This is a genomic window from Anabaena sp. FACHB-1391 (assembly GCF_014696755.1).
In the GTDB taxonomy this organism is placed as follows: domain Bacteria; phylum Cyanobacteriota; class Cyanobacteriia; order Cyanobacteriales; family Nostocaceae; genus Dolichospermum; species Dolichospermum planctonicum.
This window is the reverse complement of the sequence record NZ_JACJQS010000032.1, coordinates 1-57036: the sequence shown is the minus strand read 5'-3', so window position 1 is coordinate 57036 and position 57036 is coordinate 1. Positions and strand designations below refer to the sequence as shown.

Annotated in this window: 47 protein-coding genes, 2 rRNA genes, 1 pseudogene and 1 CRISPR repeat array; of the genes and pseudogenes, 27 read left to right on the top strand and 23 right to left on the bottom strand. The window is 37.7% G+C overall.

What is annotated here, in order from left to right; all coding sequences use genetic code 11:
- Positions 1–733 precede the first annotated feature (733 nt).
- Both H6F62_RS15215 and H6F62_RS15210 read right to left on the bottom strand, forming a co-directional pair.
- Positions 734–1240, bottom strand: coding sequence for a DUF29 family protein (locus H6F62_RS15215; protein ID WP_190372402.1), 507 nt, complete (start codon positions 1238–1240; stop codon positions 734–736).
- Positions 1241–1302: 62 nt separating this feature from the next.
- Positions 1303–1533 carry a carboxypeptidase-like regulatory domain-containing protein gene (locus H6F62_RS15210; RefSeq protein WP_190372401.1) on the bottom strand — a complete coding sequence of 77 codons (231 nt, stop codon included), beginning with the start codon at positions 1531–1533 and terminating at the stop codon, positions 1303–1305.
- Positions 1534–1653: 120 nt separating this feature from the next.
- Here H6F62_RS15210 and H6F62_RS15205 point away from each other — a divergent pair, with 120 nt between their 5' ends.
- Positions 1654–2265: a prolyl oligopeptidase family serine peptidase gene (locus tag H6F62_RS15205; RefSeq protein ID WP_190372400.1), complete on the top strand. Its 612-nt coding sequence runs from the start codon at positions 1654–1656 to the stop codon at positions 2263–2265.
- A gap of 148 nt (positions 2266–2413) precedes the next feature.
- On the opposite strand, the gene H6F62_RS15200 is transcribed toward H6F62_RS15205, so the two are convergent.
- From H6F62_RS15200 to psaA, 6 genes are all read right to left on the bottom strand, one after another.
- Positions 2414–5038 carry a DNA polymerase III subunit alpha gene (locus H6F62_RS15200; protein WP_190372399.1) on the bottom strand — a complete coding sequence of 875 codons (2625 nt, stop codon included), beginning with the start codon at positions 5036–5038 and terminating at the stop codon, positions 2414–2416.
- 334 nt (positions 5039–5372) lie between these two features.
- The gene (locus H6F62_RS15195; RefSeq protein WP_190372398.1) at positions 5373–5909 is read right to left on the bottom strand and encodes a hypothetical protein; all 537 of its coding nucleotides are present in this window, start codon (positions 5907–5909) and stop codon (positions 5373–5375) included.
- A 3-nt stretch (positions 5910–5912) separates the two neighbouring features.
- Positions 5913–7268: a ParA family protein gene (locus H6F62_RS15190; protein WP_190372397.1), complete on the bottom strand. Its 1356-nt coding sequence runs from the start codon at positions 7266–7268 to the stop codon at positions 5913–5915.
- Positions 7269–7413: 145 nt separating this feature from the next.
- On the bottom strand, positions 7414–7884 hold the full coding sequence (locus tag H6F62_RS15185; protein ID WP_190372396.1) for a transposase: 471 nt from the start codon (positions 7882–7884) through the stop codon (positions 7414–7416).
- Between the two features lie 394 nt (positions 7885–8278).
- Entirely contained in the window at positions 8279–10510 is a 2232-nt protein-coding gene (gene psaB / locus H6F62_RS15180; RefSeq protein WP_137909329.1) for a photosystem I core protein PsaB, read from the bottom strand.
- Between the two features lie 120 nt (positions 10511–10630).
- Positions 10631–12889 (bottom strand): photosystem I core protein PsaA, encoded by a 2259-nt coding sequence (gene psaA / locus H6F62_RS15175; RefSeq protein ID WP_137909330.1) that lies wholly within the window; start codon positions 12887–12889, stop codon positions 10631–10633.
- A gap of 565 nt (positions 12890–13454) precedes the next feature.
- Here psaA and H6F62_RS15170 point away from each other — a divergent pair.
- Positions 13455–14798, top strand: a complete 1344-nt coding sequence (locus H6F62_RS15170; RefSeq protein WP_347238715.1) for a hypothetical protein — start codon at positions 13455–13457, stop codon at positions 14796–14798.
- On the opposite strand, the gene H6F62_RS15165 is transcribed toward H6F62_RS15170, so the two are convergent.
- The 3 genes and pseudogenes from H6F62_RS15165 to H6F62_RS15155 form a co-directional block, all read right to left on the bottom strand.
- Positions 14799–15713, bottom strand: a complete 915-nt coding sequence (locus H6F62_RS15165) for a glutaminase (RefSeq protein ID WP_190372394.1) — start codon at positions 15711–15713, stop codon at positions 14799–14801.
- A 115-nt stretch (positions 15714–15828) separates the two neighbouring features.
- Positions 15829–17520, bottom strand: a complete 1692-nt coding sequence (gene ilvD / locus H6F62_RS15160) for a dihydroxy-acid dehydratase (protein WP_190372393.1) — start codon at positions 17518–17520, stop codon at positions 15829–15831.
- A 257-nt stretch (positions 17521–17777) separates the two neighbouring features.
- Positions 17778–18083 (bottom strand): annotated as a pseudogene (locus H6F62_RS15155) (pentapeptide repeat-containing protein); the annotation flags it as partial.
- A gap of 154 nt (positions 18084–18237) precedes the next feature.
- Between H6F62_RS15155 and H6F62_RS15150 the strand changes: the two are divergent.
- Positions 18238–18993: a thioredoxin domain-containing protein gene (locus H6F62_RS15150; protein WP_137909333.1), complete on the top strand. Its 756-nt coding sequence runs from the start codon at positions 18238–18240 to the stop codon at positions 18991–18993.
- A 391-nt stretch (positions 18994–19384) separates the two neighbouring features.
- Here H6F62_RS15150 and H6F62_RS15145 read toward each other — a convergent pair whose 3' ends face one another.
- The 6 genes from H6F62_RS15145 to H6F62_RS15120 form a co-directional block, all read right to left on the bottom strand.
- Positions 19385–19687: a DUF1816 domain-containing protein gene (locus H6F62_RS15145; RefSeq protein ID WP_137909334.1), complete on the bottom strand. Its 303-nt coding sequence runs from the start codon at positions 19685–19687 to the stop codon at positions 19385–19387.
- Positions 19688–19845: 158 nt separating this feature from the next.
- Complete coding sequence (gene rlmB, locus H6F62_RS21035) at positions 19846–21030, bottom strand: 23S rRNA (guanosine(2251)-2'-O)-methyltransferase RlmB (protein ID WP_347238716.1); 1185 nt, start codon at positions 21028–21030, stop codon at positions 19846–19848.
- Positions 21031–21454: 424 nt separating this feature from the next.
- A complete protein-coding gene (locus H6F62_RS15135) occupies positions 21455–21934 on the bottom strand; it encodes a ribonuclease III domain-containing protein (protein ID WP_028083670.1) in 480 nt (159 codons plus the stop codon).
- Positions 21935–22493: 559 nt separating this feature from the next.
- Positions 22494–22844, bottom strand: coding sequence for an STAS domain-containing protein (locus H6F62_RS15130; RefSeq protein ID WP_236097182.1), 351 nt, complete (start codon positions 22842–22844; stop codon positions 22494–22496).
- A 175-nt stretch (positions 22845–23019) separates the two neighbouring features.
- On the bottom strand, positions 23020–24165 hold the full coding sequence (gene carA / locus H6F62_RS15125) for a glutamine-hydrolyzing carbamoyl-phosphate synthase small subunit (protein ID WP_190372392.1): 1146 nt from the start codon (positions 24163–24165) through the stop codon (positions 23020–23022).
- A gap of 193 nt (positions 24166–24358) precedes the next feature.
- A complete protein-coding gene (locus H6F62_RS15120; RefSeq protein WP_137909337.1) occupies positions 24359–24841 on the bottom strand; it encodes a hypothetical protein in 483 nt (160 codons plus the stop codon).
- 110 nt (positions 24842–24951) lie between these two features.
- Between H6F62_RS15120 and H6F62_RS15115 the strand changes: the two genes are divergently transcribed.
- Positions 24952–26106, top strand: a complete 1155-nt coding sequence (locus tag H6F62_RS15115; protein WP_306420258.1) for a retropepsin-like aspartic protease — start codon at positions 24952–24954, stop codon at positions 26104–26106.
- Here H6F62_RS15115 and trpD read toward each other — a convergent pair.
- On the bottom strand, positions 26036–27082 hold the full coding sequence (trpD, locus tag H6F62_RS15110; RefSeq protein ID WP_190372391.1) for an anthranilate phosphoribosyltransferase: 1047 nt from the start codon (positions 27080–27082) through the stop codon (positions 26036–26038). The genes H6F62_RS15115 and trpD overlap by 71 nt on opposite strands.
- 645 nt (positions 27083–27727) lie before the next feature.
- Positions 27728–28534 carry a DNA adenine methylase gene (locus H6F62_RS15105; RefSeq protein ID WP_190372390.1) on the bottom strand — a complete coding sequence of 269 codons (807 nt, stop codon included), beginning with the start codon at positions 28532–28534 and terminating at the stop codon, positions 27728–27730.
- A 91-nt stretch (positions 28535–28625) separates the two neighbouring features.
- Here H6F62_RS15105 and H6F62_RS15100 point away from each other — a divergent pair, with 91 nt between their 5' ends.
- A complete protein-coding gene (locus H6F62_RS15100) occupies positions 28626–29351 on the top strand; it encodes a cytochrome b/b6 domain-containing protein (RefSeq protein ID WP_190372389.1) in 726 nt (241 codons plus the stop codon).
- 275 nt (positions 29352–29626) lie between these two features.
- Here the strand turns inward: H6F62_RS15100 and H6F62_RS15095 are convergent, their stop codons facing one another.
- Positions 29627–30814 (bottom strand): WYL domain-containing protein, encoded by a 1188-nt coding sequence (locus H6F62_RS15095; RefSeq protein WP_190372388.1) that lies wholly within the window; start codon positions 30812–30814, stop codon positions 29627–29629.
- Between the two features lie 207 nt (positions 30815–31021).
- On the opposite strand from H6F62_RS15095, the gene csx18 reads away from it, so the two are divergent.
- The 22 genes from csx18 (at position 31022) to H6F62_RS14985 (ending at position 55815) form a co-directional block, all read left to right on the top strand.
- Positions 31022–31297 (top strand): CRISPR-associated protein Csx18, encoded by a 276-nt coding sequence (gene csx18, locus H6F62_RS15090; RefSeq protein ID WP_190372387.1) that lies wholly within the window; start codon positions 31022–31024, stop codon positions 31295–31297.
- Between the two features lie 194 nt (positions 31298–31491).
- A complete protein-coding gene (cas1, locus tag H6F62_RS15085; RefSeq protein WP_190372386.1) occupies positions 31492–32484 on the top strand; it encodes a CRISPR-associated endonuclease Cas1 in 993 nt (330 codons plus the stop codon).
- A gap of 20 nt (positions 32485–32504) precedes the next feature.
- Complete coding sequence (gene cas2 / locus H6F62_RS15080) at positions 32505–32786, top strand: CRISPR-associated endonuclease Cas2 (protein WP_190372385.1); 282 nt, start codon at positions 32505–32507, stop codon at positions 32784–32786.
- 183 nt (positions 32787–32969) lie between these two features.
- A CRISPR array of direct repeats spans positions 32970–35110; the repeat unit is 36 nt; unit sequence GTCCCCACTCGCTGGGGACATTAATTGAATGGAAAC.
- A gap of 87 nt (positions 35111–35197) precedes the next feature.
- Positions 35198–35596, top strand: coding sequence for a hypothetical protein (locus H6F62_RS15075; RefSeq protein ID WP_190372384.1), 399 nt, complete (start codon positions 35198–35200; stop codon positions 35594–35596).
- Positions 35597–36089: 493 nt separating this feature from the next.
- Positions 36090–39101: a type III-B CRISPR-associated protein Cas10/Cmr2 gene (gene cas10, locus H6F62_RS15070; protein ID WP_190372383.1), complete on the top strand. Its 3012-nt coding sequence runs from the start codon at positions 36090–36092 to the stop codon at positions 39099–39101.
- Positions 39101–40300, top strand: coding sequence for a type III-B CRISPR module-associated Cmr3 family protein (locus tag H6F62_RS15065; RefSeq protein ID WP_190372382.1), 1200 nt, complete (start codon positions 39101–39103; stop codon positions 40298–40300). Before cas10 ends, H6F62_RS15065 begins: the two co-directional genes overlap by 1 nt.
- Entirely contained in the window at positions 40300–41076 is a 777-nt protein-coding gene (cmr4, locus tag H6F62_RS15060; protein ID WP_190372381.1) for a type III-B CRISPR module RAMP protein Cmr4, read from the top strand. The genes H6F62_RS15065 and cmr4 overlap by 1 nt, the downstream gene beginning before the upstream one ends.
- A gap of 213 nt (positions 41077–41289) precedes the next feature.
- Positions 41290–41688: a hypothetical protein gene (locus H6F62_RS15055; protein ID WP_190372380.1), complete on the top strand. Its 399-nt coding sequence runs from the start codon at positions 41290–41292 to the stop codon at positions 41686–41688.
- Between the two features lie 5 nt (positions 41689–41693).
- Entirely contained in the window at positions 41694–43652 is a 1959-nt protein-coding gene (gene cmr6 / locus H6F62_RS15050) for a type III-B CRISPR module RAMP protein Cmr6 (RefSeq protein WP_190372379.1), read from the top strand.
- Positions 43649–45175, top strand: a complete 1527-nt coding sequence (locus H6F62_RS15045) for a hypothetical protein (protein WP_190372378.1) — start codon at positions 43649–43651, stop codon at positions 45173–45175. Before cmr6 ends, H6F62_RS15045 begins: the two co-directional genes overlap by 4 nt.
- Positions 45176–45618: 443 nt before the next feature.
- On the top strand, positions 45619–46008 hold the full coding sequence (locus H6F62_RS15040; protein ID WP_137909179.1) for a hypothetical protein: 390 nt from the start codon (positions 45619–45621) through the stop codon (positions 46006–46008).
- A gap of 3 nt (positions 46009–46011) precedes the next feature.
- On the top strand, positions 46012–46440 hold the full coding sequence (locus H6F62_RS15035; RefSeq protein WP_190372377.1) for an NUDIX hydrolase: 429 nt from the start codon (positions 46012–46014) through the stop codon (positions 46438–46440).
- Between the two features lie 108 nt (positions 46441–46548).
- Positions 46549–47643, top strand: coding sequence for an AI-2E family transporter (locus H6F62_RS15030; protein WP_137909177.1), 1095 nt, complete (start codon positions 46549–46551; stop codon positions 47641–47643).
- 178 nt (positions 47644–47821) lie between these two features.
- Positions 47822–48976 carry an iron-containing alcohol dehydrogenase gene (locus H6F62_RS15025; RefSeq protein ID WP_190372376.1) on the top strand — a complete coding sequence of 385 codons (1155 nt, stop codon included), beginning with the start codon at positions 47822–47824 and terminating at the stop codon, positions 48974–48976.
- 169 nt (positions 48977–49145) lie between these two features.
- Positions 49146–49751, top strand: coding sequence for a retron system putative HNH endonuclease (locus tag H6F62_RS15020; protein ID WP_137909175.1), 606 nt, complete (start codon positions 49146–49148; stop codon positions 49749–49751).
- Between the two features lie 63 nt (positions 49752–49814).
- On the top strand, positions 49815–50045 hold the full coding sequence (locus tag H6F62_RS15015; RefSeq protein WP_028084382.1) for a type II toxin-antitoxin system HicB family antitoxin: 231 nt from the start codon (positions 49815–49817) through the stop codon (positions 50043–50045).
- Entirely contained in the window at positions 50038–50208 is a 171-nt protein-coding gene (locus H6F62_RS15010; protein WP_236097176.1) for a type II toxin-antitoxin system HicA family toxin, read from the top strand. Before H6F62_RS15015 ends, H6F62_RS15010 begins: the two co-directional genes overlap by 8 nt.
- An 81-nt stretch (positions 50209–50289) precedes the next feature.
- Complete coding sequence (gene trmFO / locus H6F62_RS15005) at positions 50290–51636, top strand: FADH(2)-oxidizing methylenetetrahydrofolate--tRNA-(uracil(54)-C(5))-methyltransferase TrmFO (protein ID WP_190372375.1); 1347 nt, start codon at positions 50290–50292, stop codon at positions 51634–51636.
- Between the two features lie 385 nt (positions 51637–52021).
- A complete protein-coding gene (locus H6F62_RS15000; RefSeq protein WP_190372403.1) occupies positions 52022–53260 on the top strand; it encodes an insulinase family protein in 1239 nt (412 codons plus the stop codon).
- A 22-nt stretch (positions 53261–53282) separates the two neighbouring features.
- Entirely contained in the window at positions 53283–54554 is a 1272-nt protein-coding gene (locus tag H6F62_RS14995; RefSeq protein ID WP_137909172.1) for a pitrilysin family protein, read from the top strand.
- A 138-nt stretch (positions 54555–54692) separates the two neighbouring features.
- Positions 54693–55451: a peptidoglycan-binding protein gene (locus tag H6F62_RS14990; RefSeq protein WP_190372374.1), complete on the top strand. Its 759-nt coding sequence runs from the start codon at positions 54693–54695 to the stop codon at positions 55449–55451.
- Between the two features lie 10 nt (positions 55452–55461).
- On the top strand, positions 55462–55815 hold the full coding sequence (locus H6F62_RS14985) for a phage holin family protein (protein ID WP_137909170.1): 354 nt from the start codon (positions 55462–55464) through the stop codon (positions 55813–55815).
- Between the two features lie 74 nt (positions 55816–55889).
- Here the strand turns inward: H6F62_RS14985 and H6F62_RS14980 are convergent, their stop codons facing one another.
- The 3 genes from H6F62_RS14980 to H6F62_RS14970 form a co-directional block, all read right to left on the bottom strand.
- Positions 55890–56312, bottom strand: a complete 423-nt coding sequence (locus H6F62_RS14980) for a cobalamin biosynthesis protein (RefSeq protein ID WP_347238714.1) — start codon at positions 56310–56312, stop codon at positions 55890–55892.
- Positions 56313–56558: 246 nt separating this feature from the next.
- A 5S ribosomal RNA gene (gene rrf / locus H6F62_RS14975) occupies positions 56559–56676 on the bottom strand.
- Between the two features lie 260 nt (positions 56677–56936).
- Positions 56937–57036, bottom strand: a 23S ribosomal RNA gene (locus H6F62_RS14970); the annotation flags it as partial.

Sequence of the window (57036 nt, the reverse complement as noted above, 5' to 3'; positions counted from 1 at the left end):
GTCTATTTTGATGCTGATGCTTTGGGTTCTGGTTCACAGGTAGCATTAGCTCAACTTTCCCCTGGACTAAATCTCACTAACCAGGACTTTATTGTTAGTTGGGTGTAGTTTCTCAATATCTCCCAAAAACCATGTGGGGACGTTTCATGAAACGTCTCCATATTATAGATACAATATATAGAGCTTTAGTGCACTAACGAAAACTAAATTCTCAGAAATCCTTAGCTGCTTACTAACCCTACCTACCACCAAAAACTATCCTCATGTACCATAAGTTATCCTATTTGTCAATAGTACATTAGTTCTACTGATAAAAGTACATTATTTGCTCAATAATTTTTCCCCAATTTACTCTTTCAACCCACTGCTAATTTGTAAAGTTTTGTATTTTTTTTCAAAATATATCTCTGAAACGACTATCAATAAAGACTTTTGCAGATCATCTTTTGAGCAGGGTGCAAAATTGACAATAATACCCCAATTATGAAATTCTCAATAATTCTAGCAAATCGCCGCAAGTATTGCAAGCTCGTTGCTAAATAAAAATAATTCTCAATTAATTATTAAGAAAATCTAAACTTGAATTTTCCTAAGTTATGAATATTAAAAGTATTATTGATTTTATATAAGTTTTAATTATACTATACTGTGAAATTATATGATCACTTCCGTACCATTAGTCAATTATTTGCTAGAGTATGGAAAAGCATAAAAACCAAAAAATAACGAAAAATTACCAATTTTTATCATTTGCTAACTGACTGAGATAATCATCCATAATAGCTGGTAGTTCTTTTGGTGAATAGGTATAAGTTAAAAATAAAAATGTCATAGCTGTTGTTATAATTGGCTTTCTATCTAATATCTCCGATAATTGAGAACGGGTATATTTACCATTCATGATTTCTATACTAGCATCAGCGATCGCATCTTCAATTACTTCTTCCTCTATTAAATTTTCCCATTCATCATAATTGACATAATAGGATTTTTTATTTTCTTTCAAATTGATTTTTTGAATTTCTCTAATTGAATTACGAATAGAAGCCATCCAATAATTTGTCAATCGCTGTTCTATTTGATTTTTAATCAAGTGAATTAGTAAAATCTTTAAAAATGATTCTATATTTCTCAATATTGCCTGTTTACTCATTCCCTCTAATTCATCAATAATTGCTAAAGCATCGGCATAATTTCCTTGTAAAATGCTGTTTCTGAGGTCTATTAATTCCTGAGTCATTTTCGTTAACCTCCAGGATGATTCACATACTAATAATAACACAGCTTTTACAAAAAAGCATACTAGGGTAATTTTAAATTTAACTCTTGTAAAGTATTAGCATCTGCTTTAATTGTAATTGTATTAGGTTCAGCAGATTTACCATTGACTTTTAACTGATAACTTCCTTGTCGCAACTGTTCCAAATAGAAAACACCTGCATTATTCGTAATAGATATAACTGATGATTTGGAACTATTATCAATAGCTTCAACTTTAGCACCAGCAATAGGGTTTCCTTTGGAGTCCGTCAAAGTTCGACCCCTATCAGACCACTTGTAAAAGGAATCTGTGCTTATTTTCCTGTATAACTCAACAAGTTGCAATCAGATTATGGGAAGATATAACAGTAACAGTTTATCTATCCTGAATCTATGTCTAACTGTAAAACATCCTTTAGCTATCCCGCTCTTAGCAAAATTGATCAAACAGATAATTATAATTATTATGGAACTGTGGTTGCAGATCCTTATCGCACTTTAGAAAACCCAGATACACAAGAAACAAAAGCTTGGGTAGAAGCGCAAAATCAAGTTACCTTTACCTACTTAAACGAAATTCCCGCGAGGGAAGACATTAAACAGCGTCTTACCAAACTTTGGGATTATGAAAAATATGGAACACCATTTAAACAAAGTAATAATTACTTTTATTTCAAAAATGATGGACTGCAAAATCAAAGTGTTCTCTATACTCTCCCTACATTAGATGCACAACCAAGAGTATTACTTGATCTTAACAAACTTTCAGAAGATGGTACAGTTGACCTTTCAGGAATTTCTATTAGTGAAAATGGTCAACTTTTAAAATTTGCTGCCGCTTTGCAAGCTGCCCATAGTAGTAATGCACCTGTTTTGATTAGAATTGAAACTAAAGCCGGACATGGTGCGGGTAAACCAACGACAAAAATTATTGAAGAAGCAGCAGATAAATGGGGTTTTTTAGTCAGAGTTTTGGGAATTTATAATTCAATACCATCCAACTAAGAACTTATTATTCTCTTTTCTCTGTGTTCTCTGTGACTCTGTGGTTCGTTTTCAAAAAGAGTTTTGGGATTAACTGGATTGATTTATAAATTCCCTCGTAACAATTCAGGGAACAGGGAATAGATATTTTTCTGCTCCTTGTCTTCTGCTATAAATCTGCCACTTGTAATAAATCTAATCCTTGGGTAAAAATATCATCAATGGGTAACATTTCCCCCTCTTCAGTCATGAATTTATGGTCTTTTGTCGCGCGAATAATTGCCCCATTTTCTAATAAATATTCATAGACTTCTTGCTGTCCCCGATGATGCCATTGGGCAATAGGTTGAGTATAAAGTATGCCATTGCTATCAACTGTATACACCCGACACTCAATTTGTTTTTCCACAATTTCCCCAATCTCTAAAAAACCATATTCAACAGTTAAAATTTCTGTATCATAACTTAAACAATATTCCGCAAATTTTAACATATCCCCAAATAAATGTTCAGCAACTTGGGATTTTACACCATTTTTTGCAGAACCATCAATAAAATTTTGCTTTTGTTTCTCCATTTCCGATACTTTCTTTTTCCCCATAGCGCGACGGAGTAAATCAGCTTGTCCTAAACTATAACCAGCCATATCTTGAGCAATTTTCATAATTTGCTCTTGATAAACCATGATTCCATAGGTTTCATTTAATATCGGTTCTAAAATTTGAGTATCATATTCAATTTCTTCTCGTCCATGTTTCCGATTAATAAATTTAGGAATTAATCCGGCATCTAATGGTCCAGGACGATAAAGTGCAAGAATAGAAGAAATATCTTCAATATTAGAAGGTTTCAAATCTCGCACTATTTGTTTCATCCCTGAAGACTCTAATTGAAATATGCCTTCTAAATCACCTGCTTCTAATAGTGAATAAGCTTTAGTCACATCTTTTGGTAAGCTGGTATGTTCACCTTTAGCTAATATTTTTTGTGCCTTTCTTTCCTGTTTTGTGATTTCATCAGGATCAATACGATATCCTTGACTTTGTTCAATTAAATCAATGGTTTTTTGAATTAGGGTTAAGTTCCGTAAACCCAAAAAGTCCATTTTTAATAATCCCAAAGATTCCAAATCTTCCATGAAATATTGGGTAATTACAGAACCGTCATTATTGCGTTGTAAAGGAACAAGTTCATCTAATGGTTCTGCGGAAATAACCACACCAGCAGCATGAACACCGAAGGTTTTGTTAGTCCCTTCAATGCGCATGGCCATATCAATCCAGCGCCGCACAGTGGGATCATTATCATATTTGGCTTTAAATTCTGGTTCGGGGGTTTCATCGGAAATCATCACTTTCAATTTTGTAGGTTTACCCCGGACTACAGGAATCATTTTCGCCATTTTGTCAGATTCATTGTATGGAATATCTAACACTCTAGCGACATCTTTTAACACTGCTTTTGATGTCAGTCGGTTAAAAGTAATAATTTGGGCTACTCTCTCAACCCCATATTTTTCAGTGACATATTCAATTACCTGATCTCGTTTATCAATGCAGAAATCTGTATCAATATCCGGCATTGATTTACGTTCGGGATTGAGAAATCTTTCAAATAATAAACCATGATGTACCGGGTCAATATTCGTAATTCTCATAGCATAAGCTACTAAAGAACCTGCCGCAGAACCCCGTCCTGGACCAACGGGAATATTATTGTCTCTTGCAAATTTGATATAGTCCCAAACTACTAAAAAGTAGGTGGAAAATCCCATTTGCTGAATCATTTTTAATTCATATTCTAATCTTTCTTTATAGACTGGATCTACTTCGTTGCGAGATTTGCGATTTAATCTTTCTAAAAGTCCCAACCATGCAACCTCCTCTGCATAAGTATCTGCTGTATGTCCTGAAGGGATTGTGGGTGTGGGAATTTGTGGATCACCCATGATGTGATAAGGTTCAACTTTATCAGCAATTTCTTCTGTTGTGGCGATCGCTTCGGCAATGATATCATCGGCTAAATGGTCACGGAATAGCTGGTGCATTTCCTCAGATGATTTCAGGTATTCTGTGCCGCTATACCGCATTCTTTTATCTTCGCTAATGAGTTTACCGGTTTGAATACATAATAAGGCATCATGGGATTCTACATCAAAACAAGAGATAAAATGAGAGTCATTTGTGGCGATAAATTTAATGTTTAATTCCCTGGCAATCTTGACGATTTCTACATTCACAATCCTGTCTTCTTGAGAACCATGATCTTGAATTTCTAAATAAAAATCTTCACCAAATACTTCTTTATACCATTTGGCAATTTTCCTAGCTATATCTGGCCGATTACTCAGAATTGCTTGGGGAATTTCTCCCCCTAAACAAGCACTGGTGACTATTAACCCCTCCTTATATTGTTTCAGTAAATCCTTATTAATACAAGGACGGGAAAAAATGCCTTTACCTTGTACTCCTTGCAGGTGAGAAATGGTAGTTAATTTAACTAGATTTTTATACCCTTGAGTATTTTTTGCCAATACGACTTGATGATATTTAGGACGACGTTCTTGTTTGTCAATTTCACCATTAATGATATACATTTCGTTGCCAATGATTGGCTTAATCGTCTTACTGCGGCAGATTTTGATCAGTTCCACAGCCCCATACATGACACCATGATCTGTGAGGGCGATCGCTTTCATTCCTAATGCGATCGCTCGATCTACCAATTCTGGTAATTGACTAGCACCATCAAGCAAGCTGTAATCACTGTGAATATGTAAGGGAACAAAGGACATATTAGTATTTGGTAAAGTAAGGGGATTTTCAACTAACACTTTTTAGTTAATATTTTATGCCGGGAAGGGAGTAATTAACCAGGTATGTTATAATTTAACATCAATGTTGCGACTGTTATAGCTAATTTAATTTTAGGATATATAGTTTTGTAATTAGCCTGATAATAAGCATTTAATAAGCTACTTAGTATTTAATATGCAAATCCAAATCTTCAAAAACTCCTGTGGGGTGGGCAAGATGCCCACCCCCATTATATAAATTCAATTGAAAATACCTGAATTAAAAAAGGTATGATCACTTAAATTAATAAAATCCAAAATAATTTGGAGGATTTTAACTATTCTTTTGCTTATATGCTTTAAGCCAATTTAAAGACCTTTTAGCACCTAGCTTTTTCTGCATATCTTCTTGAGAAATATAAGGACGTTTACCCGAAATTAGCTTTGCATATCCATCTTTAACCCCTGGAATCTTCCTCAAATCAGAATTTTTATTATTGATAAATTCCAAGAAACCTGTCAAATCTTGAGGCTCAATCACTCTGTCATTTAGTTTTGACTGCAAAAAAGCTGGTTCTATAAATTTTTCTGCTTCTGGTTGTTTAGCTGCAATTATAAATACCCAAATTCGCTCTATTCCAGCAATAATAGCTGCCTCATAAATTGCTAACCCTGTTAATAAGTGATATTTGTCTTCCTCATCTGTTATAGAAACAAATGGAACAATCAAGTTGAAACCCGCTTCTTTTATGTTTTCAGCTATTTTATTAAGAGTCAATCTTGAAGTTCCCGAATTTTCTTGAGCTACCTGTATCTGATTTAATACAACAAGACTAGGTTGGCTTTCAATACCTTTATAAAGCTTTACCATTTTTTAAATTCCTATAGCACTTTCAATCTGATTTATTCTGGTAACTATCTCTTTGGTTAAGGCAGAGAATTGATGTGCTACCTCACCTGCTCCAGTATTATGTTCTGCATATAAAGAAAGGGGAGAACGTGCCTTAGATGCTTGTCCAACAGCAGTAGCTCGCTTGATTTCTGGTAAAATCGTCATACCCTGAAATGTTTGTTCTACTAATTGCTTAATAGTAGTATGAAGCTTGACATTTTTTTCAGTCATCATTGGAACAATACCAAGAATTACTCCCCTTTTTCCGTTTTCTTCTTGGACTTCCCTAGCTCTCCTGATAGGAGTTCTGATACCATAAACTGAAAGATATTCCATTTGGGATGGTATCACCACATATTGGGCTGCATATAACCCATTACTAGCAATAGTAGTCGCACTAGGGGGAGTGTCAATAACTACATAATCATAATCTTTAGCTATTCCAGATTGTCGCAGTGCTTTATCTAGACGCTTTTCACGAATTCCACCTAAGTTTGCAAGTGCAGCATCTACGGTTTTGTAACTACTGGGTAAGACATCAACTCTTCCATCACTAGTCTTACTTATAATCTGGTTCAGTGCTAAAGAAGAGTGGATATATTCTCTATACTTAAAATTTGGCAAGTCGTAGTCTTTCAAAAACTCTACAACTTCTTTTCTATCCTTGAAAGATTCTAAGATTTCTTCAAATTCTTCCAAACTAGAAGCATGATCAAATTCATCAGCTTTGTTGACTCCTAATGATAGACTGGCATTAGCTTGATCATCCAAGTCAATAACTAAAACTTTTTTACCTTGAGTTGCTAGTTCATAGGCGAGATTGACCACTAGCGTCGTTTTACCAACGCCCCCTTTTGATGTATGAATTGCAATAGTACGCATTTTAATTTTATCCAGGAAGCTTTTTAAAAAATATGCTACAGGTTGAATTTTTTTAGGGTCTTGTATAGTATGTGTACACATTAGATTTGGTGGCCATTCTGTGTACTCATATATCTCAACTGAAAAAGGATCAATTAATATCCCAAATCTTGTATTTGAATATTTGAGATATGTTTTTAATTGAGTACGAGCATCATCATCAATACGAGCTTTGGCTGACTTAACCTCAACTAAAAAATTGACATATCTACCCAAATCCTCAATTAAAAAATCAACTTCTTTGTCAGTTTCCCTTACAAAACCATTTGCAGTTATTTTTGGAACTTTTATTTTAAACTCTGGATACCAATGGGAATAGCTACTGCGGGGAGGTAAACCTGCCATACGTAGCATTTCTTCAACCAGATGTAGAGAGACATAAGCCTCATTGTTCCATTCTGAAGATAACTCAGCCATAATTAAACAAACATCATTTTTATATTAATACTATAGTAAGCTTAATGACAAGCTTTTTTGACACCACAAATCCTGAAATTTGCTGATAAAGCAAAAGGGCGGGCAAGATGCCCACCCCACAAGAGAGAGGATGTAATAATTGAGGTTATTCTGAGGTTTGCCACAAGTAAGGGTAATCTTCTGGTGTTGATGACAGTCCTGCTTCTACAGGATTTTGTCTGATATATTGCCAATATGCTTGAAACTCTTCTTCATTTCTGACAATTCTGTCATATCGCTCATCTTGCCAAATAGTTCCTATATGTTTCATCACCTTGGCAATCTGTTTAGCACTATAACCTTTAATACTACTCATAATGCTACTAAGAGACCAATACTCATTTTCTGATTTAAGTAAAGGCTGCATCAGTAAATGTACATGATCTATCATCACCACAAAGACAAATATCTTATATCTTTGATTATTAAAAAATAAACAACTATTCAAAACTATTTCCCTAGCTTCTGGGTTAAGTTCTAACTTTTCCCAAGTATTAAAAGTAATAAAATAACTTGCCCCATCTAACTCCCAATGAGGTAACATCCTATGGTAAATTTTTAACCTTGCTTCTTCCATAACAGAAAAATATTTTCTAGGTTTATTGTAGGATAGGCATCTTGCCTGCCCTATCTTTATATTTCCCATCCTCTAAACAGAAAATTACATTCTTTTTATTTTTTGTAGTTTATATACATCTCTTATAGTTTACACCTCTTGTGGGCTTCTTATAGTTTACACCTCTTGTGGGCTTCTTATAGTTTACACCTCTTGTGGGCTTCTTATAGTTTACACCTCTTGTGGGGTGGGCATCTTGCCCGCCCATTAAAAAAATCCTCTTGTGGGGTGGGCATCCTGCCCGCCCATTAAAAAAATCCTCTTGTGGGGTGGGCATCCTGCCCGCCCATTAAAAAAATCCCCCACCTTGCGGCAGGGAATTTTTTTGTTACTTACCTACAACCAGTAGTCAAGATCAACCGAACTTACCAGCAGTAGAAGCAATGAGGAACGCTGCATAGGTAACGATGTAGCCAACAGTGAAGTGAGCTAAACCAACCACACGAGCTTGAACAATAGACAGAGCAACTGGCTTATCCTTCCAGCGAACCAAGTTAGCTAAAGGAGTACGCTCGTGCGCCCAAACCAAAGTTTCAATTAACTCTTGCCAGTAACCTCTCCAAGAGATGAGGAACATGAAACCAGTAGCCCAGATGAGGTGTCCAAAAAGGAACATCCAAGCCCAAACAGACAAGTTATTCATGCCGTAGGGGTTGTAACCGTTAATCAACTGAGCAGAGTTAGCCCAGAGGTAATCACGGAACCAACCCATGAGGTAGGTAGAGTTTTCGTTGAACTGAGCAACGTTACCTTGCCAAATCCCTAGATGTTTCCAGTGCCAGTAGAAAGTTACCCAACCAATGGTGTTTAACATCCAGAACATAGACAGGTAGAAAGAGTCCCATGCGGAGATATCGCAAGTACCGCCACGGCCTGGACCATCGCAGGGGAACGCATAACCGAAGTCCTTTTTATCGGGCATCAGTTTAGAACCACGAGCATCCAAAGCACCCTTAACAAGTACCAAGGTGGTGGTGTGGATAGCCAAAGCGAAAGCGTGGTGAACCAAGAAGTCGCCAGGGCCAATGGTCAGGAACAAGGAATTTGTGCCTGAGTTGATGGCATCTAACCAGCCAGACAACCAAACGTTACCAGCATTGGGGTAAGCGGTGTAAGCAATACTGTCGGGGTTAGACAACAGTACATTCAAGCCATACAGAGCTTTACCTTGGGCAGCTTGGATGAATTGAGCAAATACTGGCTCAATCAAGATTTGTTTTTCAGGAGTACCGAAGGCCACAACTACGTCGTTGTGAACGTATAAGCCCAAGGTATGGAAGCCTAAGAAGAGAGATACCCAGCTAAGGTGGGAGATGATCGCTTCTTTGTGCTGTAACATCCGGTCAAGAACGTTACCTTTGTTTTGTTCGGGGTCGTAGTCACGAACCCAGAAGATTGCTGCGTGAGCAAAAGCACCAACCATCAAGAAACCAGCAATGTACTGGTGGTGGGTGTACAATGCTGCCTGTGTTGTGTAGTCCTTAGCGATGAACGCATAAGGAGGCAGAGCGTACATATGCTGCGCTACCAAGGAACAAATAGTTCCCAAAGATGCCAAAGCTAATGACAACTGGAAGTGCAGGGAGTTGTTGATGGTGTCGTAAAGACCTTGGTGAGGGAGGTTGAAAGGACCTTCGCTCTTTGTACCAGGTAATAAACCGGATTTGGAGTTAAGCATTTCTTTAATGCTGTGACCAATTCCGAAGTTAGTCCGGTACATATGACCAGCAATGATGAACAAAACTGCGATCGCCAAGTGGTGGTGAGCCATGTCAGTCAACCACAAGGATTCTGTTTGGGGGTGGAAACCGCCCAAGAAGGTGAGAATCGCAGTCCCAGCACCGGTGGAAGTACCAAATAAATGGCCAGCGGTGTCAGGGTTTTGAGCGTAAACGCTCCAGTTACCTGTGAAGAAAGGAGTTAAACCTGCTGGATGGGGAGCTACACTCAGGAAGTTATCCCAACCCACGTGAATACCACGGGATTCAGGAATAGCAACGTGAACCAAGTGACCAGTCCAAGCTAAGGAGCTAACACCGAACAAACCAGCGAGGTGGTGATTCAAACGGGGTTCAGCGCTCTTGAACCAAGAGAGGCTAGGACGAAACTTGGGTTGTAAATGTAACCAACCAGCAAATAGGAACAATGCCGCCAACAGGAGCAAACCAACGGAACCAGTGTATAGTTCGGCGTTTGTCCGCATCCCGATGGTGTACCACCAGTGGTAAACACCGGAGTAAGCAATGTTTACGGGATTGCTTGCACCCGCTTGGGTGAAAGCTTCAATTGCTGCCTCACCGAAGTGAGGGTCCCAAATTGCATGGGCAATGGGACGGACGTGCAGGGGATCTTTAATCCACTGTTCAAAGTTACCTTGCCAGGCCACGTGGAACAGGAGGCTGGATGCCCACAGGAAGATGATTGCCAAGTGACCGAAGTGCGTAGCGAAAATCTTTTGGTAAAGATTCTCTTCCGTCATGCCATCGTGGCTTTCAAAGTCATTGCCTGTAGCGATCGCATACCAAATCCGACGCGTAGTCGGGTCCTGTGCGAGATCCTGGCTAAATTTTGGAAATTTTGTTGCCATAGGTGTGATCTGTCCTCTGACCTTTAGCCATCAAGTGTCAGCAAAATTTTAGATTCTAGATTTTGGATTTTGGATTGAATCTAAAATCTTAGAATCCAAAACCCAAAATTCCACTGATTTTTATCCTACTGAAAGGATGTGTGCGTGGAAGAATGCCCAAGTGGTGGCGATTCCTCCTAATAGGTAGTGAGCCACACCTACAGCCCGACCTTGAGTGATGCTCAGTGCGCGAGGCTGAATTGTTGGGGCTACTTTCAGTTTATTGTGCGCCCAAACGATGGACTCAATTAGTTCTTGCCAGTAGCCACGACCGCTAAACAAGAACATTAAGCTGAACGCCCAAACAAAGTGAGCGCCTAAGAACATTAGTCCGTAAGCGGACAATTCTGTTCCGTAGGAGTTAATTACTTGTGTAGCTTGCGCCCACAAGAAGTCACGTAACCAACCGTTGATGGTGATAGCGCTTTCTGCAAAGTTGCCACCAGTAATGTGATTTACTGTGCCATCTGGGTCTACTGTTCCCCAGACATCAGATTGCATCTTCCAGCTAAAGTGGAAAATTACAATTGATAGGGAGTTATACATCCAGAACAGTCCCAGGAAGATATGATCCCAACCGGAAACTTGGCAAGTACCGCCACGACCTGGACCATCGCAAGGGAATCGGAAGCCTAAGTTCGCCTTGTCTGGAATCAGACGAGAACTGCGGGCGTACAATACACCTTTGAGCAAGATGAGAACAGTAACGTGAATGGTGAATGCGTGGATGTGGTGAACCATGAAGTCCGCTGTACCCAAAGTAATGGGCATCATAGCGATCTTATCGCCGATAGCCACAATTCCACCACCAAAAGCATGACTAACTACTTGGAGAGCGTTAGGTGCTGTGTTACCAGGAGCTAATGTGTGCAAGTTTTGCACCCACTGAGCAAATACTGGCTGTAATTGAATTGCGCTGTCGGAGAACATATCTTGGGGACGACCCAAAGCACGCATGGTGTCATTGTGAATGTACAAACCAAAGCTGTGGAAGCCTAAGAAAATACAAACCCAGTTAAGGTGAGAAATGATAGCGTCACGGTGACGAATCACGCGATCTAAAACGTTGTTTTGGTTAACAACAGGATCGTAATCCCGCACCATGAAGATGGCCGCGTGAGCCGCACCACCAACAATCAAGAAACCACCAATCCAAATATGGTGAGTGAAGATACACAATTGTGTTGCGTAGTCCGTCGCCAAGTAAGGATAGGGAGGCATCGCGTACATATGATGCGCGATGATGATTGTCAATGAACCCAAGAAAGCTAGGTTAGTAGCCAACTGAGCGTGCCAAGAAGTGGTGAGGTTTTCGTAAAGACCTTTGTGACCTTCGCCAGTGAAAGGACCTTTATGAGCTTCTAGAATATCTTTGATGCTATGACCGATACCCCAGTTGGTACGGTACATATGACCAGCAACGATGAACAGTACAGCGATCGCTAGGTGGTGATGAGAAATATCAGTCATCCACAAGCCGCCTGTAACTGGGTTTAAACCACCCTTAAATGTGAGGATATCAGCATAAACTCCCCAATTTAAAGTGAAGAAAGGAGTTAAACCACTAGCGAAACCAGGGTAAAGTTCTGCCATTTTTGCTGTATTAAACAGCAATTCATGAGGCAGAGGGATGTCCTTAGCTGCTACACCTGCATCTAACAGTTTGTTGATTGGTGCAGATACATGGATTAAGTGACCAGCCCATCCCAAAGAACCGCAGCCTAGCAACACTGATAAGTGATGATTCAGCATTGACTCCACATTCTGGAACCATTCCAGTTTAGGAGCGCGTTTGTGGTAGTGGAACCAGCCAGCAAATAAGAACAAGCCTGCTAATACCAAGCCGCCAATTGCAGTTACATATAGCTGGAAGGAGCTAGTGATACCCCAGCCACGCCATACTTGGAACAAGCCGGAGGTGGTTTGAATGCCGCGGAAACCGCCGCCCATATCACCGTTTAAAATGTCTTGTCCAACAATAGACCAAACTGTCTGAGCGCTGGGCTTGACTCCTAATGGATCAGCCAGCCAAGCTTCGTAGTTAGAGAACTTAGCGCCATGGAACAACATTCCGCTCAACCAGATTGCTACTACAGCCAAATGGCCGAAGTGAGCGGCGAATATCTTGCGGGAGATGTCTTCTAAATCGCTTGTATGTGTATCAAAATCATGGGCGAGGGCGTGGAGGTCCCAAATCCAGGTTGTGGTTTTTGGTCCTCTGCTTAAGGATCTCTCGAAATGCCCTGGCTTTGCCCATTTTTCAAATGAGGTAGGAACCGGGTCATTGTCAACGATCACTCTTGCTTTTTTTTCCTCTCGCTCCGGAGGACTAATCGTCATTCGACCTCCTCTCTATAAGGAATGGGGAATCATGAATACCACCTAGAATAACACAGTCGCTCTTTTCAGATTGCTCTGGTTTAGCGATGCGGTTGTCGTGTGGAAAAGAAAAGTTGTTTCTGTTGAATTATAGAGTCTGAACTTGCTCATTGTTATACACCTGTTAACAATAATTAAAAATAGCCAAATTTCTGGTCTCATCTACTTTACAAATTCATATATTGTCCAAATGTCAATAGACTCTTCATTTAATTTACAAATAACAACAATTTGTAAATTAAATGATTTATACTTAAAGCAGCTTAAAAACTTGCTATTCAAGGACTTTTGACCAAATTTGGCCGTCTAAAAGCAAATTCTTGTCCAGAAATTCAGTCAAAAAAATTACTTGTTTACCATTGTAATCAGAAAAAAGTCAGTAAATTTATAACTCTGGCCATAGATTTATGCTTTTACTCCATAGTCCATGAGTCATAATTTGCGTCACAATGATTGCGTTAATTGTTAAAAACTATTACAGGATCAAAACATGAACACTGGGTGGAGAAAATCTTTTCAGCGAATTTTGTCAAAGAGACTCCCAATTATTAAATGGGTTTTCGCGTTATTTCTAGTCGTGAGTTTAAGCGGTTGCGTTGAAGCAGTAAGCAGCAAAGAACCATCTATTCAGCCCCAGGTTAAAGCACCACCAGCTTCAGAAATTTCGGGGACGTTTTCGGAAACTGCACCACCAGATGTTATTCAAGCATTGCGTCCTAGTCTAGAAGGTTATCAACCCCAAGTTAGTATTCTCAGTCCCAAAATAGATGAAGTTCTTCAGGAAGATACCGTTAACGTGCGTTTGCAGGTTAAGGACTTACCAATATTTAAAGACCCTCAATGGCAACTTGGACCCCATTTGCACCTAATTTTAGATAACAAACCTTATATAGCTGTTTACGACCTAAATCAATCGGTAGTATTACCAAATTTATCTCCGGGTACCCATACTCTCCGCGTTTTTGCTTCTCGTCCGTGGCATGAAAGTTTTAAAAATGAAGGTGCGTATGCTCAAACTACATTTCATATTTTTACGAAAACCGAGGAAAATAATCCTGATGCTAAATTACCTTTACTTACCTACAGTCGTCCTAATGGTAATTATGGTGCAGAACCAATTATGTTGGATTTCTACTTAACTAATGCACCGTTGCACAGTGTCGCAGAAACTAATCCTGATGATATAATGAGCAACTGGCGTATTCGTAGCACAATCAATGGTGAAAGTTTCATTCTTGATCGTTGGCAACCAATTTATCTTAAAGGCTTTAAACCTGGCCAAACTTGGGTAGAACTAGAATTTCTCAATAATCAAGGACAACCTGTAAAAAATGCCTTTAACACCACTATCAGATTAATTAACTATCAACCCAATGGTCAAGATACTCTTTCAAAAATTGTCAGAGGAGAATTGACAGCAGATGAAGTACGTGGCATTGTAGACCAGAATTATACAGTTAAAATTCCGATTGCTGAACCTAATTCTACAGAAACACCAGCACCAAAAACAGAACAACAATCAATTCCCGAAGTTACACCTGCTGACATTACAGAAACACCAGCACCAAAAACAGAACAACAATTAATTCCCGAAGTTACACCTGCTGACATTACAGAAACACCAGCACCAAAAACAGAACAACAATTAATTCCCGAAGTTACACCTGCTGACATTACAGAAACACCAGCACCAAAAACAGAACAACAATTAATTCCCAAAGTTACACCTGCTGACATTACAGAAACACCAGCACCAAAAACAGAACAACAGTCAAAAGTAACAGAACCACTAGAATCAAATCCAAATCAACTAGATACAGATTCAGTTCCTCAAACAATGGGAAATATCAAATCTCAACTTGAAGAGTAATTAATAAAAAATACTCAGTTGTAAATTTTGAGATAAAATTTCCATTAGTGCTAAACCAGCTACAGAATTACCAGCATGATCTAAAGCAGGACTGTAGCTGGCTATCGCTCCCTGATTTGGTACTATAGTTATAAGTCCACCACTAATACCCGACTTCATAGGTAAACCAATTTTGATACTATATTCTGCGGAAACTTCATACAAACCACAAGTTAACATGACTGCATTCACAACTTGACGGTTTTGATTATTGATAAAATCATTTTCACAAGCTAGTATTTTTCCTAATTTCGCTAAATCTTCTACTCGTCCAGATATACAGCATATTTGTTCATAAACATCAAGAGCAAATTTAATATTATTTACATTTCCGGCTTCATAGAGATAATTAGTAATATCTATATTTATAGGAGAACGATTAGCACGAACCGAAGCAAGAATATCTAAATCTATATATAGACTAGTACCTGCTAACTTATTTAACCATGTACAGAACAGTTGTGTAGATTCATTGCTATCTTTTCCTGGAAACTTATCAGCAAGAGTAATAGCGCCACTATTAATCATTGAATTACGAGGATGTCCATTATCTGCTATTAATTGCGCTAAAGAATTGAAAGGTGCGGTTGAGGGTTGAATACCAACCCATTGTAAAACCTGTTTTGCAGTGAATTGTTCCAATAAATATAGTAGAGAAAACGGTTTAATTGCACTCATAAATGGAAATATACAATCTGTATTTCCTAAACTGTAACTTTCATCTGATTTACAAATTATATTAACAGCAAACCAGTGAGGGTTAGCCATAGCTAATTGGGGAATGCGTTCAATAACTTTTCCTTGTGCTGCTTGGGTTTTTGCTTGTTCCACCCAAATAGATAAATCATGTATATTGATGTTTTTTATTCCTATCAAAACCTTAGTCCTCAAATCAATATAAAAAATATAAAATATCTGAATATGAAATACATATGAAATACAAATCCCGGACTTATTGAAAAAGTCCGGGATGTGATATAATTAGTTATTACTAATTAGTAAATAAATTCAAATCTGTCACAGCACCCACACTACTAGAAGATACTAGCTTGGCATATTTCCCTAGTACCCCTTTAGTATATCGGGGTGGAAGTGGTTGCCAATTTGCACGACGAGTAGCTAATTCTTGATCTGATACATTGAGTTGCAACAACCGGGCATGAGCATCAATAGTAATGCTATCACCTTCTGCTACTAAGGCTATATTACCACCTACGGCTGCTTCTGGGGCAACATGACCGACCACCATACCGTAAGTACCACCGGAAAAACGTCCGTCGGTAATTAATCCTACAGAGTCACCTAACCCAGCACCGATAATAGCAGAGGTGGGGGCCAGCATTTCTCTCATACCAGGTCCGCCTTTTGGTCCTTCGTAACGGATAATAATCACATCTCCGGCTGCTATTTTCCCTGCTAAAATCGCATCTAAACAGGACTCTTCCGACTCAAATACTCTTGCCGGTCCGGTAATTACAGGCTTTTTGACTCCGGTAATTTTGGCTACTGCTCCTTCCGTGGCCAAGTTGCCCTTGAGAATAGCTAAATGTCCTTGAGCATACATCGGATTATTCCAGGGACGAATTACATCTTGGTCAGTCCGTGGTTCTGCGGGGATATCTGCTAAAACTTCGTCCACAGTTTGCCCGGAAATTGTCATACAGTCACCATGGAGTAAGTCATGGACTAAAAGCATTTTCATGACTTGGGGAATACCGCCGGCTTTGTGTAAATCTGTAGCTACATATCTACCGCTAGGTTTTAAATCACACAAAACGGGAACACGGCCGCGAATGGTTTCAAAGTCGTCTATTGTTAATTCTACACCAGCAGCGCGGGCAATGGCCAGAAAATGTAAAACTGCATTAGTAGAACCACCTACCGCCATAATTACAGAAATGGCGTTTTCAATAGATTTACGGGTGATGATTGTCCGAGGTAATATTTGTTTGCGAATAGCTTCAACCAGGACAATGGCCGATTTTTCCGTACTGTCCGCTTTTTCTGGGTCTTCGGCTGCCATGGTAGAGGAATAGGGTAAACTCATGCCCATTGCTTCAAATGCTGAAGACATGGTATTGGCTGTAAACATCCCTCCACATGACCCTGCACCGGGACAAGCACTACGTTCAACCGCTAACAGTTCATTTTCGTCAATTTTTCCCGCGCTGTACTGGCCAACGGCTTCAAAGGAACTAACTACGGTTAAGTCTTTACCGTCATAATGTCCGGGTTTGATTGTGCCACCGTAAACAAAGATGGCAGGAATATTCATTCTGGCCATGGCTAACATTGCCCCTGGCATATTTTTATCACAACCACCAATGGCTAATACACCGTCCATACTTTGCCCTGTACAGGCTGTTTCAATGGAGTCAGCAATTACTTCCCGTGATACTAGGGAGTATTTCATCCCTTCTGTTCCCATAGAAATACCATCACTAATGGTAATTGTCCCGAAAATTTGCGGCATTGCCCCGGCGGTTTTTACAGCGGTTTCTGCTCTCTGTGCTAATTGGTTAATCCCCATGTTACAAGGGGTAATCGTACTGTATCCATTGGCAATACCGACAATGGCTTTGTCAAAATCTCCATCTTGAAAACCTACAGCCCTCAACATAGACCGATTGGGCGATCGCTGTACCCCTTGTGTGATCGCTTTACTCTTAAAATTGTCTGCCATCTATTTTTTTTCCTTGTTTACGATTATCGTTGAGTTGTGAGTATTATAATAAGACCGAACCTAAACTCTGATACAAAAAAGCTAACATAAGCTAACAATTACCAGCTTTTTTTCCTGCTTCATCCTAGAAATATCGGTACTATCTAGTCCACAGGCTAACACGGTCAATCTGACCGCTTCTTGACTCAAATTGTGAGCAGCATTTAACTGTTGATTAACCCTGTTATATTGGTGTCTTTTAATTTAGCATTCATTCAAAAGGTGTTTCTTAAATCAGCACCAGTTAAGTTTGCACCACTAAGTTTAGCTTCGCTTAAATTCACACCAAATAAACTTGCACCGCTTAAATTTGCCCCTCGTAAATCCGCACCAGCAAGATTAGCCCCGCTTAAATTTGTTCCGGCTAAGTCAGCCATGACTAAACCAGCATTGCTGAAAAGACATTTTGGACATTGTTTATTTGCTAATAACTGTCTCATATCTTCATAATTTGCAGCTTCAACTGTACCTGATAAGTTGAATGTGAGTAAAAATACAGATGTAGCCAAAATTTTACCTTTCATAATTTATATTTGTATTCACCCCAGTTTTAATTTAAAAATATATTTTAAATATATATTTTGATAAAAGGCATGATTCTATAAAATAAAATCGGGATAATTGCTATTTTATCCGCCAGTTGATAAAATTACATTGCTAATTCTATAGCTTTGACAAATGTTCAAAATTTTTACTCATTTCCGAAATTTAGTAATTTTTAGCTTTATCTGCCTAATTTTCAGCTGGTCACTCCCCGTTCAAGCTGATACTAAAATAGACCCTAAAATAGACCCCCAGCTAGAACAACAAGTTCTAGAAATTATTCGCAAAAATCCAGAAATAATTATTGAATCTGTGGAAGCATATCAGCAGCAGCAGCAACAGAAACTACAACAATCACGACAAGAATTTATCAATAATTTGCAAACAAATCCCAAAACTATAATTGGTGATTCTCCTACAATTGGTGCGACTCAATCAAAAACTGTATTGATAGAATTCTCTGATTTTGAATGTCCCTATTGTGCAGAAGCACATAAAAAGCTAAAGGATTTATTAGCAAAATATCCTAATAAATTTACATTAGTTTATAAATATTTTCCCCTTTATCAAATTCATGAACAAGCATTACCAGCAGCTACAGCAGCTTGGGCAGCATTTCAACAAGGTAAGTTTTGGGAATATCATGATGCCTTGTTTACAAATCAAAAACAATTGGGTGAGACTTTATATTTAGATATTGCTAAAAGGCTGAAATTAAATCTCACAAAATTTAATAATGACCGCCAATTAGCTATTAAACCTATCCAAAATGACCTATTATTAGCACAAAAATTAGGACTAGGGGGAACACCTTCTTTTATTATTACCAGTCAGAATTTTTCTGGACCTGTGAAGCTAACAGAACTTGAAGAAATATTGGGAGGTAAATAATAATATTTGATATATGGCAATAATTTACACCGATTTTATTGCCATTGCCAACAAATCTGCATCTTTAGCTAGAGGTTGCACTTATTGATTATCTGTTTTAATTAGCATAAGTGTAAGGAGTAGTCTCTGAGAAGTGATAAGTATAACTTTTCACTTCTCAATTCCTATGTTCAAGATCGCCATAAGCATCTATTCTGATCAATGTCAATAGGACTTATGTAAGTCTGACACAAAATTATATTTTTTTCTAGTGCGGGCTTTAGTCCCGATGTTGTCCTTTACATTTAATAGTTAATAAGATTAGAACAAGTAATAGAATAAAAGTCTAGATTCAACAAAGTTCGTTCCTAGGATTAGCCTAGGAACGGTGACAGCCCAATTACTTGTTAGACTATATTTGACCGCTAAAGACAGGCTTTACTTTACGGTCAATCCATTCCCCCAAATCTTCAGCAATTGTTAACACACTAGGTTTACAACGTTCTACATTGACTATAATCCCCTGCGCTCCTTCAATTTCCAAATCTTCTATATAGCCAATACTGGCTTTATTTGCTTCCACAGAACTGAAAAATGGACCGAAGTAGTATGTACATTTGGGGGTATGTGTGATAATTTTTACCCACCAAGCAAGTCCGAGGACATTTAATGTATTAATCAACCCTTCTTGAAGGTTATTCCAAATTGTTTTCATGGTTTCCGCTGATTGATAAACGTGTGACTGAGTGTGTGAGAATAGGTTAAATTTATTATCTTTTACATTTCTTTATAGTTGCCGACTTCGTGGATATTTATCCGCGAAGTCAACTTTGTCCAATTTTACCCCGACTGGTTTAACTACAAACGCTTTGATTATTCTTTTTTCAAGGCAATTGTTTGTAGTTTATCAAAGTACAGCGTATTTTGCGATTTTTGACGATAAATTTCGTAAAGTGCCATACCAGTTGCCACGGAAGCATTGAGGCTAGGAGTCTTACCCTGTAAGGGAATAGATACCAAAACATCACAAGAACGTTGTGTCAACATCCCCAGACCTTCACCTTCACCACCCACGACTAAAACCACAGGACCACTAAATTTAACGCTTTGCAATGATTCGCTACCTGTAACAGCAGTCCCGTAAATCCAAAAACCTTGTTCTTTTAACTGTTCTAAAGCCCGACCAAGATTAACAACTCTAGCTACAGGAAAGGTTTCTAATGCTCCCGCTGCCACTTTCACCACCGTTGAAGTAATTCCTGCCGCCCTTCTTTGGGGAATCACCAAACCGTGAGCGCCAATAGCTTCAGCTGTGCGAATAATTGCCCCTAAGTTGTGGGGATCAGTGATACCATCAGCAACAACAATTACAGGATCATTAATAGATTTAGCCTTACTAATCAGATCCTCTAATTCAGTATAGGAATAAGGAGAAATTTGAGCGGCTATTCCTTGGTGATTAGCGCGACCAGTAATTTGGTCTAACCGCATTGGTTCAACTTCGTCAATAACTGCGCCATTATCCTTGGCTTGCAAAATCAAATGATGAAATCTGGGATCATAGCGGAGACGGGTAGTAATCCACAGCTTGTTAATGCTACGTTCATTTTCCAAAGCAGTTAAAACTGGATGACGACCGTAAATGAGATCACTTTCTTCTGTGGGTGTAATTTCTGAAGACGGTTGAGAGGATGGGTAAGAGGGACGGTATCTAGCATTGAAGGATTTACCTTCAGCTAATGTGATTTCTGAAGACTGCTCAGAACCATAGCGAGAGGTGCGAGGTTTAGGAGCATAAGGCTTATCTTCTCTATTTAATCTAATTTCCGGGGATTTGTCCGCACCATAGCGAGATGTGCGAGGTTTAGGAGCATAAGGCTTATCTTCTCTATTTAATCTAATTTCCGGGGATTTGTCCGCACCATAGCGAGATGTGCGAGGTTTAGGAGCATAAGGCTTATCTTCTCTATTTAATCTAATTTCCGGGGATTTGTCCGCACCATAGCGAGATGTGCGAGGTTTAGGAGCATAAGGCTTATCTTCTCTATTTAATCTAATTTCCGGGGATTTGTCCGCACCATAGCGAGATGTGCGAGGTTTAGGAGCATAAGGCTTATCTTCTCTATTTAATCTAACTTCCGGGGATTTATCGGCACCATAGCGAGAGGTGCGAGGTTTAGGAGCATAAGGCTTATCTTCTCTATTTAATCTAATTTCCGGGGATTTGTCCGCAGCATAGCGAGAGGTGCGAGGTTTACTTTCACTTTTGCCTTGATTACGCACAGAGTGAGGAACAACGCGCTTACCCTTAATTTTTACGGGTTGCCCACGCTTAGGTTCGCTGGCAGAATTATTTTTTTTGGGTTGACTTGTCATAGCAGTATTTCAGTATTGAGGTTTGGTTTAAATCAGTGAACAGCCCGATGACATTAATTTAATGAACCATTACAAATCAGTAACAATTACCAGATGTAGCTTCTGACTATTTTTCCAGAGGGAGTTTTTGTAATAGTTCAGTTAAACGGGGGTAATCAGTAAGATATAAATAGCCAACTAAGGTTTCTAGACTAGTTGCCTGTTGATAAATTTCGGGATTGAGTCGTTTATGACGACAATGGGCAGAGTTACGACCTCTGCGAACAATTTCTAATTCGTTACTCCTCAAGTAAGGAGTTAACATTCGCAAATGTATCGCTTGTGTTTCTGCTCTTACCTGATCCACTACGGAACGATGGTAGTTTTCCAGTCGTTGTTGTGGCCACAGAAAAAACATTCTAACATATAATTCATAAATTGCGTCCCCCAAATAAGCTAAAGCGGAAGGAGATATCTGTTTTATTTGATCTGGGGATATTTGCTGGGGCAGTTGCGTCGCATTTACCAACCATGGGTTAATGTCTGATGAATCCTGCGCAGTAGTTTCATCTTCTTCATGTTGGGCTGTTTCCTCCTTCGACTTCACAGATTAATCATTCCTTAAAAAAGCACTACATCGGGAGATAATTTTCGCCAACATTACTTTGATTACAAAAGCAATGTTCGCATACTGAGCATATTATAAATTAGTAACCATAACCAAAATTTACTGATATTGTTTCTTTAGACCTATCAACTAATTTGGTGGGCTTTCCGATAGTGTAGCGTCACGTAAGCCAGATGATTTACGTTTATTCACACCCAGTATTTTCGACTAGGATCGTGTTGCTATCAAAATTTCAGAGTTTCTATTATAGAATAGTATGTTTCCTTTAAGTCGGAAATTCCAGGTTTATTGAGATTGGTTTGAGGAACAAAATCTGATCAATTCCTGCCAATGTTGGGTTTCAGTCCCTTCTACCCAACCGACAATTTTTTTAAATCAACTGCATTGAGTTATATTCAATTTTTAATATAGTACATTAAATTAAGTGTTTTTACTTCATCACCACACTAAGAGATAGATTTTTGCTCTATAAAGCTCTATAAAAATTAAGCTATCCTTTGACATAGGATAGCCTAATTCAGATTTTCCATTCAAGCAATCAAGATGGGATGTTGTTTATGGCTTCACCAACTGACTCTCGTAGACAGAGAAACTTTTCTAAACGAACAAGCTTAACCGTTTGGGTGACACGAGCATTAGTGACAATTTGTAAAGTGCCTTTACTTTCAGGTTCAGGTTTAGCCAGCTTGGCCAGTTGTACCAGCGCACCTAATCCAGAACTATCTACAAAGTCTATTTGTGAAAGATCCAAAATGATGTGTTTTGGACCTTCTTCAATTTTACTGCTGAGTGTCTTACGAAATGTTGGCTCAGAGAAAGCGTCTAACAAGCCTGTGAGGCGGAATAGCTGACAGTTATCCCGGACTTCGCGTGTACCTCTGAGGCTCACGGTTAGATTTAGTGGTTCAGCTATAATTTCCTCCTCGTTCTTTTTACTAAAAGTAAACGTTCTAGTATAGATGGTTTGTGGGCAATTTGTCTATGACTAAGAATTTCCGATTTGAGATTTGAGAGTGGTTTTATCCGCGAGTTCAATCTAAAATCGCCAATCCAAAATCCAAAATTTATTGACGTACTGCTTGCATTTCTAGCACAAACTGTTCAAACAGGTAATCAGCATCATGGGGTCCTGGACTGGCCTCTGGATGATACTGAACAGAAAACACAGGTAGGGTCTTGTGTCGCACTCCTGCTACGGTTAAATCATTGAGGTTCAAATGGCTGACTTCAACCGTTGTAGTTGGTAGGGAGTCTGGGGCAAGGGCAAAACTGTGATTTTGGCTGGTAATTTCTACTCGCTGTTGTAGTCCCGCAGGTTGATTTAAACCCCGATGTCCAAATTTTAGTTTAAAGGTTTCTGCTCCGAGCGCGTGACCTAAAATTTGGTGTCCCATACAAATGCCAAACATGGGTTTTTGGCTGTCTAGTAAGGCTCTGGTGGTGTTGATACCTTCTGTGACTGCGGCAGGGTCTCCTGGTCCGTTGGAGAGGAAAATACCATCTGGATTGTATTTGAGAATTTCTTCTGGTTGTGTATCGGCAGGAACAACTATGACGCGACATCCATAACTGGCTAAACGACGTAAGATATTCCGCTTGATTCCAAAGTCTAAAGCAACAACGGTGAAGGTTTCCCTAATTTTAGCTACCGCTTCGGGGTTAAATTCCCAAGGGGCTGTTGTGGTTTCTTGCCATTCATAAGCGGATTTTGTAGTTACTTTTTTGACTAAGTTTAATCCCGTCATGCTGGGAGCAGCTTGTACCATTTCTAACAATTCTGTTTCATCCAGAATTGCTGTGGAAATACCACCATTCATCGCTCCAAACATCCGAATTTTGCGAGTTAGCGCCCGGGTATCTATACCATAAATGCCCGGTATTTGGTGCTTTTGCAGGTATTTGGGTAGGGATTGGGTGGAACGCCAGTTACTCGGTTTGTGACAAATATTCCGGGCGATCGCTCCCTGAACATGAGGTTTATTAGACTCTTCGTCTTCATTATTAATACCAGTATTACCTAGTTCTGGATAAGTAAAAATAACGATTTGTCCACAGTAACTAGGATCGGTTAACACTTCTTGATATCCGGTCATACCAGTGTTAAATACGATTTCTCCAATGGCGGTCCCCGTAGCACCGAAGGACCAACCGCGATAAGTGGAGCCGTCTGCTAGGACCAATAGCGCCGGAATTGTTTCAGATAGAGGCATAGATCGTTTGTAATTGGTAATTGGAGAGATAAAGGGGTTTTATATCTTCTATAACTTATTTTTTTAGAAGACTGTAAAGGTATATTTTCTCATGGTTTATGAAGGTGGGGACTCTACAATATTCATTTCTATAATTGTCAGTGCTCTTTTATTTTTTTTGTAGTGAGTTTTAACAAGCCTAATAAGACTAAGCTTAAACTTCGGCAATGGCCTCATCGAATATATTTCGCAACCAGACACTACTATCCTCCGGCTTTACTTCTGGAATCCGTTCGTAATTTAAACGCAATTCCTCTAAAGTATCAGATAAAACAGCCTGATAACCGGGATCATCTTGCTCAATACAATCAAGAATTGTATCAACCAAGAAATCAATAGCATTAACACAAGCATCAAAAGATTCTCGTTGGGAGGTAAGATTCAAAAAGAGCAAATAAATTTTTGATTTGAGAATCTCCAAAAACCCTGTAGCTTTCTGGGTTGGTTCAATACAAGAGTAGGCAAAATCTCTTAAGTAATCACGTTGTTCAGTAGAAAAATTGCTCCACTCAGTTTTGATCTCTCTAGATGCTTTTTTTAAATGTGAAACAATTTCATCAAATTTTGAAGTAGAAGCAACCTTATTGCCCCGAACTTGATAAATTTGATCAAAATCAATTAAAACCGCGCTAGACATGGTTAATACCTCTACTTGTATATAAATGATAGCCTTGAATATTTCTATACCATATTCATCGGCAACCAAGAACTTTCCCGTAATTACTATACAATCTTTTGCAAAAAATCATGATATACATATTACCGGAAAATCCCAATCAAAACTTTAATTTTGCAATGATTAAACGGCCAAGCATTTTTAATTTGGTGGCGGGGTTAAACTTGGTAAGAGCAGCCAGGGCGGTTAAAATATCCATTATGCTTAAATACTCTTTGTCTCGTCTAGCCCTCATTTCTTGTTCGGTTAGTTTAGCGTTTCTAACTGGTGCTTGTAATCAAGATCAGCAGAAAACAACCACAGATGGATCTAAATCATCTTTGGCTACTGGGAGTTTGGCCGCAATTCATTCTCCTAGTCAATTTAAACAACCGTTGGTCAGTCAAACATCAAACCCACTAGAATCTTCTCCGACTCAATTAAGCACTTTGGAAATGGCTCTCGATAAAGCTGCTGGTGCTAAAAGTATCAGCCAATCTGCTGTATCTGTGGATGATTGGAATTTGGTGGTAAGTCTGTTTCAAGATGCGATCGCTCTCATGCAAAAGATTAAGCGTAATAGTGGCAATTTCGCTTTTGCCCAAAGTCAAATTGTTAAATATCGTCGTGAAATTGCCTATGCTCGTCAACAAGCTAAACCGACAAATTTAACATCCTCCCTTACCCAGCCACAACCAGTGATCATTGATGTTCCCAAACCACAAACTCCTATTGAAAGCTCAAAACCCCTATTATTACCTACTTCTCCCCCATTAGCAATGCTCCCCCGCAAAAATGAGGTATTTATTGTCCCAATTAAGCGGCGCATGGGTGGTACACCAATTATTGAAGTTACTTTCAATGGTACACAACAATTTGAAATGATTGTAGATACAGGTGCAAGTGGGACTGTAATTACTCAGAAGATAGCAGCAGCTTTAGGTGTAGTACCAACTGGGAAAGCTAAAGCTAATACCGCTAGTGCTAAAGCTGTGGAATTTCCCATTGGCTACCTTGATTCCATGGAAGTCGAGGGTATGAGGGTAAATAAAGTTTCAGTAGCGATCGCTGGTACGCAATTAGAAACAGGACTTTTAGGACATGACTTTTTCGGTAATTACGATATAACCATCAAACGTCATGTTGTAGAATTTCGTCCCCAAACCCACTCAGAAGTTAATCCCCCAGGAATTGAATTAACTGTTCCAACTTTGTCCAGGGACTACCGCTTTGTAAAATTTCCTTAGCTAGAGTCACCCCCTGATCATGATTTAACCAGGGAACAACCCCGGCTACTTGCAATGCTAAGGCAGCATTTAACGCCACTATATCTTGTTGTGGTTGTGTCCCTTTTCCCTGCAAAACTTCTTTAAGAATCACAGCATTTTCTTGTACATTACCACCCTTAACAGCGGTAATGTCAGCAGCTTTGACATTTATCTCCTGGGGATTAACAGTAGTTAAGGATACTTGACCATCCTTCAAGATCGCCAAATCAGTAATATCACCCAAACCAGCCTCGTCTAATTTTTCTCTACCATGTAAAACAATAGCCGTTTGTGTCCCCAGGAGATGCAAAGCTTCAGCCATAGTAGCTATGAGTTTCGGATCAAACACACCAATCACCTGACCAGTAGGATTTAGTGGATTTACTAAAGGACCTAGTAAATTAAATACAGTTCTTACCTTGAGATTTCGCCGTAAAGGGGCCACTGCTTTCAGTGCTGGGTGCCACCCCGGTGCAAATAAAAAGGTAATTCCCACCTCTTCGACTGCTGCTTGCACTTTTTCACTGGTAGCAGTCAAATTAACTCCCAATGCTTCCAAAACATCAGCGCTTCCCGTGAGACTAGAAGCAGAACGACTACCATGTTTAGCCACCCGTACACCAGCAGCAGCGACCACAAAAGCCACAGCGGTGGAAATATTAAATGTAGAAGCGCCGTCACCACCAGTACCACAAGTATCAATTAATGGCAGAAATTGGCTCTGGTCGCTTTTATTGATAGCCACCGAAGATAGAGATTTTAAAACCTCTCCCATGCCTGTTAATTCTTCAGCACAAACACCTTTAAAATTTAAAGCCATTAAAATCGCCCCGGATAATTCTGGGGGAATAGCTTCCTTTATCCACCCTTGCATTAATTCTGCTGCTTGGGTGCGGGATAATGATTGACCTTCTAATAATTGTTTGAGTAAGTTAGACCAAATAGTAAAATCCATGGTTCAGGTTTTTAATGATGTTGAATATAATTTTACCGACAAATGGTTTTTTGTTTCACGCACAGGCGCGGAGAAAGAACGCAAAGATGAGTCTAATTTATTACACACCTAGCCACTAGAAGTCCCAGCCACAAAGGTCAAACCCACCTGCATGAGTTTAAAACCTTTAAAACCTTTAATAACTTGAATTTTGTGTTAGTCTACCCAGGTTTGTTTAGTAGCGATTTACAGCAAGGTCAGCTTGAGTGAAGTACACCTTATGCGGGCAGGATGCCCGCACCACAAGAGTTTTATCATTAATATCTGTACTTCATAATACTGAGAACTGCTGTAAGTAGGTGAACAGAAAAAAACCGACATAAGTAACGAAAAGTAAAGTTGCCCAAAACCGTTCGGCTGACGCTCACGGCGAAGCCTCTTCCCTCTTCCCTGTCCCCTCTTCCCTCTTCCCTGTCCCCTCTTCCCTCTTCCCTGTCCCCTCTTCCCTCTTCCCTCTTCCCTCTTCCCTGTCCCCTCTTCCCTCTTCCCTGTCCCCTCTTCCCTGTCACCTGTCACCTGTCACCTGTCACCTATTCCCTCTTCCCTGTCACCTGTCACCTGTCACCTATTCCCTCGTCATAACGACAATTTTTAACGCCAACCTACTTAGTAGTTACTAATGAATAGTTCTTGGCCTTTTTCCGCTTTTTTTTGTTTATAGTTATTCATGCCATATTGTAGTTCCCATTCAATGATATTTGCCCATTTAAAATTTTCTCTTATTTCTGGACAATCATCATAGGTAATTAACCAATTGTGGGGACATTGTTTTAAGTTTAAAGCAAATCTTTGATGATCAAATCCTGTATGCAAATCTCCTTTTTTACCATATAATTTAGATTTCTCCGCTTGGAAATAGGGAGGATCTAAAAATATGAATACCTCTGCTCCTGGCAGATTAATAATATGGCTATAATCTAAATTTGTAATTTTGATATCTGGTGTTAAGATAGTGGCTAATTTTTCCAGTCTATCTATTGATGAATTGGTAAATCTTTTGTGAAAAGATTCTAAAGAAAATCCTCCTGATTCTATAGTTCCTGAAAATGTAATTCTATTCAGAACAAAAAAGCGCGTTGCTCTTTCTAAATCTGATAATGTGTTAACATCTACACGGGCTAATTTAGCAAAGAGTAATTTTCCGTCTTGGTAATTTTCTTTAACATGACGAACTTCAGCAACCAATTTCGATAAATCAGATTGTACCAAATGCCAAAATCGCCATAATTCCGGGTTTAAATCATTAATTGCAATCTTTAAATCAGGATATTTTTGTTTAAGATAAATAAATACAGAACCACCACCAACAAAAGGTTCTCGCAACTCAGAAAACTTTTGTGGTAAATATTCAGATATTTGCTTGATTGCTTTTGATTTACCACCAGGATAACGGAGAGGACTTTTGATATTCATTGTATTTGAGCCTTGAGAAGTGATAATATAAATTTTGCCTTCTCATATCTACAGCAAAATTACCCATCTTCACAACCTACCATATCAGCTTATGAACCGTTCAACACCCTATCAACCCTTAATATTAAGAATCCTGCATGGTATCAGCGGAACCTTAGTAATTGGTGCAATTATCAGCGGATTTCTAATTTACAACACTTTTGACAAAAGATTTGGATCTATCCCCATTCCTAAAATTAATCCTATTCAGGATATTCACGGCACATTAGCACTATTTTTCTTGATTTTACTACCATTTTTCGCCCTTTATAGTTTTCATGCCGGTAAAAGACGCTTATTACAACCAGACTCTATGCAAAATCTCACTCAAATTGGTAGACCAATTTGGTGGGTAAGTTTGCAACGTTTAGCAAATACTAAAATGTTAATTGCCGCGGTTTTAGCAGTAGTCTCTGGTAGAATGATGCAAGAAGAATGGCTACCTACAGGAGAATTTGATCATATTTGGTATTCTCTTCATTTAATAGCTTGGTTAATCATGATTTGTTGTTTAGCAATTCATGTTTTGATGTCAGCTAAAGTTGGTGGTGTGCCATTATTACTGTCAATAATATCATGGAAATTGCGCCCAGAAGATAGTCCAGGGAATTGGTATGGTCGTTTCCGTGGTTGGTTGGGTAATTTTTCTGATCATATTCAGGAAGAAATTAATCAGTTTATGGGCGGTGGTTTATTATTGAAAATAATTGAGGTGATTGTTTTGTTAGGAATTATTGCCGCGTTTATTTTACCAGTGTTTTTCTCAAGTGAAAAGTAAAGTCTATTTTTATCTAGGTTTTAAATACAGCAGTTATCCGTTTATGAAGTACAGATATTAATAATAAAACTCTTGTGGTGCGGGCATCTTGCCTGCACAAAGTGTACCTCACTCAAAGCTACTTGCTGTAAGTAGATAAACGGAAAAAAACCGACATAAGTAACGAAAAGTAAAATTGCCCAAAACCTCTTCCCTATTCCCTATTCCCTATTCCCTATTCCCTGTTCCCTGTTCCCTGTTCCCTGTTCCCTGACCACACAAGTAAATTCACAGAATCAAACCAGATTCCTATAGCGGTCAAGTAAAGCCTGTGCATATTTGTGGTGTTCTGTCACTAATTTAGGAGGGGATAATACTTGGGCTTTATCCATATAACGATAAACCCAGCGACTAAATTCATTTAAAGACCGACCTGGTAGATCTACAGCATATTCTATATAAGAATATTGCCCATTTTTATCAATAAATCCAGTGGTAATTTTTTGGCGAGGATGACGACGTTCTCCTTCTAAAATAAAATTTGATATGGGAGGATAAAAACGTACTTTTACCTCAATAAATTCGAGGTTTCCTGCTAATTCAGCTTTTTGAGGTTCTGGGTCGCCTAAGTTTAAACCCCAGCCATTTTCTAGTAGTTTATATGCTGTAACTAAACTTGCTCTTTGTTTTTCTAAACCCCGTGGTGGTATTTTGCTGACGGGATGACAATGACTATTAAAACGGTTTACACGCCCCATAACTAAATGTTCATTTTCACAAAGTTCATACAGTAAATACCAAGCAATATCATGATATATTAACTGTAAAGGAAATACCTGAAACCGCCCAATATGATTAGAACCATATAAATCTTTGGTACGAGAAATTTCAACAGCTTGTCCCTGAATAATAGCTTGTTCTAATAATGGTAATTGATGAAATAATGTATCGCGGTTTTCTCCCTGAGTCGCCATTTCTTCGGGGTCAGTATAAATAATAGCCCGATTGAGATGTTGACGAGTCGGATAAAAAAGTTCTCCTTCCAGGGACTTATCTAAACCACGTAATCTTTTACTAAGACTTTCATAAATGCGTCTAGCTTGGGCATCACCCTGATATTGTGCTTGAGATGCTAAAGCGTTAAATGCTACTTTTAATTCTGTTATGGAAAGCGCACCCGTTCCTAAATAATATCCCCAGCGATACATTCGTTGGTCAAGAATAGCATAACGTCTGAGGGTTTCTAAATCTTTGCGGAGGGTGGAAAGGGCTGGATATTCTGGGGGTAATTCTATCTTTAATTCTGCTGCTAACTTTTGCAGATATGCTTTTACAGAACTAATTGCATCATGATTTTCATTGTTACTAGAGTCGAGAAAATCAGGACTACCGACACCGGGATATTTTAATAATGTAGCAATTAACAGCAGCAAACGTTCAAAGGCCAAACGTTCTGTATAGGAATGGGCAGGTTTTTTAGACATGGTAAATCACTGGCAGAAATTTATAGTACATTAATCTCAGTGTAAAAAGAAAATATTTAAACTATTGGTAGAAATTAGCTGTAACTGTTGTGAATATTGCTTTAGGTAAGATAACTATCATAATTTAGTTTATAGTCTTTTTCTAGCTTTTTGCTAATTCTGCGGTTATGGTAATCAACAGGATCTTGAAGTTAGCCTTTTTACACTATGTATATTTCTCGACGTTCTGCTACTTTCAGAAATGTTTCTATATCTACTGTGAATGGTGGTATTACTTTAGTCATTTTGTTAATTGCACCTTTGGGTTTAGCGGCAGTTATTATTAATACTTTATTGGTAACGTTAGCTACTTATATAGTGGCTAGTGCAGCAGATAGAGTAATTTTGTGGTTAGAACCCGAACAAAATGCAGAATTAACATCTTCTGGAACAGGTGAATATCATTCTGCTAAAAAATCTTATTTACAACGTTGGTGGCGTTAATAAAAAATTAAATCATGTCCGCCCAATCACTTACGATATAGTTCATAATTGTATTGCCTTTTCCCAATTACCAATTACCCATTACCAATTACCAATTACCAATTACCAATTACCAATTACCAGCCACAACAAATATGATAAGTGTTCAACCGGACATGATATTAAATCATCATTAAATCATTTTTGATAATTCCATGCAGACCCTTTATGTTTCTGAACAGAATTGTTATGTCTGTTTACAGAAAGAAACTTTATTAGTTAAACAAGGGGATACTGTTTATATAGAAGTACAATTACCCTTGTTAGAACAAATTTTGATTTTTGGTCAATCGCAAATCACAACCCAAGTGATTCGTGCTTGTTTATGGCGTGATATTCCCATTGCTTATTTATCAAGAATGGGTTACTGCTATGGCAGAACTTTACCCATTTCCAGGGGATACCGCCAATTATCCCGTTATCAACAACAATTATCCCCCATAGACAGGTTAATTACTGCTAGAGAACTTGTTAAAGGTAAGTTAAAAAATAGCCGGGTGCTATTAAGAAGACAGCAGAAAAAACGAGAATCAGAACTTATAGAACGGGTTTTAGAAAGTTTAGATTATTTAGCAGCACAAGCGGCCACAGCAGATAATTTAGAACGGTTAATGGGCTTTGAAGGTGCCGGTGCGGCTCAATATTTCTCCGCTTTTGGTGAATGTATTACCAATTCTGATTTTGTGTTTTCTGGTCGTAGTCGTCGCCCTCCAGGAAACCCTGTGAATGCCATGTTAAGTTTTGGGTATCAAGTCCTGTGGAATCATCTTTTAGCATTAATTGAAATTCAAGGACTTGACCCCTATTATGCTTGTTTACATCAAGGAAATGATGGTCATGCGGCCTTGGCTTCTGATTTAATTGAGGAGTTCCGCGCCCCTTTGGTAGACTCCCTGGTAATGTGGTTAATTAATCGCAAAATTATGGATGTCAAGGCTGATTTTGAGTTTAAGAATGGGGGATGTTATTTGAATAATTTGGGTAGGAAAAAGTTTTTACGGGGGTTTTTGCAAAGAATGACGGAGGAAATTAAAACTGATCAGGAAATCAAGCAACCAAAGTGGGATTTATTAACTCAACAAGTCAAAGCTTTTAAACAGTTTGTTTATAATCCCAGTCACCATTATCGAAGTTATCGAATTGATTGATTTTTTCGGATATTTGTGTTATGTTTTTGTATGTGATTTCCTACGATATTCCTGATGATAAACGCCGGAAAAAAATAGCTGATTTATTAGAGGGTTATGGTCAGCGGGTACAGTATTCTGTATTTGAATGTCAGTTAAGTAGGGAAAAGTACAATGATTTCCGTCGTCGGTTAAGGAAGATTGTCAAGTTAGAGGAGGATAATGTCAGGTTTTATCCTTTGTCTCGACATACTCTTTCTCAGGTGGAAACTTGGGGGGTGGGTGTTCCTGTGATTGAGCCTCCGGGTTCGATTATTGTGTAGTTTTTCCGAAGGTCAGGTAAAATGGCTGTAATGTTGATTTTTTCGTTGAGAACTTCGGTCGCTTGCTGGGTAAGGGTTTTGGGGGTTTTTTCCCGCTCTCTGTTAGTGGTTTTACCACTTTTTTTCCTGATCTTTGGAAACTGTCTCTGGACACCTTGCTGGGTAAGGGTTTAAAATTGAGGAGTCCCCACTCGCTGGGGACATTAATTGAATGGAAACTAGAACTGGTATTACTGGACAAGATGCTAAAGCGTGGCTTGCAGTCCCCACTCGCTGGGGACATTAATTGAATGGAAACAAAGATCCATTAAGGATTTTATTCAATTTCTTTTGGATGTCCCCACTCGCTGGGGACATTAATTGAATGGAAACCATCCCACTGAGATCCTTTTAATCCTTTTCTTTGAGTCCCCACTCGCTGGGGACATTAATTGAATGGAAACTGATACTACGTATCTAAATGCCCACAAGAAAAATTGTCCCCACTCGCTGGGGACATTAATTGAATGGAAACTTTAGGGAATTACCCACTGGTTTCAGCAAGAAGTGGTGTCCCCACTCGCTGGGGACATTAATTGAATGGAAACATAATATTAGTTATTCTTTTACCAACAAGTCCTTTTTTACTCTACGTCCCCACTCGCTGGGGACATTAATTGAATGGAAACAGCTTGAGGTGGTGGTATAGACAAATTACGTAATTAAGTCCCCACTCGCTGGGGACATTAATTGAATGGAAACGCGGCTTTCCGGCCACTTCTCTTCTTTTAGCTGTTCTTCCAGTCCCCACTCGCTGGGGACATTAATTGAATGGAAACTGTTAGAAGGCTCTACCAAAGTGTAGGGAGAAAGAGCAAGAAAAAAGTCCCCACTCGCTGGGGACATTAATTGAATGGAAACTTCTTAAGAACTCCAACTGCGTTAAGATGTCATCTTGTCCCCACTCGCTGGGGACATTAATTGAATGGAAACTTGTCAGGGGTTTTTTACTTCCATCAAATTCATTCAGTCCCCACTCGCTGGGGACATTAATTGAATGGAAACGTAAGCAGTTGTATAGTGGTTATTGTAAGTTTTTTGAGAATGTCCCCACTCGCTGGGGACATTAATTGAATGGAAACCCATAGAAGAAAGATCAGGAGTAATCCGGTACTTCTAGTCCCCACTCGCTGGGGACATTAATTGAATGGAAACACTAGTAAATATTTTTACCTCACCAAATGTTCCATGGTGTCCCCACTCGCTGGGGACATTAATTGAATGGAAACTAAAGTTGTCATAAGTTTTGTTTCTCTTGTTTCCTGTCCCCACTCGCTGGGGACATTAATTGAATGGAAACCCGCATTTTTGGAGATTAGAGAGGGTGCAATGAACGAAGGTCCCCACTCGCTGGGGACATTAATTGAATGGAAACTTTAAAGACCTTATCGCTAGAGGGTGTCCACTTAAAGGGTCCCCACTCGCTGGGGACATTAATTGAATGGAAACTTAACGAAAGTTCTTCTGGCAAAGGTTGCAGTTCATAATCACGTCCCCACTCGCTGGGGACATTAATTGAATGGAAACTTTAAAAAATGCACAAATTACTTACACCAACCCTAATGCCGTCCCCACTCGCTGGGGACATTAATTGAATGGAAACATTATATAAAGACCTGAAAGATAATCAAAAGTTAGGGGTCCCCACTCGCTGGGGACATTAATTGAATGGAAACAAAATGATACAGCTACCGAGAATTAACATACTTAATAAGTCCCCACTCGCTGGGGACATTAATTGAATGGAAACCCTCACTGACTGGCCCATATTGATTTTTTAATTGGTCAAAAAGTCCCCACTCGCTGGGGACATTAATTGAATGGAAACTAGCCTAAATGCAAATAGCACCAGCCAGGAGGCTGATTGTCCCCACTCGCTGGGGACATTAATTGAATGGAAACTACTCTATTGTGTCCATTGACCACATAAATTTTGTTGTCTCCAAAGTCCCCACTCGCTGGGGACATTAATTGAATGGAAACAATTCTCCTTGAGACTTCATTGCTGATAGCCTAGCGTCCCCACTCGCTGGGGACATTAATTGAATGGAAACCGCAAACTATTAGAAGCTTGTCGTCTTCGGCGATCGCGCCTAAAAGTCCCCACTCGCTGGGGACATTAATTGAATGGAAATCTGCTGCACAAAGAGACGCTGCGGCTAGACTGCAAAGGTCCCCACTCGCTGGGGACATTAATTGAATGGAAACTTCTTGAAAAAGCGATCGCAGCAATCTTACCCTTTAAACTTGTCCCCACTCGCTGGGGACATTAATTGAATGGAAACTTGAGAAATTCCGCGATCCCAAACTGATGACTGACTTTTACAAGCAACATCCAGAGCATTTTAATTTTGTTTTAGGAGCGATTTTACATGAAAATCAAACTTGAATACTGTCCATTTGGTGACATAGGCAACAAAGAAATAACTTTGGCAAGCGTTGAAGTTGAGACGGAACATAATGATCTTTTTGAGTTCATTAATCCTGTTGTAAAAGTTCAAAGTTACCCAACAGCAAGCAACCAAAAAAACAAGCTGAAAGCCGCCGCAGAAAAAGCAAGTGCCAGAAAAGACATAGAAGAGATGGCTTTAAGGGCTTGGAACAGAGAGATTGAGGTTTCGATTGGATATCAGGGGCATTCTTATTCCCCGAATAATCTAGACCTGTCGCACGCCGTTTATGGATTGCCTTCTTTTAAGGTTTTGAGTATAGAAGGTAATGAAGATTTTCAAAGTAAACTCCCGCGTATTCCGAAAGGATGTGTTTCATGAGCGGGTGTTTTAGTCCCCACTCGCTGGGGACATTAATTGAATGGAAACATTAAAACCTCTACAATTTGATCCACATGACTAATCGAGTCCCCACTCGCTGGGGATATTAATTGAATGGAAACCTGATGATCAAACCCACGTAAGGGCGAACGGCCGTTCGCCCCTACATGGAGATATTAATTGAATGGAAACAACGCCCATCAGCAGTATATATAAATACATAATAAAATATGTACTGATATTTTGAGAATCAGTACATTTTAACTATCAATCAATGTTTGGTAAAGGAAACGCTGTAACTTGATAGCAGCATAAATAAGAACCAATGTCAAAGAAAATAAAATATTTTTAATAAAATCCTCAAAATCAGGAAAAGCGTACAGAGTAAGGGTTAGAGCAAATATTACAAAAATCTTGAGATATTTTAGATTCCTAGACAAACACTGAATCGCGCTCTTATAATTCATCTATAAGCTAAACAGGGGATCTACCGATGACAGCAGAATATTGGCGGGCTAAGATTTGGGGGTTACTACATGACCCTGTATTAAAGGCATTACATGACAATACAGGACGGGGTAAAAATAGCTTCTATAAACAACTAGAGGTAATGAAAGCTTGGGTTGAAATTGGCAAAACCCCCGATGATTCTCGTGGTAAAGCATTAGCAAATATCCTCTTAGCAGATCATGTAGCTTCAGCAAGTGATAGATCCGCCATTGGTGGTACTACGGAATTTATAAACTATGCAGAAGGTAACAACCCTAACAAGGGATTAGAAATTAGACATTTACTATCTGGTGCAAAACAAGATTTTAAAGTTAATTTTCACCAAGAATTAATCAATGGTAAACGTGCAGATTTTTTATCTACAAAAGAAGAGAAATTATTAGAAATACTAGAAACAGCACCACAAAAATTTCAAGACGAAATTGAAGATAATATTCCCAAAATTAAAGAATTATATTGGTGGTTATGGCGTTGTTTACCTAAAGTCACCTGTGATATCTTTGAAGATAATTCATTAATGTTAATGCCAGCAGAAACCAGGATTCCCGATGCTTCTATTTGGAGTCATGTAAGTATGACATCAGCCTTAGCTGGTGGTTTTGCTGGATATGATTTAACATTAGATGAAATTAAAAACTGGCCAAGAGGTAAAGCCGTTTCTCATCCTTATTTAGCAGTATTTAGTTTTAGTCCAGTACAGGAACTAATTAAATCTAGTCGCAAAATGCGGGATTTTTGGGCGGGTTCTTGGTTATTATATTATTTATCAGCTAAAGTTTGTTGGCAACTAGCCAATCAATATGGACCAGATACCTTACTTTATCCTAGTTTATATGAACAACCATTAATTGACCATTGGTTATTACAACAATATCGAGATTTTTCGCCATATATAAACCAACCATCACCAGAATCATTATTAACCGCAGGGTTTCCTAATGTGATAGTATTGGTATTACCAGAAGGTAAAGTACAAGCAGCCATGCAAACAGCCCAACAAACCTTGTTAAAAGAATGGTTAAAAGTGGGGGACTTAGTATTAAAAGAATTGCAAAATGAACGTTATTGGATGAAAGGTTTAGATCCCAATCATACCAGATGGCAAGGTTGGTTAAAATCCCAGTGGCAAACCTACTGGACAGCATTACCCATTGGTAAACCAGAAGAAGAGTTTAAATGTTCTGCTAACAAAAACAAAAATCAAGAATTTGAAAACTGGTCAAAAGCACAAAATGAAACTTACAATTTAATCAACAATAAAAATCAGCTTTTCAAAGACCAAGAAAAAGATTTATTACAAGAATCTTATCAAATTCGTCAACAGATATATAAAAGGGGATTTAGTGCTAATATAGGTTCATGGTGGGGTTATATTTTCGACGCAACCCGCGCTAGTTTAGCAGCAGTTAAAAACGCTAGAAATTGGGAACTTCCCACAGCTTTTGGACCCCGTTCGACAATTTCTGGTATTGGTCCAGTTGTCAGCCCTGGTAATCAAGATCAAGATAAAAAAGACTGGATGACAGAAGGTGAAACCAAACATTTTTGGAAGCATAAAGCAGGGTTTTTTGATGGTAGAGAACAGTTAAATGCTACGGAGGTATTAAAGCGGGGTTTACATAAGGTTTTACCAGAATTATTAGGAGTAGATTTAGAAATCTCCTATCCAGATTTAACCTCTGGAGTTGCAGGATATTTGAAAGTTAATCAAAGTAATCCTGAACATAAACGTAATTTTGAAAAAGCTTGTCAAGCCATAATTGAGAAATACCCTGATATCGAGAATACACTTATAGAAATGAGAGGTAAATGGGGTATTCCTTGGATAGATAAAAAACAGAATCCTAAAAAATACCATCCCCGCTTACTTAATGCAGGTTGGATACTAGAAGATTTACCCAATAGTGAAGCATTAAAAGCAGAATACACCCAAGGAATTAATCAAATTCTCAGTCAATGCTATCCCAACAATAACCCATCAGATTGGTATGTATTAGCAGCAGGTGATGGTGATAGTATGAGTGAATGGTTAAAGGGTTCAAAAATGAAACCCTACCGGGAATATATTCCTGATGGTTTTGAGGAAAAAGTTACATTAACTAACTTTCCAAAGTTTTTAGAAATCCAAAAACGCATGGGACCTAGTACCCACAGTGCATTAAGTCGCGCGTTATTAGATTTTTCTAATCAATTAGTTCCTTATTTGACACAAAGCCGTTATGCAGGTAGATTAATTTATGGTGGTGGTGATGACGTTTTAGCTTATACCAATCTTTGGGAATGGGATAAATGGTTATGGGATATCCGTCAATGTTTTAAAGGTGCAAAAGACCCCCGTGAAGAATTTAGTAATAAGGGTGATTATTGGCAATATTTAAAAGATGATGGTAAAAAAGTTGGTTTAGTTGAGCGTCCATTATTTACAATGGGTAGCACGGCTACAATTAGTTTTGGTATCGTAATTGCCCATCATTCTGTACCCTTAGCAATAGCTTTAGAAAGCCTGTGGGAAGCGGAAGACGCAGCGAAAAAACACGAATATCATCATAGTTGCCTTATACCAACTAAAAAACATGGAGAAAAAGCCTGTTTTAATAAAAAAGACGCTGTACAAGTGCGGGTATTATACAGCAATGGTAATACCTTAAAATCCACTGCTAAATTCGATGTTTTTTCTGAATGGCAGCAATTAATCACAAATGATTTAGAAAGTGCGATATTTGAACAAGCTGCGAGTTTATGGAGTCAACACCCCGCACCGAGTTTAGAAGCTATTGTACCTTGGACAAAGGCATTTTGCGATCGCCGAGATCAATTCCAAAATGATGAAGATGCGAAAACAAAGTTTCAAGAAAAGTTAGCAAACTTTTTAACAGCGTTGTTTATTACTACCGAAACCAAACAACTAGATGATGAAATTCAAAGTTGGTTAAAACTGGCGGCATTTGTCAAACGTAAACGTGATATAGATATAAAAGTAGGAGGTGAGAAATAATGTATTGGTATAAACTCACACCATTAGATATTTTAATGTTAAGAGATGCTAAACCATTTTCACCACAAGAAAGGGCATGGGCTGGTAGTATATTTCCTCCTAATGGTCATACTATAGCTGGTGCATTACGGGGTTTATTAGGAGAAGAGAGATTTAATATAGTTGGTCCATTCCTTTGTTATCAAAACACAGAAAATACCCTATATCTTCCCCGTCCTTTAGGTTTTGCCAAATCTGTACCCCTTGTCCCTTTAACTTGGGAAACAGAATCTTATATCAAGAATGCCTTATGGGATAAAACTCAACCTTGTCCATTAGTTAAAGCTCATAATAAAAAAGATGATGATGAAGATGATAAAGATGATTTGGTTAAAGGCAATGGAGTAGAAACAAAATTCAGACAATATTTACCTTATTGTGTTGTTAAGAAATATTTAAAAACGGGGAAAATAGATAAAAATGATTGGAACATAATTAAAGACAGTCATGAAGATAAACCTTGGGAAGAAGAAACCCGTTCTCATAATAGCATTGAACCGGGAACAAAACAAGTTAAAGATGCCGATGGTTACTTTGTAGAAAAGGCCATTCGTTTACATCAAAATTGGAGTTTTGCCATAGGCATTAATCACGAAATTACAACACCTGCAACAATCAGATTAGGAGGAGAAGGACACAGAGTCATAGTAGAATCTTGTCCAGAATTGGGGAAACAATGGCAAGAATTAAAAACTATTTCAGATGGTAATTTTCAAGCTAATACTAAACAAGCTGATACTAAAGATGATACCAAATCAATAGCTTATTTAGTTACTCCGGGAGTTTTTGAAAGACCACATCATAAATATAATCCTGAACAAAGAGTAAATTTATGTCGTCCTTATCCCTGGGAATGGAAACTTAAAGACGGTAATTTTGTGAGTATGTCCACAGATAAAGCAGTACCAATCAGTTGTAGAATTAGGGGGAAAGAAGACAATACAAAAAGCATTACAAAAAGCATTCCTGCACCCCAGGTTTTTGCTGCACCACCGGGAAGTTTATACTACTTGAATAAACCTCAAGGATTGTTTCAGGATAATGAAAAAGTACACAAGAATGGAACTAATGAAGATAATCGTGTAAACAATTGGCGACAATTGGGTTATTCAGAAATGTTGTGGATTCAATATCAAGGAAAAAGTGAGGAGAAATCTTAATGGAATACATCTATTTATATCTACTTTCACCATTACATACAGGTGGCATAACTCAGGAAGGTAATTTATTAGGAATTGCCCGTGAATCTCATACTAATTTACCTTATATTCCTTCTAGTACAGTCAGGGGTAAAGTACGTTCATTGGCTACAGATAAAGACCTAAAATATCAACTATTTGGCACTGATTTACAAGACGGACAACTAGAACAGGGTGATATTTGGATTGGTGACGCTTCTATATTATGGTTGCCAGTACCATCATTAAGTCATAGTGTAGTATGGATTAGTTGCCCGCTTTTATTACAACGTTGGCAACGTTTACAAGGAGGTAAATTACCCATACCTGTAGAATATAGTTGTAACTTTAATAATAATTCTCCGGTTTATTTAAAGGATGCAATTATCCCAAAAAATCAATTACAACCAGGACAAAATTTACAACAATTTGTACCAAAAGCTGATGCTACGGTTTCTATAAATCGGTTATTGGTTTTACCTGATAAACACTGTGCTACATTAATTCAAATGAGTTTATGGAGACAGGTGAAAATTAAACTCGATGAACATAAATCTGTAAATGGTGGTTTCCGTTATGAGGAAGCAATTCCACCAGATACATTAATGTATTTACCTTGGGGAATTACATCACAAGCTAATGGAAAATCAAAAAAATCAGATCAAGATTTTAAAACCTTATTAGCAGACAATGAAATATTACAAATTGGCGGACAAGAAAGTTTAGGACGGGGTTTTGTGCAACAATGGATAAAATAATGATAAGTTGTTGTGCGTTTAATTTGTATAATTCTAGTTGTATAATTCTAGCGGGCAAGATGCCCGCACCACAAGATTTAGCTATATTAGGATTATAAAATTTGGGTGCGTCACAGCCTAAATCACCTATTTAGTCCACGAAGGTGAACTTTGACTGTGTAGTAGCGATTTCCAATCGCCCTTTTTATGTTTTTTTCAAAGGAGTGATTAAAAATGACATTTGACCCTAGAACCATTGCCACACCAACTTATGACGCTTTAAATAATTTACGCAATTTACACCGTCAAGATGAGAATCGTTTAAAACAACAAAAAGGTCAAGCGGTGGAACTTTATACATACCTTTCTACTTGGGGAATGATGCGATTAAAAGCCGAAGAAATGGCATTATCTGAGAAGACAATGATGGGTAAAAAAGAAGTGGTAGAAAAATTCTTTGAATGTTTGCAAACTATTTCAGGAACACAAAATTTATCTGGTGAACAAGGTTTAACAACACTAAAAAATTTTAACACAGATGAATATTTAGGTATCACAGGTTTGGGATTAGCTTTAGCACAAGAATTTAGTTTTTGGGCTACTGCTGTTTATTGGGATATTAAGGGAGAGTAAAAATCATGGTATTTGAAAAACCTAATCAACCTAAAAAACCTCAACCATCAGCAAAACCAATGCCAAATGTTAATCAACCTAGAAGAGTAATTAATGTTCCTGTGAGTGGTCATGGAGGTGGTGCTGGGGGTAAACATCAACCACCTATACCTTCTCCCTGGTTAAACCCAGAAAATGAACCTCAACCACATCCAGAGGCGAGTTTTGTAGAATATTTGCGTTGGATGCGAACTCCTTGCAGCAGCGCTTCGCTATCACCCAATCATGATTATAAAGACTCCACCAAAGTACAAATATTACAAATGGCCGAACAGGGGTCAAAATATTCCCAGCGATTACAACAACTAACAAAACGTACTGAATTAATAGCCCAAAAAAGTTTTAAAGTCCAATGTCCTTGGAGAATTAGAGTAGGTGGACATAAAGGACCAGAAAGTATTTTATTACCGGCTTTTGATGCTTTGGGTATTCCTTATATTCCCTCTAGCACCCTGCGCGGTGTGGCCAGAACCCAAGCCATCCGGGAAATCATGGCTAAACACAACATTGAATGGCAAGAAGCAGAAAAACAAATTGCCCTCTATTTTGGTTCATTAGAAACTCAAGATCAAGCCAATCAAGCGGGTAAAGTTGTATTCTTAGACGCTTATCCTTTACCAAATCAAAATCAAAATGTATTAGCTGTGGATATGGTTAATAATATTTGGCAATGGGATAATAATTCACCCAATAATACACCTAAATATAGCCCCAATCCTAACCCATTTTTCAGTTTAGAAAAACCCATATTTGTGATTGGGTTACGGTTAGCTAGTAACTGCCAGGATAACGAAATATTAGAAAAAGTCAAACAGTGGTTAATCAAAGGTTTACAAGCTGGTGTAGGTTCTCAAGTTAACACTGGTTATGGTCAATTAAATCCCGCAGGTATAGGTAATCATAAACCTGAAAGTGAATTTTTCCGAGTTGAATTTATTATAGAAGGCCAGTTAATACATGGTAGACAAAAATTAAAAGATATTAAACAGCCTTACCAAAAAGACAGAGATGGTAATTTTAAATTTAGCCAAGGAAAATTAAAACCAGATACCATTCCTAATCCAGAAGTTCGATCTGTTGCCTTTAAATCAATGTTACGTTATTGGTTTAGAACCTTTGCACTAGGAATTTTAGAACCTGGACAAGTGCAAACATGGGAAGCTAAAATATTTGGTGGTATTAACCCTAGTAAACAATATGGCTGGTTAATGGTCAGAGTATTAGAAGGAAAAACTATTAGAGATAATGCTGCAAATAAAAATGATGATTTTGGTGAACAATCAGGAATATTCACATTAAACTATTCACCGGAAATTCCCCAATCTCAAAAACAGAACTTAAAGAAATTAATCAAAAATCTCACCTGGTTAATGTTTCATTTGGGTGGTATTGGTCAAGGTGCAAGAAGACCATTATATTCTCGAAAAGATCGTAATCCTCCCCGTCCTCCTTGGTATCGTGGCTGTAATTTAATTACTGAAAGTGATGATATTTTTTGGACATTACCAAATAATACTAAACAATTTCAAGAATTATTCACAACTAAAATCAGGAATTTTTATGAAGCATTACAAACCTTAGGTGTGAATTTTAATTCTCGACAATTAAGAACTTGTGGAATAGTTAGAAATAACCAATGGACAGAAGCAATAGACGCAAATTGTCGCATCTTTGTATGTTCTGGAGATGAAAAATTCGGTAAATCTTATGCCCTATCAGTTTTACATAGTGATGAACTAAAATTTAATGATAATTATGACGGTAATCTTTGTGGCAAAATTCAAGATAATCAGGTTATTCCTTCCCCTGTATGGATTACAGATTTAGGAAATTACCAAGTAGTAACAGTATTTGGTGCTAATGAAAATCCACGCCGAAGATATTTAGAAAAATTACAAAATAAACTGCAAATCTTCCCATTATGACAACCACAAATAACACAGATAAAGTTAGCACCCTGATCATTACCGTAGGAACTCGACAAATAGGCTGGCGTTGTCAAGATGGTATTATCCGTTCCTTTGGTGCAGATGGTAATATTAGTTATCCTCCACATATCAACGAACTCTATCAAGAACTAGGAATAGAACGGGGTAAACATGAAGACGAAGATGGTAAAACCTATCCTTGGAGTGGTCGAGATTTAGGTAAAAGATATTATGATTACTGTCAAGAATGGTTAGGTGGTGATTTTAGTAATGTGGAATTATTGTTAGATAAAACTGTCATTGCAGGAGGAGTAAAACAAGGCTTAAAACATATTATCCTATGGGGAACAGACCAACCGGAAAGTATTAGTTGGAATTTTCGCAGATTAGATACTTTATGGTTAGCAGAATTAATGAAGGGAAAAATTAAAAGTTTATTTCCTAATATTAGGGTTGATATTCACGCTCCAAAAATTAATGCTGGTAACAGTCATGAAATTCGTGAAGAATTAGAACAACTGGTTTTAAAAGAAGCTATCAATGCTAACGAAAATCAAGAGTTTGTTCTCTGGATTCAAACTAAAGGATGTACCCCTGTAATTGCTTCTAATGTAGAAATTTGTGCAGCCGCTTTAGTACGTCAATATCAAGTATTTAATGCTAGTCCCGATGAACCAAAGGAATTTTTTACTACCTTAGAAAATGGTTTAATTACTGCTAATCATTCCCAGAGTTTTCAACCTATTACTATGAGTGAATATTTCTGGGCGTTAGAAAAAGTAAAAATTAAATCAGCTTGGGAAAGAGGTGATTTTTCAGAAACCCAAATTTGGCTAAAAGTCCATCAAAATCGTCATTCAGTATTATATAAATTAGCTGGTTTTTTAGCACAATATAGTAACTGGGAATCTAATAAATATTTTTACCGAAATCTCAAAGATTGGATAGGTTGTAATGATGTTAGTAAAATAACTGATTCAGAAAAAATCATCAATTGGAAAACTCAACTGCAAAAAATACAAACTGATGATCTTAGCAAACTTTGGGAATCAACAATCATCTTAGAACTTTCTCTAAAACGAGAAAATTACACCACTGCATTTATTCAGTTTGTCCAATTGTTAGAACAGTTATTATATATTCAATCAACAGCCCAAAATTGGACTGCTAAAGGTTGGATAGTAAGTAATCAAGATGAACCAAGTCTAGCAGAATTAATGCAAGGTTGGTGTATTTACAAAAAATTCAAAGAAGATAATAAATGGTCAAAATTGTTAAAGGCTATTAGAACAAAGCGCAACGAAATTATTCATAAAGGGGAATCTATAAATTCAACAAAAATCGGTAATATTTGGGCTAATAATAAATTTTCAGGTGTATATATGCCAACAACTTCAGAAAACATTAAAAAACTGATGACGGATACATTCAAAGAAATCAGCACTCTTCCGAATTTGAATAACTTATTGATGCGTTCTTTGTATCAGTGGGGATTGCAATATTTAGAGGATGCAAATTAACTAGCGATACTTGCGGTAAGCTATGCTAACGCTTCTGGTAACTTTAGTAATTATTAGTGATCTCTTTAAGCAGGGGAAAGTGGTGCAGCGAGATTTGTTAAGTGAATAGCATTCCTACCCCAATCGTCAGAAAATATCTAGATAAAAATCCTGATTTTAGCTGTATCATATTCCATAATCACTTATATATAAAACAATAAATACCATAAATTCCATAAATAGAGTTATAGTTGAAAACTAATTGATCTCTTGATTATTTTGGCATAATTTTGTATTTTTTGAACAAAATACTATTATGATATAGCAGTTGCCATGCTTGTGAGGTACAAAGTTTTTTAGTTTTAGGGAACTCTGAACAGGGAACTCTGAACAGGGAATAAATTCGTGTGTACTTCATGAGACTGGGAAACGCTATAAGTAGAAAGTAACTTGTGTAAACTCTTATGCAACAACGAAAAATTTTTACTTGGCGATTATTTTACCAGGGACTATGTTGTTCTGTGATTACAGGACTTTATGCTTGCAATAATCAAGCAAATTCTGGTATAAATCTGGAAAATTTTAAGATTGGTGCCAATGTGACACAAATTCAGAAAATCAGCCGCAAAGATGACAATACTACAATTTATATTCAAGGTAAAGTAGAAAAAACCGCTCCTTTAATTAAAAAAAAAGCATATCAAATTAGTGATTCAACTGGTAAAATCTGGGTGATTACTAATCAGAGAAACCTGGGAATTGGAGAACAGGTAATATTCAAAGGTAATGTTAAGTACAAAAGTATTCCTCTGGACGGAAAAGAATACGGGGAAATTTATTTAGAGGTCAAGTAATTTATGAACGGTCAATTAGTGAATGTATCCGTTGCTATTCTCTATCGAGAGAATAAGTTTTTGATGCAATTACGGGATAATATTCCTAATATTATAGCTCCTGGATGTTGGGCTTTGTTTGGTGGACATATCGAACCTGGAGAAACTCCAGAAATAGCGGTTCAACGAGAAGTTATGGAAGAAATTGGTTATGAATTAACGGCTTTTTCTCAATTTGGAATTTATAGCGATCAAAAAGCTGTTCGTTATGTCTTCCAAGCACCCTTGTTAGTACCATTAAATCAACTTGTACTTTCTGAAGGTTGGGATTTAGATTTGTTAACAGCAGAAGATATCCAGCAAGGGGAATATTTTTCTCAAAAAGCAGGAGAAGTAAGACCTTTAGCAATTTTACCTCAAAAAATCATGTTAGATTTTATTAAAACGCTATAAAATGATAGTGTGGGCTGTATCAGTTAGGTAATCAAAAGCTTTGAAAATGAAAATTTTTAATTGCTTTTCCAATAACTTAGATTATTACTTAGATTATTAATAAATTCCATGGAATCACAACCAGAGAAAAAACTAGCAAATTTACCGAAATGGCTAAATATAGGATTAGCATTTCCTATAATTATTCTTAATGGATGGTTATTAATTCAATTTATTAACTATTTTCAACCTTTAGTGAGTATTATTTCTATTGCTATTCTCCTAGCTTTTGTTTTAGATTATCCGATTAAACTTCTCCAAAAACGTGGAGTACCTCGTATTTTAGCTGTTGTAGTAGTATTGCTATTATCTATTATAATTTTAGGTGCAATTGGGGTTATTTTATTACCACTTATTCTGGAGCAATTGAATGAATTAGCTAATCTTCTTCCCTATTGGATTGAATCTGGAACTCAACAAATAGAAGCTTTACAAAATTGGGCATCCACACAAAAATTACCAGTCAATTTAAGTGGTTTGGCTGCTGAATTTTTAGGGAAAATATCTGCTCAACTTCAGTCTTTTACTGGAAAAATCTTAGGTTTTGCTTTGGACACTATTGGAAATTTATTTAATTTAATCATAACTATAGTTCTGACGATTTATCTAGTTTTGAATGGTGAAAGTTTATGGGATGGAATTTATCTCTGGTTTCCTGCACATATTACTAGGAAAGTTAGGGAGTTACTGCGGGAAGATTTTAATAATTATTTCATAGGTCAAGCTACATTAGGTGCTATTTTAGCTATGACTATAACACTCGCATTTGTATTGTTACGTGTGCCTTTATCATTACTTTTTGGCTTAGGAATTGGTTTATTTTCCCTATTTCCTTTTGGAACAGGTATTGGTATTGGTATTGTTAGTTTATTAGTGTCCTTAAAAGACTTTGGTTTAGGTTTAGAAGTTGCAGCTATAGGTGTAGCTATTGACCAAATTAATTCTAATATTGTGGCTCCACGCATTTTAGGAAATTTAACTGGTTTAAATCCTGTATGGGTGGTAATTTCTTTATTGATAGGAGCAAAATTAGGAGGTGTGGTGGGTTTATTAGTTGCTATTCCTCTAGCTAGTTTTATTAAAGATATTGCTGATAATTGGCGCAATGGTGAATTTAAGGAAACCTCTGTTAATGTTGATATTGAATATCTAAAAGAATCATAAATTATGGAAAATCTGATTTATTGGTTTGGTGGATATTTATAAAAAATTCTGCCATATTAACTGCATATCTTATTTTTCAGATCTTATTTTTCATAAATGGGATGTAGTTGAATATGCAAAAAAACAAGAAACTGATTACAATACTCAAGATCAAATCTCATTCCTTTGTCTAACTATCATGGAAAACTTTGTTTTTTATAATCCTGTTAAAATCCTGTTTGGTAAAGGTCAAATTGCTAACATTGGTACAGAAATTCCCCCAGATGCTAAAATCCTGATTACCTACGGGGGAGGTAGTATTAAAGCCAATGGTGTTTATGATCAGGTAAAATCAGCATTAGCGGGACGGAATGTATTTGAGTTTGGCGGTATTGAACCTAACCCCCACTTAGAAACTTTAATGCAAGCCGTTGAATTGATACGCAAAGAAGGTATTGACTTTCTCCTCGCAGTGGGTGGTGGTTCTGTCGCGGACGGAACTAAATTTATCGCTGCTGCTGTTCCTTTTATAGGCGACCCTTGGGATATTTTAGCAAAGGGTGCGCCTGTAACTGCGGCTTTACCAATGGGGGTGGTGTTGACCTTACCGGCGACCGGTTCGGAAATGAATACAAACGCGGTTATTACCAAGTGGGAAACTCAAGAAAAGTTATATTTCGCCAGTCCTTTGGTATTTCCTAAATTTTCAGTTCTTGACCCGGAAACAACTTTTTCCCTCCCTCCTAGACAAGTTGGTAATGGTATTGTTGATGCTTTTACTCATGTCATGGAACAATATTTAACCTATCCGGTAAATGCACCACTACAAGACCGCATGGCTGAATCAATTTTGAAAACTTTGATTTCAGAAGGACCAAAAACTTTAGCAAACCCTACAGACTATGATACTAGAGCAAATTTAGTTTGGTCAGCAACAATGGCCTTAAATGGGTTAATTGCGGCTGGTGTTCCCCAAGATTGGACTACTCATATGATAGGTCATGAATTGACAGCTTTACATGGCTTAGATCATGCTCAAACTTTAGCGGTTGTCTTACCTAGCACTTTAACAATTAAACGCGATCGCAAATGGCAAAAACTTCTACAATATGCAGATAGAGTCTGGGATCTTGTCGGTGGTTCAGAAGAGGAACGGGTGAATACAGCAATTAGTAAAACTCGTGATTTCTTTGAATCAGTTGGGGTGCGTACTCACTTATCTGATTATGGTGTGGGGTTAGAAACTATTCCCGCAGTTATTGAGAATTTAGAAAAACATGGGATGACAGCTTTGGGAGAAAATAAAGATGTTAACTTGGAAGTTGTTGAGCAAATTTTAGCTCTTTGTGCTTAGAAATTAAATTGGTAGGGTAACGATAAATATTGCTTGATTTAGGGTGAAAGGGAAAGAGGAAAATGATCATAAACAAATATTTACTCTTTACCCTTTAACCCTTTCCATCACAAAGCAATTTTTAAAATCTACAATTTGAAAGACAAAGATTTTCTATAATTCAACCAAAATGGTACAAGTAATCCAAAAAGCTCTGACATTAGATGAGTTTCTGCAACTACCAGAAACGAAACCTGCAAGTGAATATATTGATGGTCAAATCATTCAAAAACCCATACCACAAGGAAATTATCATATTGAACATTTTAAACCTCAAGGTATAGATGAAACTGTGAGATTTGATTATTTTAATCTTATAGTTTCCTGTCAAGGAGAAGATCAACAACCCCGTGTTCCTGTACATTGTGGACATCAAAAAGATAATTGGTATGATGAAAAGTTGTTAGTTTCACCGTTAATAGCAAATTGTGCAGGGTTTTTTAAATATTCTGCTGCTGGTGAAATTTTACCGACAGAAGAAACTAATAAAAAACTTGCTGCTGAGACAACAATAGAAAAATTAGCTTTGAATATTCCCAATTTAAAAAGAATGCGTCAAGCTGCAATTGATGCAGAATTAAAATTATTAGAAGATGAAGACTTTAATGAAGAGGAAATCAGGAATATTATTAAGGATTATTTAGAATTGAATAATGACGGAAAGTATCAACCATTTTGTGTTACTATTGTTTATATTTTGGAAAATTATTACTGTAATTCAATTGATCCAGGTTAAAACATATTTCGTGGACAATAAGCAGTATAATAATATAAAGATATTAAGGAGCTTACATATTCCATGCCAACTATTAAACAAAGATTTACTGTAATTATTGAAAAAGAAGACAATGGGTATGTTTCCCTGTGTCCAGAATTAGATATTGCTAGTCAAGGAGATAGCATTGAGGAAGCAAAAGATAATTTAAAAGAAGCAATTGAATTATTTTTAGAGTTTGCTTCACCTTCAGAAATAAAAAATCGTCTTAAAAGCGAAATTTTTATTACTAATTTGGAGGTTTCTGTTGGGTAAGTTACGCTTACTATCAGGTAAAGAAATCTGCAAAATTTTACAAGACAATGGCTTTACAGAAGTTAGACAAAAAGGAAGTCATATTGTCATGCAAAAAGCAATAGAAGACTCTACTTTGACTGCTATTGTACCTAACACTCATCTGTTAAACTTGGTACATTAATGTCAATTATTCGACAATCTCAACCACCTCGTTCTCTATTTGAATAATAATTTTATCTCCAATCTCCAATCTCAAATCACTATGACACAACAACCGATACAAGTAATTGGCGGCGGACTTGCAGGAACAGAAGCAGCATGGCAAATAGCCCAAGCGGGCGTGCCTGTAATTCTTCATGAGATGCGCCCTAAACGCTTCAGCCCTGCCCATCATACCGAAAATTTAGCCGAATTGGTCTGTAGTAACTCCTTTGGGGCTATGGCCAGCGATCGCGCTGCTGGTCTATTACACGCAGAATTACGGCAACTTGGTTCTATTGTCATCTCTAAAGCAGATGAACACGCAGTCCCCGCTGGTGGGGCTTTGGCGGTGGACAGAGGACAATTTGGGGAAGATTTGACCAAAACCCTAGCCAATCACCCTTTAATTGATTTTCGACGGGGGGAAGTTACAGCCATTCCCGAAGGTATTGTCGTTTTAGCTTCAGGACCCTTAACCAGTCCCGATTTAGCCGCAGATTTACAACGATTTACGGGGATGGAATACCTCAACTTTTTTGATGCTGCAAGTCCCATTATTGCGGGAGATTCTATCAATAAAGATATTGTATTTATGGCTTCTCGCTATGACAAAGGTGAAGCAGCTTATCTAAATTGTCCCATGAATAAAGAGCAGTATTTACAATTTAGAGAAGCACTTTGTCAAGCCGAACAAACAGAATTAAAAGACTTTGAAAGAGAAACAGCGAAATTTTTTGAAGCTTGTTTACCAATTGAAGAAATGGCAAAAAGAGGGGAAGATACCATGCGTTATGGACCTCTCAAACCAGTGGGTTTATCCGATCCTCGTACTGGAGAACGTAATTATGCGGTAATTCAATTGCGACAAGAAGATAAAGCTGGTCAACTTTGGAATATGGTAGGATTTCAAACTAATTTGCGTTGGGGTGAACAAAAACGAGTATTTCAAATGATACCTGGGTTAGAAACAGCCGAATTTGTCAGATTAGGAGTAATGCACCGCAATACTTTTTTAAATGCACCTCAGTTAATGTTAGCAACTTTGCAATTTAAACAACGTCCCACCTTATTAGCTGCGGGACAATTAATCGGAACAGAAGGTTACACTGCTGCATCTGCGGGAGGTTGGTTAGCGGGAACAAATGCTGCGAGATTAGCTTTAGGAAAAGAACCGTTAATTTTACCTATTACAACCATGATGGGGGCATTATTTGAGTTTATCAGATCCGCTGCACCAAAACATTTTCAACCCATGGCTCCTAACTTTGGAATTGTCCCAGATTTGGGTGTAAAAATCAAGAGTAAACCTGAAAAATATGGACGTTACCGCGATCGCTCCTTAGCAGATTTAGCAACTTGGAGAAGGGAAAACTTACCCATTTTAATTGAAGAGGAAAAACATAGCTAATTTGCATAGCTAAAATTTGTCAAACTTTTGTGGGGTAGACTTCTTTCTCTTGTGGGGTGGGCTTCTAGCCCGCCATAATAATAAAATTTACATAAAATTTACAAATGACGCAAAAACCTCTCAACCCCTTATTTCTCCGTGTTCTCTGTGGTTTGTTATTATTAATACATAAATATGAAGTTGTATAGAAAGACCGTATTAAGAATAATTAACCGCAGATAACCGCAGATAACCGCAGATAAACACAGATAACCGCAGATAAATAATGATGATCATTCTGTGCAATCTCAGATAAAATTGCTATAAGTCCTAAAAATCAAGGTTAAAATAACGAAATTAAATTTTATGCAGTTAGAAAAAATTGTCAAAACAACTCACCAACAAAGTGTTTCCCGGTTCAATTATCAAATTAGATCATGGCTTAACATTAATTCACCAAGAGATATCCACTACACCAGTGGTAGTAGCTGACGTTTGGGTGCGTGCAGGTGCTAACCTAGAACCAGAATCTTGGTTTGGAATGGCACATTTCCTAGAACACATGATTTTTAAAGGCACTCCCAACCTGCTTCCTGGGGAATTTGATGATCACATCGAAAAAATTGGCGGTGTCAGTAATGCGGCAACAAGCCACGATTATGCCCATTATTGCATTACAACCGCTGCTAATCATCTAGAACATACTCTACCCCATTTAGGGGAATTACTCCTGAATGCAGCCATTCCTGACGACGAATTTATCAGGGAACGGGATGTGGTGTTAGAAGAAATTCGTGGTTATAATGATGATCCCGATTGGCTGGGTTTTCAATCTCTGGTTAAAAATGTTTACCAAAACCACCCTTATGGACGTTCTGTCTTGGGTACTGAGAAAGAATTGATGCAGCATTCTCCGGAGGCTATGCGTTGCTTTTATCGCAGTTATTACCAACCAGAAAATATGACTGTGGTAATTGTGGGGGGAATTGGTGAAAAAGCTGCTCAGGAATTGGTAAGCCGTGTATTTGCGGATTTTCCCAAACGGCATAGTTGTCCCCAAGGCAAAGTTCCAGCCCCGATAATTAAAGGCATTCGTCGTCATGAGTTAATATTACCGAGATTGGAACAAGCCAGGTTAATGATGGCTTGGAAAGTACCAGGTGTAGAAAAATTTCGGGCTGTTCATGGTTTAGAATTATTATCAGCGCTATTAGGGGCAGGCAGAATTTCTCGCTTAGTATCTGATTTGCGGGAAGATAAACAACTTGTTCAAGGAATTTCCTGTGATTTTTCTCTACAACAAGAATCAAGTTTATTTACAATTACAGCTTGGTTAGAATCAGAATATCTGCAACGAGTTGAAGATTTAATTTGTTCCCATTTACAAGCATTGCAAAATCAAGAAATTAGTCAGCAAGAATTAAATCGCATTCAGAGGATTTTATGTAATGATTATGCTTTTTCTACAGAAACACCAAATCAACTAAGTAGTTTTTATGGTTTTTATCATACTATAGCCCAAGCTGAATTGGCTGTTACTTATCCCCAAGAAATCCGGTCTTTCAATGCTCAGGAATTGCAAAAAATAGCTCAACAGTATCTTTCTCCAGCTAATTATGCTGTGACAATTCTCCAACCTTGTTAATTATTAACCTGTGAAATTAAGAATGCAAAGTATTAATAGTCCCTCGCTCATTCATCGTACTGTATTAAGTAATGGCATTGTTTTATTAGTATCAGAAAATCAAGCCGCTGATATTATTGCCGGACGGATTTTTATTCGTGCTGGTAGTTGTTATGAACCACGAGAAAAAGCTGGTTTAGCTCATTTGTTATCAGCAGTAATGACAAAGGGTTGTGATGGTTTATCAAGCTTAGAAATTGCTGAAAAAATTGAATCTGTGGGAGCTAGTTTAGGTACAGATGCAGCTACAGATTATTTTTTGCTATCTTTAAAAACAGTAACTGCCGATTTTGTTGACATTTTAACATTAGCCGGACAATTATTGCGATCGCCTACTTTTCCTGAAAATCAAATAGAATTAGAAAAACGATTAGCAATTCAAGATATTCGTTCCCAAAAAGAGCAACCTTTTCACCTAGCTTTTGAACAATTGCGTCAGGTAATGTACTCAAATCATCCCTATTCTATGTCAGTTTTAGGGGATGAAACAACTATGAGCAGTATTACCCGTGCTGACTTAGTTGAATATCATCAAACTCATTTCCGTCCTGATAATATTGTAATTAGCATTGCTGGACGCATTACAGCAGAACAAGCAGAAAAGCTAATTACAAAGATTTTTGGTGACTGGAAAATACCCACTTCTGTCAAATATACTCTTAATTTATCACCAATTATTGCCTCACCCAAACCTTGTCTACAACCCTTAAATACACAACAATCAATTATCATATTAGGTTATTTAGGACCATCAGTAAATAACCCAGAATATGCCGCTCTTAAATTGCTTTCTAGTTATTTAGGTAATGGTCTTTCTAGTCGTTTATTTGTAGAATTGCGAGAAAAGCAGGGTTTAGCTTATGATGTATCTGCTATTTATTCTACCCGACTATTTCCCGCTGCCTTTATAGTTTATATTGGTACCGCACCAGAAAATACCAAAATTGCTTTTCAAGGACTCCGCCATGAAGTAGAATTATTATGTAACACCGAACTATCAGCAGCAGCATTACAAACCGCTAAAAACAAAATTATCGGTCAATATGCTTTAGGTAAACAAACTAATGGACATATTGCTCAAATATATGGTTGGTATGAAATTTTAGGTTTAGGAATTGAATTTGATCAACAATTTCCCGAACTAATTAATAATGTCACAGCAACGGAGGCAATTACATCTGCTCGTAAATATTTACAAACACCATACTTGTCTATAGTTGGACCAGAAGAAGCTATTGGGACTGTCATTTTTTAACATCTTCATCTCATTAATCTCAAAAAAACCTGAAATTGCGGAAGTTGGGTTGACCCAAGGAAACCCAACAAAATCTGCTCGCCCTCAGTGTCATATAATATAAGCATAGGAAACTTATATAAAAGTTATAAAAGTTCTATGAAAGTTAGTCACATGACAAGTATCCCCAAATTCAGAGCCAATTGTTGTTATTGTTTACTATTGTTAATAACAACACCCCTATTGATTAGTTCATCTGCATTAGTATCAATAGCACTGCCATTTAAAACCGCTCAATCAAACCCAGAAACGAAAATTAACCGTCCTCTCCTAAAACTGGGTAGTCAAGGGGAGCGCGTTACCGAACTTCAAGCAGCTTTGAAGATTTTAGGCTTTTATACGGGAGATGTAAATGGTACGTATCAACAAAGTACAGCTATGGCCGTTTATCGCTTTCAGCAAGCTGCTGGGTTAAATCCGAATGGTAATGTAGATAATATTACTTGGCAAAGACTATTTCCCAGTCCTGCAAATATCTCTTCATCACCTAATACTATCAATAGTATTACTAATATTCCCAGTCAAATAAATAATAAACCCAAAATTAATAGCCCAACTATCAAACGCACAACCCCGGCAAATAAAATTCAACCAACTCCTATTAATCAGCAAATACCTGGTATCCAATATACAACCGAGGGATGGCCAATTTTGCGTTTAGGTATGAGTGGTCCAGAAGTAATTAAGTTGCAAAAACAATTACAAAATCTAGGGTTTTTAACTGGTAAAATAGATGGGTATTTCGGAGTATCCACGGAAACAGCAGTCAAATCTGCTCAACTCCGCTACGGACTAGAACCTGACGGTGTAGTTGGTGGTGGTACATGGAAAGTTTTTGTAAAACGCACTTCCCAATAACGATAAAAATATGAAACACTTCCTCTTGACCTGGCTTGGTACTGCGGTAGCATTGTTAATTACAGCTAAAATCGTCCCTGGTATCATTCTCAGTGGCTTTACTGCTGCTTTAATGGCCGCTATTGTCATTGGTTTAGTAAATGCCATTATTCGCCCTATTTTGCAGATTTTAGCATTTCCTATCACCTTCATCACTTTAGGCTTATTTACATTTGTAATTAATGCCTTAACTCTATGGTTTGCGAGTTCCATAACTCCCGGTTCTGGGTTTGAAATTCGGGGTTTTATTCCCGCTTTTTTCGGTTCAATAGTCCTATCAATTGTTTCTGGTATTATTAACCAAGTTGTTAATACAATTGATTAAATATCAATTTTTAATCACTTTTAAATTGTGGTGTCAGCATCCTGTCCGCTATAATTATACAAATTAAATACAAATTAAATGCAGTACAGTTGAGCAATGGCTAGAGTTAGCGCTCCTACTTTGTCTTGGAATCGAAAAATCTGTTTAGGAACTAATAAAGTTATTTCCGCAGATGTGATTTCTGAAGCTGCAAGAATTGCTGATGCCTCTGCTACGCTAGATGTCCCCAATAACTTAGTAATACTATGATTAGGATTAGGAACAAATACATTATTTAAAAATTCAGAACTAAAGGTTTTTAAAGGTAAATTTTCTGAATCACAAAATTCTACCAAACCAATTTCTGAAGCTTTTTTATCAATAGTTGCAATTCCAGCTATTTCATCATACACAAGTTGGTACTCTTGGAAAACCTTTTTAATAGCGGATTTAATTAACTCCTGGGAAATTCCTTGTTGACAACCAATTCCCACCCATAAACTTTTTTTATATCCCACATTATGCACTTCGTTTTGTAATAGGACTTACGCCAAATATCTCTCAAACCTCCTTTCCTTCCTGTTCTTTGCTCCTTCGTGGTTCATTGGAAGAAGATAAAAGGGGATAGGTAAATCTTTCAGATGTTAAATTAACTTTTTGACACAGATGGGGATAAGCTCACCACAGTCATCGCTAAAAAATTGTCGCCCAACACAAAACCCCCGCTAAATAAATAGAGGGGGTGATGTGGTTGTAAATAATAAACCTGGCATCGAGCTATTTTGACATGGGGCTACCCCCAAACTATCGTCGCCGCAGCAGCGTTTCACCTCTGAGTTCGGGAAGGTATCAGTGTGGTTCCACCGCGCCATAGACACCAGGAAAACTTGGTGATTTTGGATTTTGGATTTTCGATTTTAGATTGCAGAAAATAATTCAACATGGTTCACAGAAACTTAACAACTGATATTATTCTCAACTAGAGAAACTAATTATCAGTCTTTTATAATTCCCAAAATTGGAACTTTTAGTTTCTACATTGTTGGCAAATAATCCAAAATCTAAAATCTAAAATCTAAAATTCACAAAACCCTGAAGACTGCATTCGAGAACGAGAAATAATAATAGCAATTAAGAATATAGAGGTCAAGCCCTCGGTCTGTTAGTACTCCTCTGCTACATACATTACTGTACTTCCACATAGAGCCTATTAACGGGTGTTCTGCCCGTGACCTTACCTAC

Excerpts from the sequence above, each read along its gene's own strand:
- H6F62_RS15040 (WP_137909179.1), top strand. The coding sequence starts at position 45,619 with ATGCAACAACGAAAAATTTTTACTTGGCGATTATTTTACCAGGGACTA.
- csx18 (WP_190372387.1), top strand. The coding sequence starts at position 31,022 with ATGTATATTTCTCGACGTTCTGCTACTTTCAGAAATGTTTCTATATCT.
- H6F62_RS15115 (WP_306420258.1), top strand. The coding sequence starts at position 24,952 with ATGATATACATATTACCGGAAAATCCCAATCAAAACTTTAATTTTGCA.
- cas2 (WP_190372385.1), top strand. The coding sequence starts at position 32,505 with ATGTTTTTGTATGTGATTTCCTACGATATTCCTGATGATAAACGCCGG.
- H6F62_RS15195 (WP_190372398.1), bottom strand. The coding sequence starts at position 5,909 with ATGGTAAAGCTTTATAAAGGTATTGAAAGCCAACCTAGTCTTGTTGTA.
- H6F62_RS15095 (WP_190372388.1), bottom strand. The coding sequence starts at position 30,814 with ATGTCTAAAAAACCTGCCCATTCCTATACAGAACGTTTGGCCTTTGAA.
- trpD (WP_190372391.1), bottom strand. The coding sequence starts at position 27,082 with ATGGATTTTACTATTTGGTCTAACTTACTCAAACAATTATTAGAAGGT.
- H6F62_RS15200 (WP_190372399.1), bottom strand. The coding sequence starts at position 5,038 with ATGTCCTTTGTTCCCTTACATATTCACAGTGATTACAGCTTGCTTGAT.
- H6F62_RS15205 (WP_190372400.1), top strand. The coding sequence starts at position 1,654 with ATGTCTAACTGTAAAACATCCTTTAGCTATCCCGCTCTTAGCAAAATT.
- cmr4 (WP_190372381.1), top strand. The coding sequence starts at position 40,300 with ATGGAATACATCTATTTATATCTACTTTCACCATTACATACAGGTGGC.
- H6F62_RS15105 (WP_190372390.1), bottom strand. The coding sequence starts at position 28,534 with ATGAATATCAAAAGTCCTCTCCGTTATCCTGGTGGTAAATCAAAAGCA.
- H6F62_RS15015 (WP_028084382.1), top strand. The coding sequence starts at position 49,815 with ATGCCAACTATTAAACAAAGATTTACTGTAATTATTGAAAAAGAAGAC.
- carA (WP_190372392.1), bottom strand. The coding sequence starts at position 24,165 with ATGCCTCTATCTGAAACAATTCCGGCGCTATTGGTCCTAGCAGACGGC.
- H6F62_RS15035 (WP_190372377.1), top strand. The coding sequence starts at position 46,012 with ATGAACGGTCAATTAGTGAATGTATCCGTTGCTATTCTCTATCGAGAG.
- H6F62_RS15215 (WP_190372402.1), bottom strand. The coding sequence starts at position 1,240 with ATGACTCAGGAATTAATAGACCTCAGAAACAGCATTTTACAAGGAAAT.
- H6F62_RS14990 (WP_190372374.1), top strand. The coding sequence starts at position 54,693 with ATGAAAGTTAGTCACATGACAAGTATCCCCAAATTCAGAGCCAATTGT.
- psaB (WP_137909329.1), bottom strand. The coding sequence starts at position 10,510 with ATGGCAACAAAATTTCCAAAATTTAGCCAGGATCTCGCACAGGACCCG.
- H6F62_RS15030 (WP_137909177.1), top strand. The coding sequence starts at position 46,549 with ATGGAATCACAACCAGAGAAAAAACTAGCAAATTTACCGAAATGGCTA.
- H6F62_RS14995 (WP_137909172.1), top strand. The coding sequence starts at position 53,283 with ATGCAAAGTATTAATAGTCCCTCGCTCATTCATCGTACTGTATTAAGT.
- ilvD (WP_190372393.1), bottom strand. The coding sequence starts at position 17,520 with ATGGCAGACAATTTTAAGAGTAAAGCGATCACACAAGGGGTACAGCGA.
- H6F62_RS15120 (WP_137909337.1), bottom strand. The coding sequence starts at position 24,841 with ATGTCTAGCGCGGTTTTAATTGATTTTGATCAAATTTATCAAGTTCGG.
- H6F62_RS14985 (WP_137909170.1), top strand. The coding sequence starts at position 55,462 with ATGAAACACTTCCTCTTGACCTGGCTTGGTACTGCGGTAGCATTGTTA.
- H6F62_RS15075 (WP_190372384.1), top strand. The coding sequence starts at position 35,198 with ATGAAAATCAAACTTGAATACTGTCCATTTGGTGACATAGGCAACAAA.
- cas1 (WP_190372386.1), top strand. The coding sequence starts at position 31,492 with ATGCAGACCCTTTATGTTTCTGAACAGAATTGTTATGTCTGTTTACAG.
- H6F62_RS15025 (WP_190372376.1), top strand. The coding sequence starts at position 47,822 with ATGGAAAACTTTGTTTTTTATAATCCTGTTAAAATCCTGTTTGGTAAA.
- H6F62_RS15065 (WP_190372382.1), top strand. The coding sequence starts at position 39,101 with ATGTATTGGTATAAACTCACACCATTAGATATTTTAATGTTAAGAGAT.
- H6F62_RS15055 (WP_190372380.1), top strand. The coding sequence starts at position 41,290 with ATGACATTTGACCCTAGAACCATTGCCACACCAACTTATGACGCTTTA.
- H6F62_RS15190 (WP_190372397.1), bottom strand. The coding sequence starts at position 7,268 with ATGGCTGAGTTATCTTCAGAATGGAACAATGAGGCTTATGTCTCTCTA.
- psaA (WP_137909330.1), bottom strand. The coding sequence starts at position 12,889 with ATGACGATTAGTCCTCCGGAGCGAGAGGAAAAAAAAGCAAGAGTGATC.
- trmFO (WP_190372375.1), top strand. The coding sequence starts at position 50,290 with ATGACACAACAACCGATACAAGTAATTGGCGGCGGACTTGCAGGAACA.
- H6F62_RS15185 (WP_190372396.1), bottom strand. The coding sequence starts at position 7,884 with ATGGAAGAAGCAAGGTTAAAAATTTACCATAGGATGTTACCTCATTGG.
- H6F62_RS15100 (WP_190372389.1), top strand. The coding sequence starts at position 28,626 with ATGAACCGTTCAACACCCTATCAACCCTTAATATTAAGAATCCTGCAT.
- H6F62_RS15150 (WP_137909333.1), top strand. The coding sequence starts at position 18,238 with ATGTTCAAAATTTTTACTCATTTCCGAAATTTAGTAATTTTTAGCTTT.
- H6F62_RS15145 (WP_137909334.1), bottom strand. The coding sequence starts at position 19,687 with ATGAAAACAATTTGGAATAACCTTCAAGAAGGGTTGATTAATACATTA.
- cas10 (WP_190372383.1), top strand. The coding sequence starts at position 36,090 with ATGACAGCAGAATATTGGCGGGCTAAGATTTGGGGGTTACTACATGAC.
- H6F62_RS15020 (WP_137909175.1), top strand. The coding sequence starts at position 49,146 with ATGGTACAAGTAATCCAAAAAGCTCTGACATTAGATGAGTTTCTGCAA.
- H6F62_RS15045 (WP_190372378.1), top strand. The coding sequence starts at position 43,649 with ATGACAACCACAAATAACACAGATAAAGTTAGCACCCTGATCATTACC.
- cmr6 (WP_190372379.1), top strand. The coding sequence starts at position 41,694 with ATGGTATTTGAAAAACCTAATCAACCTAAAAAACCTCAACCATCAGCA.